This is a genomic window from Acidaminobacter sp., from assembly GCF_030247605.1.
Classification (GTDB): domain Bacteria; phylum Bacillota; class Clostridia; order Peptostreptococcales; family Acidaminobacteraceae; genus Acidaminobacter.
In genome coordinates this window covers 1-57,671 of sequence record NZ_JAOTSB010000002.1, presented here as the reverse complement: position 1 = coordinate 57,671, position 57,671 = coordinate 1, and the positions used below count along the sequence as shown (strand labels likewise).

Below are 57,671 nucleotides of genomic sequence, written 5' to 3'. Positions count from 1 at the left end.
CCAGGCAGCAGTCCGGCGGAGGTGTACTGGCAAGACGCGGGAAGATAATTTTGCTGACGGAACAGATTGAAGCTCAGACAAGCCATATGATGGACTTGGATCAGGAGATTGCGGCGCTGATGTCCAGGGTTGAGGTTGAAGAACAGGCCAGGGCGCAATTGACCGCTGACATGACGGCAGTGGATACTGAACTCGCAGGCTTTGAATTTCGAGAGACGGCACTTCTGGAGGATCAGAAGCGTCTGGGGGACCGGATCAGACGTCTTGGCGCTGAGCATGAGGACCAGAATGCTCATGTGCTTAGAATTCAGGATGAGAATACCACACTTGAAAGAGAGATTGAAGTCTGGAAAGCTGCATCCTCAGACCTGGAGCGCGTGGTTTTTGAACAGGAGGAAAAGCGCTCTGAACTGAGAAGCGCCTATGAGTCCCTCTCTGATCAGCTTAGCAGCGTCAGAGTTGAGACTGCAACTCATGAACAGAGCCTGAGTGGCATCACAAGAGAAATTAAACGCATAGAAGACACTTTGCTGCGTTCTAAAGAACGGTCTGAACTTGCGTCCTCCAGACTGGCGCAACTCGAAAGTGACCGCAGAGAAACCCTGAGACTCAAAGGTGAGAGCTTTGAGAAAAAGATTGAGCTTCGCCTTCTGCTTCAGAAGCTGGAAGCACAGCGCGCAGAAATTTCAGGGGAACGGGACGCAGGAAAAGCTGAACTTGCAGAACTGCGTCATGCGGTCGGCCGGATCAGTGAAGCGCTTGAACGTCTGCGGGAAGCGCTGCATCACGTAGAGCTTCAGCGGGAGCGCTGTCTTCTTGAGCGGGAATCACTTTTGACACAGATGCATGACAAATATGAATTGGATCTGGAGGAAGCGCGTCAGAAGCCGCTGGAAGTAGATTTGAGCTCGGCTCAGTCGCAGACGAAGTCCCTGAGAAACCGGATTAAAGCACTTGGTGACGTGAATATCAGTGCGATCAAGGAATATGAAGAGGTGTCTGAACGCTACACGTTCATGAAAGGCCAGATGGATGACCTGATCCAGGGTGAGCAGGCACTCAAGAAAGTCATTCGAGAGCTTGACCACGCCATGAAGCAGCAATTCAAAGACTGCTTCACACTGATTGGGGAAGCGTTCCAAAATACTTTCAAACGTTTGTTCAGTGGCGGTACCGCTCAGGTCAGACTAAGTGATCCGTCTGATCCGCTGGAAAGTGATATTGAAATCTATGTGCAGCCGCCTGGGAAAAAACTGCAGCATCTTCATCTGCTGTCAGGCGGAGAGAAGGCATTGACCGCTATAGCGATTCTATTTGCCATTCTTGAGGTCAAACCTGCGCCGTTTTGTGTGCTTGACGAAATTGAAGCCGCTCTGGATGATGTCAATGTCGATCGATTTGCGCTCTATTTGAAGGACGTATCAGATCAGGCCCAGTTTGTCGTTATCACACACCGCAAAGGCACTATGGAAATTGCGGATGCGCTATACGGTGTCACCATGGAGGAGTATGGCGTTTCCAGGGTGGTCTCGGTCAAATTGGAAGAAATAGCGGTCAGCTGACAAAGAACGTCGGCCAGTATAATTCGGGCAGAAAGGAAAGGTGATTCAGTTTGGCTGGAATATTTAAAAAGTGGATCTCAAAATTAATGGAAACGCCTGAGGAGAAAGCACCTGAGACGGAGCAGAGCCTGGGTGAAGAGAATACAGGTGAGGCGGCACAGGATATTGTAGCCGTGGATGAACCTAAAGAAGAAATTGTCGAAGAGACCGTCGTGGAAGCTGAAGAATCAGTCGCTGAGGCAACTGAGTTGTTGCTGGAAGCTGAAGCTGAAACTGAAATTGAAATTATAGCTGAAGCTGAAGTCGTAGTAGAAACTGAAGTAGAAACTGATGCAGTACTCGAGCCGGGCGTCGCTGATGAGGAACTTGCCTTGGCAGTAGAAGAAGAACAGGAATTCTCCCATGAGATACTGGATGCCCCTGAAACGCCAGAGCAACAGACTTCAAGCCTGGGCTTCTTCGAACGTTTGAAGGCGGGACTCAGCAAAACCAGTAAAGCCATCACAGACCGGATTGATCTTCTGCTCAATGACTATGGCAAGATCGACGAGGAACTCTATGAGGAACTCGAGGAGATTCTGATCACAGCGGACATTGGAATGGAAACGACAATGTCCCTGATTGACGACCTCAAAAAAGCCCTGGTGGAACGGCGCATTTCAGATGCCTCTCAGGTTAAAAGCGTACTCAGGGATGTTATGGTCGATACCCTCAAGGCACACTCGAACAATCATCTGAATCTGGACCAGAGCCCGGCGATCCTTTTTGTGATTGGTGTCAACGGCGCCGGAAAGACGACGACGATTGGAAAAATTGCCCACAAACTCAAACTGGAGGGCAAGACGGTTATGCTGGCAGCAGCGGACACCTTCAGGGCTGCCGCTATTGATCAGCTTAAAATTTGGGGCGAGCGCTCCGGGGTCCCGGTCATTGCGCACCAGGAGGGGTCAGACCCGGCTGCGGTGGTTTATGACGCCATTCAGGCTGCCAAAGCCAGAAAGACAGATGTTTTGATCTGCGACACAGCGGGAAGGCTCCACAATAAAAAGAATTTGATGAACGAACTGGCGAAAATTTTCAGAGTCATCGAACGCGATTTCCCTGAAGCCCAGCGGGAAGTCCTATTGGTGCTGGACGCTACAACGGGTCAAAATGGCCTTCAGCAGGCAAAAATCTTCAAGGAGACCGCCCAGATTACCGGCATTGCGCTCACAAAACTGGACGGCACTGCCAAGGGCGGCGTCGTTTTGTCCATACTCCACGAGGTCGAAATTCCAGTGAAACTCATAGGCGTCGGCGAGGGTCTGAACGATCTTCAGCCTTTTGAGCCTGAAAAGTTTGTCAATGCACTTCTGGACATCTAAAAGGAAAAAGTCTTATGCCGATGGTTGTGGGATCCGCCGCCATCGGCATAGTCTTTGAAAGCACCTGAAATCTTCAATCACACTTCAAAAAAGAGTTGACAAGCAGGCGTCATTCCCATAGAATACTTCTGTAAAGTAAAAAACCTTTACTGATACAGTCTTCTTGACTGGTAATATTGGCGGTGGCTCAGATGTTCGACAAAAAAATCAAGCTCGGCAATATGTTTGAGTTTTACGGACAACTGCTCACTGAAAAGCAGCAGGAAATCCTGGAAGACTATTGCATACTGGACCTGTCCTTCGGAGAGATTTCTGAAGAGCTTGGAATCAGCAGACAAGCGGTCTATGATACAATCAAGCGCGCTGAAAAGCAGCTGGACCAGTACGAGGAGAAGCTCGGGCTGGCGGCGCGGTTCGAACAAAGAGAAAAAGCCATTCGACACCTCGTCGACGGCATGCAGGAGATTGACTTGAAAATTAGGGAAGACGCTGAGGCAGCTGAATTGCTTGAGCGAATCTCCGAGCTGATCGGGGAAGCGAACGCCATTCTTGAATAGGCTGCTGCAGACACCCGAGTTTTAGGAGGTTTTAACGTTTGGTTTTTGAAAGTTTGGCAGATAAACTGCAAAACACGTTTAAGGCGCTCCGTGGAAAAGGCAAGCTGACGGAAGCGGATGTCAAGGCTGCCATGCGTGAAGTCAAACTGGCTTTGCTCGAAGCGGACGTTAACTTTAAAATTGTCAAAGATTTTGTTCAGAAGGTCACGGACCGCGCGATTGGACAGGAAGTCATGTCGAGTCTGACACCGGGACAGCAGGTCATCAAGATCGTCAACGAAGAGCTGACAACGCTGATGGGTACGACAAGGAGCAAGCTGACCTTTTCATCGAGTCCGGTTTCGGTCTATATGATGGTGGGTCTGCAGGGTTCCGGCAAGACGACAACCTGCGGCAAGCTGGGCAATTATCTTAAGAAGCAGGGTAAGAAACCTTTGCTCGTCGCCTGCGACATCTACAGACCGGCAGCGATCAAGCAGCTTCAAGTCGTCGGAGACAGCCTGAGCATTCCGGTTTTCACCATGGGTGAGATCAATCCCGTGGAGATCACCAAGGCGGCTATCAACCACGCGAACCGCTATGGCAATGATGTCGTGATTCTGGATACGGCCGGGCGGCTTCATATTGACGAGACGCTGATGAACGAGCTGGTGGAGATCAAGAAGGCCGCGAGACCGACTGAAATTCTGCTGGTCGTCGACGCCATGACCGGCCAGGATGCTGTCAATGTGGCGGAAAGCTTCAACGCACAGCTGGGCATTGACGGATTGATCATGACCAAGCTGGACGGCGATACGCGCGGCGGCGCTGCGTTGTCTGTCAAGGCAGTAACCGGCAAACCTATCAAATTCGCGGGCATCGGTGAGAAACTGAGCGAACTCGAGGAATTCCATCCGGACCGGATGGCTTCCAGGATTCTGGGTATGGGCGACGTCCTGACCCTCATTGAAAAGGCTCAGAGCAGCTTCGATGAGGAATCGGCCAGAAAGCTCGAGAAGAAGATGAAAAAGGGCAATTTTGACTTTGAGGATTTTCTTAGTCAGCTGCAGCAAATGAAAAAGATGGGTCCAATCGGGGATCTCCTCGGCATGATTCCGGGGCTTGGCAATCAAAAGGCACTTAAGGATGTACAGGTGGATGAGAAGGAATTCGTAAAGCTCGAAGCCATCATCCAGTCCATGACGCTCAAGGAGCGACGGGATCCCAACCTGATCAACGGCAGCAGAAAGAAACGCATCGCGGCCGGTTCGGGGACGAGTGTCCAGGAGGTCAACAAGCTGCTGAAGCAGTTTGAGCAGACCAAAAAGCTCATGAAGCAGTTTTCAGGCATGGACAAGCGCATGAAGCGCGGCGGCATGAGAATGCCATTCTAGCTAGGAGGATCACGAGGTCATTGACGACCTCGGTCCAGATAGATTTATTAAAATTTTGGAGGTGATGTATAAAATGGCAGTTAAAATCAGAATGACGCGTATGGGTGCTAAGAAAAAGCCTTTTTATAGATTGGTGGTTGCAGATTCGAGAGCTCCTCGAGACGGCAAATTCATCGAGCAAATCGGCTATTACAATCCTATTTCTGAGCCGGCTCAGATCAAGATTGACGAAGAAAAGGCCGTTAAATGGCTGAATGATGGCGCTCAGCCTACTGAGACCGTCAAGGCTCTGTTCAAAAAGCACGGCGTCTACGAAAAACTCGTCAAGTAATTTGAAAGCATGACTCGTGAAGGAGGGATCACCATGGGTGAACTTGTCAAAGTCATAGCAGAGGCACTGGTCGACCACCCGGAGAGTGTTGAAGTCAAAGAAACAGTCACCTCTCAGTCGGTCATCATTGAGCTCAAGGTATCTCCTGAAGACATGGGTAAAGTGATCGGCAAGCAGGGACGCATCGCCAAAGCGCTGCGTACGGTTGTCAAAGCGGCGGCTACACGTGAGAACAAGCACGTCGTCGTCGAAATCATTCAATAACCTGAATCGGCTCACTTCTCAGCGTTCGCTGGAGAGTGGGCCGGTTTTCTATGGAGGTATTTTCTTGAAAAATAATAAGCCTGACCGTTTTGTCGTCGGACAGATTGTCAATACCCATGGACTGCGCGGAGATCTGAAAATCAAGGCGTTTACCTCATCCCTTGATGATTTTGAGGAGTTTGAGACCCTCCTGATTGAGGGCGAGGGTGACAAAATGTTCAAGGTCGACAACGTGCGTTACGTTAAAGGTCTCGTACTACTTAAGTTCGAAGGCATGGATGACATTAACGCCGCTGAAAAATTTAAAAATCGCCAGCTTTACAGACTCCGGTCGGACTACGGCGCGCTGGAAGACGGCGAGCATTTTATTGTAGACTTAATCGGACTCGAGGTCATTGATGAAAAACAGGGTCACGTCGGGACCATCAAAGACGTCATCACCAACGGTGCCCAGGATCTCTATGTAGTTTCCCGTGCAGGCAAGCCGGATTTCATGATTCCTGTTGTGGATGCTTTTGTCCGCAAAGTTGAAATTGAGGCGGGCCACGTTCTGGTCAGTCTGATCGAAGGGATGATGGAGTGAAATTTACAGTCCTGACATTGTTTCCAGAAATGTTTTCAGCGTTTACCTCGACCAGCATCATGGCGCGCGCTGCCGGGCAAGGACACATTGAGGTGGAATGCGTCAATTTCAGAGAATATTCGGATTCCCCCAGCAAACGTGTGGACGACGCCCCTTTTGGCGGTGGCGCTGGACTGGTCATGAAGCCTCAGCCTTTATTTGACTGTCTTCGCAACCTGAACCTGGATGCCGGGGACCGGGTGGTTTACTTAACGCCTAAGGGCAAAACGCTGACACAGAGTATGGTGGTCGACTTTTCAAAACTTGACCGGCTTGTGCTCATTTGCGGCCATTACGAGGGGATTGATCAGAGAGTGATCGACACTTTCGTTACGGATGAGATTTCTATTGGTGACTATGTATTGACCGGCGGTGAGATTCCTGCCATGGTGCTCATAGACGGCATATCGAGAATGATCGAGGGCGTCCTGAACACGGAGGACTCCCACATGGAAGAGAGTCATTATGACGGCCTTCTCGAGTACCCCCATTACACCAGGCCGGCAGTTTACGAAGGTATGGAGGTACCGGAGATCCTTTTATCCGGTCATCACAAGAATATTGAGCTGTGGCGGTTTGAGGAATCTGTCAAATTGACGGGACAAAGACGGCCGGATATGCTGCGCGCCTATCATCAGCGACTGACTGATAAAAAAAAGCGAAAAATCGTTGAAAAGTATCTGAAATAGATTGTGCTCGGCTGTCTGCAATGATATAATGAATTTTGTGAATTACGGCTGTTCCGCTGGCGGGTTAGGTCCGTTAATGAACCGCTCTTGAGAAGGGAGGTTAGCCCCATGAATCAAAACATACTCAAGTCTCTTGAATTAGAGCAACTTAAGTCTGACGTGACGGAATTCGGAGTCGGTGATACGGTCCGCGTCCACATTAAAGTCGTAGAAGGTAAGCGCGAGCGTATCCAGATCTTCGAAGGCCTTGTGATGAAATTCCAGAACGGCGGTATCCGTGAAACGTTTACAGTTCGTAAACTTTCTTCCGGTGTTGGCGTTGAAAAGACTTTCCCGCTTCACTCACCTAAGATCGAAAAGATCGAAGTGACCAGAAGAGGTAAAGTCAGAAGAGCCAAGCTGAACTACATCAGAGACCGCATCGGTAAAGCTGCGAAGGTCAAAGAAAGAATCTAAGCGAAATTGGAGGGACTGTAAAACAGTCCCTTTAATTTTTTACAAACTCTCTGAAAGGAGGGATAAAGCATGAGTCAAACAATTAACTGGTATCCGGGACACATGAAAAAGACCAAGGATTTGATCCAAAGTCATCTTAAACTTGTGGACGTCGTCGTCGAACTGCTTGACGCCCGTATCCCTGAAAGCAGCAGAAATCCGCAAATCGCGGAGCTCACGAAGGGAAAACCCAGAATCGTGTGTATGAATAAATATGATCTGGCTGATCCCAAAGTCACCAGTCTGTGGAAACAGCATTTTGAAGGGGAGGGCGCCAGCGTCGAACTCTTGGATGCGGTTCATGGAGACGGCATTGATCGTCTTATGAAACAGATCGTTGAGCGTATGAAGGAAAAAAGGGCGAGATATCTGGAAAAGGGACGGAATCCCGGTCCGGTGCGCGTCATGATTGTAGGTATACCGAACGTTGGAAAATCAAGTCTGATCAATAAACTCGTAGGCAAAAGCGCGGCAAAGACCGGCAACAAGCCCGGCGTTACCAGGGGCAAGCAGTGGATTCGGATTAGAGATGATATCGAACTATTTGATACGCCGGGTATTTTATGGCCTAAGATTGATTCGAAGGAAGTCGGTCTGAATCTTGCCATGACAGGTGCTATCAAGGATGACATTCTCAACATTGAGGATATGGCCTACGAGCTCCTGCGCCGGCTTGAGATCCACTACCCCGAGGCGCTGACAGCACGCTATGGTGTTGAGGTGGATCCTGTGGCACCAACCATAGAACTGATGGATGCCATAGCACTTCGGAGAGGATGCCGGCGCGGCGGCGGCGACATTGACTATGATAAAGTCGCCCGCCTTCTTCTGGATGAGTTTAGAAAAGGTACTCTGGGCAGATTGTCACTTGAATGGCCGGACGATTTTCTGGACAGACGGGGTGAACTCACTTGATGGCTGGAGACGCAGCAGAAAAGCTGAAAGAAATTATGACGCTTGAAGCGCTTGAACTTTTCGAGTCTCAACTCAAATCACCCGTTACAAAAGGCCTCCTGCAGAAGATCGCTTCCAAACGCAAAAAGTTGGAAAAGGTGACGGAGAAATTTAAACAGATGTCCATCTTTGAGGCTCAGCTCGCAAAGGAAGGTTTGCATCACGTTGCGGGGATTGATGAAGCTGGCCGGGGACCGCTTGCCGGTCCAGTTGTGGCAGCTGCAGTTGTGCTCAACCCTGCAGTGCCCATCTATGGTCTGGACGATTCAAAAAAGTTGTCAGAACCTGTCAGGGAAGCGCTATATGCTGAAATAATGGAAAAAGCGCTGAGTGTGGGCATAGGCTATGCAACCAGTGTAGAGATAGACGAAATAAACATACTGCAAGCGACCAAACTGGCAGCAAAGCGGGCACTGGAGACTATGGACATTGATCCTCAGGCCTTGCTGCTGGATGCCCTCGAACTCGAGAACTGTTCGGTCAGCCAGTTGTCACTCGTAAAAGGGGATCAGCGCAGCGTATCCATAGCAGCGGCTTCAATTATTGCTAAAGTGACACGGGACCATTACATGAAGCGGCTGGGGCTGCAGTACCCGGATTATGGCTTTGACGCCCACAAGGGCTATGGTACAGAACGACATTATGAAGCGCTCAGGCAATATGGCAGAATGCCGGAGCATCGGGCAACTTTTTTGAAATCTTTTAAAAAGGAACCGGAGCGCAGTCTATGAAACAGTCAAATGTAATTGGGCGGTTAGGTGAAAATGAAGCAGCAGCCTATCTTCAGGCGGCAGGTCATAAAATCTTATGCCGAAATTACAGGATTCCTGGCGCTGAGATTGATATCCTGTCTATGAAAGATCATTTGCTTTATATTATTGAAGTCAAAGCGTCAAAGGGCATGGACGGCGATTCGGATCCGCTTGAACGCGTGGATGGCCGCAAGGTGATGCGGATGAAAAAAGCCGCAGGGAGATACCTGTCTGAGTATCCTGCTCTGTATTATTCAGAGATGAGGTTGGCCTTCATAACTGTTGAAGGCGTGGGGCTGAAAACCCCAAGAATCCAATTCATTGATGGTTCCGATTAGGAGGCATGTAGGTTGTATAAGTACAGAAAACGCGATATTTATTTGCAGGCATTTGTCGGTGTCATGTTCATCTTTTTTGGCGGGTTGCTCGGAAACTGGGTCTATTTGTCAATTCTTGGCCTGATAGCGGTCCTGCTCTTCAAAGACTGCCTCAAGCAATTGAAAACCGTCATCGAAGTCAAAGGTGACAGAATTGAACAGCGGGCCGGTGACAAAGTCTTTCAAGTCGTTTATTTCAAGGACCTTCAATTTATAACTCGTACAAAGAGACACAAAAAATGGATCGTGGTCGGCCATGATCGAAACCTGTTCTACATCCGGCCTTCCATAATCAATTGGGAACAGCTGCTCACGGAAGTGCTCAAATATAATAAATCCAATAAGAAAGTCTTCATCCATGAGACTATTGAAAGTATGAAATTTTAAATTGCTTGGGAAAAATTTGTGGCTTGACCAAAATAAAATCATGTCGATCTAGCGGGCGTACTTGGAAGGCGTAGAGTCAACTTCCAGTATACCTGCTTTTTTTAACACTCTTTGGGGATCAACTGAAAATAGAAGATGACAAATATTAACATATGGTATAATATGGAACTGTAATTACATTATATCCTATGGAGGTCGTCATGTACATTCAGGTTTGGTCAGCTTCACCCCAGGGCATTCATGCACATCCTATTGGTGTGCAAGTCAGTCTGAGCAAAGGCGTGCCGGTCTTCAACATCATAGGCCGCCCGGATCATGTCGTCAGAGAATCGCGAATGCGGATTACCTCCGCTTTAAAGTCAGTTAACGTTCGCGTCAATAATAAAAAAGTCACTGTCAGCTTAACACCTTCACACATGTCCAAAAAAGGGGCTCAATTTGATTTGGCTGTAGCAGCTGCCCTCATGTTTTTGTCGGACGGCAAACGGTCGGTCGGCAGTGAGGAGGCTTACATTGGGGAGCTTTCACTGGATGGCACCGTCTGCAGTGTCCAGGGACTATATAATATGATTGAAGGGCTGATCACCATTGGTGTCAATAAATTCTACGTCCCAATGAACCAAATTTCTATGGCAAGATATTTTCCGGATGTTGAGATCTATGGCGTCGGCCAGCTGAGTGATCTGCAGCATCAGATCAGGCCGGCAGCATCCCTTGATATGACGAATAAAAGCGCTCTGCCGATGGTTTTTGAAACAGACTATGGCGACATTGCCGGGCACAGACTTCACAAGCGGGCCATGATGGCTGCCGCAGCGGCTCAGCATCACGTACTGTTGATAGGACCGCCAGGAACTGGAAAAAGCTTATTGGCCAGGAGACTCAAGACAATCCTCCCGACATTGGATGAAACCGCAATGCGTGAAGTTATAAAGATTCACGGTCAGGTAAGTACTGATCTTGATTCAATCCAGGTTTGTGCGCCATTCAGAATACCGCAGACTTCACTGAAGAGAAGTGATTTGACCGGGACTGCGACCGGAAGGCTTGGTGAAGTAACTTTGGCAAACCATGGCGTGCTTTATCTTGAAGAAATGACAGAATTTTCAAAAGCAGTGATAGAAGACCTGAAACGGCCTCTGGATGAAGGCGTCGTTATGGTTGGTGGTCCACTTCAGTCTATGCAGCTGCCTGCCAGATTTACCCTGCTGGCAACCGCCAATCCTTGTCCCTGTGGTTATTTTGGTACAGATCAGCCCTGCACATGCCAAGTGCAAAATATTCAGCGTCACCAGCTGAAATTTAAAGGTCCGCTCGGTGACCGATTTGATATCAAGCTGATGACCAGTGTCTATATGGAAGAAGATTTGAGGAGCCTGGATCCGCTGAACTCCTCAATTATGCGATCAATGGTGGAAAATGCAATGATTCAGCAGCGTCAGCGCTATGGCAGCACAGCGCATAAAAATTCAACCGTTCCAATTGATCTGATTTTTCAAACCTTCGAATCTGAATCCCTCAGGACACAATTCCAGTCCAGATTTAAGGATCAGGGATACAGCTACCGGGATTCGACACAGGTCATACGTCTGGCCCGTACTTTGGCGGATTTGGACGGCGAAGCGGCAATAAGCGCTAAGCATCTTTCCGAGGGGATGGTGCTCCATGGGGACATTTAATGCCTATGCAGCCTGCGCCCTTTGGTTTGAGAACGCCAAAGGCATCAACCGTGCACAAGCCAGAAACTTGCTCGAGGGATGTGACGACTTTGAAGCGATCTTCACGGACGGACCTGAGCGAATCTCACTGGCCACTGCTGACCAAAGGCTGGCTCTAAAGCAGTCACATAAGCCGGATGAGATTATTCAGCGCCTAAGACAAACAGAAAAATGCGGAATGAAAATGATCCTTCCTGCGGATCCGCTGTTTCCTTTCAGACTGAACGAACTTGAGGATCCGCCCCTATTGCTTTATGCGAGAGGAAACCTCGAGCTGCTGAATCATGCAAGGCCACTGGCAGTAGTAGGCACCAGACATCCGACGCAATATGGGATGAAGGTGACGAAAATGCTCACTCAAGCAGCCGTGGAGCACAATGCTTTAATTGTCAGCGGTCTTGCAGTCGGCGTTGACGCTTTGGCCCATGAGACTGCTATGGAACAGGAAGGCGCCACGCTAGCCGTCATGGGGTGCGGGCTGGACGTCAATTATCCAAGTGCAAACGCAGGACTCAGAAAAAGAATTCTATCTTCGGGTGAGGGACTGCTCCTCAGTGAAAAGCCGCCCGGAACACCGCCCTATCCCGCCTTTTTTCCGGATCGAAACAGATTGATCAGCGGACTCTGCGCAGGCATTGTCGTTGTGGAGGCTGTCATCAAAAGCGGCACAATGTCGACTGCGCTTCATGGCATTCAGCAGGGTCGAGAGGTCTTCGCTGTACCGGGGAACATAGACGCGCCGCAAAGCGCAGGAACCAACTTTTTGATTCAGAATATGGCCCAAATTCTGACAACCCCGGATGATTTGTTCGTTCGTCTGGATTGGCGGCTGCCAAAGAAAAGAAGACCCCAGCTTTCTGCGGATGCCGGTCAGCTGCTTACTCTAATCGAGCGCTACGGGGATATGACAATTGATGATTTTGTCGATGCTACAGGATGGCCGGCGGGAAAATGTTACGAATTTTTGAGTGAGCTTGAAATAAAGAGATTGATTCGCTGCTGGTTTGGAAGGTATAATCTAAACTGATGTCTTTACAGAACTTTGTTCAGACGCCGGGTCCGTGAGCTTAAGACATGGATCCGGCGTCTGGATTTTGTTTGGACCGCAGAATTTTTCAGGAAGGATCTGCGGTCAATTATAAGACGGCCGATAGCTCAGACTGGAAGAAAGTGTTGACAAATGGATCCGCATCATATAAAAATTAATATGGTGATTTTTTGACAAGATTGAATCTTTCGAATTTTTTGAATATAATGGTTACATTGGAGGTATTACATGGCTAAGCATCTGATTATTGTCGAATCTCCGGCAAAAGCAAAGACCATAGAGAAGTTTTTAGGAAAGAATTATCAGGTACTTGCTTCCGTGGGACATGTCAGAGACCTGCCCAAAAGCAAAATTGGCGTCAATGTTGAAAAGGACTTTGAACCGGAATACATTAATATCCGGGGAAAAGGAGATGTAATCAAAGTTTTGAGAGGCGCAGCAAAAAAAGCAGACCGTGTCTTTCTGGCAACTGACCCGGATCGGGAAGGTGAAGCAATTGCCTGGCATCTGGGAACTATTTTGAGTATTCCTCAGGAAGAGCCTTGCAGAATTGAGTTTCACGAGATCACAAAAGAAGCAGTCAAAGAAGCCATTCATCATCCACGGCAAATTGACCTGAATCTGGTGGATGCCCAGCAGGCAAGACGGGTTTTGGACCGGTTGGTAGGTTATAAGATCAGTCCGCTGTTATGGCGCAAGGTAAGAAAAGGTCTCAGCGCCGGCCGGGTTCAGTCTGTGGCGACAAAGCTGATCTGCGACCGTGAGAATGAGATCAATGCCTTCATCAAGGAAGAGTATTGGTCTATTGGCATGGATCTCAGACATGTGCCTTCGGATCTGCCTTTTGAGGCGGAGTTGTCTCAGTTCAAAGGCAAAAAAATTGAAATTGGAAACGAGACGGATGCACTAGAGATGAAACGGTACCTGGAGTCTGTGGATCCGGTGATTACCGAGGTGCAGAACAAGGTAAAATCCAGAGCCCCTCAGCCGCCATTCACGACCAGCAGCCTTCAGCAGGATGCCGCGAATCGCCTCGGCTTTTCAGCAAGCAAAACCATGATGGTGGCGCAGCAGCTGTATGAGGGTATTGCGGTTAAGGGACAAGGGACCATCGGCCTCATCACTTATATGAGGACGGATTCTACAAGAATCTCTGAAGAGGCAAAGCGACATCTCTCCGAATTTATTGATCGGGAATATGGTGAGATCTATCAGAATAAAAAAGTCCGTACAGAAAAGAAATCCAAGTCGGCACAGGATGCCCATGAAGCTGTGCGTCCTACTTATGTGCATCTGACGCCTGAGGAACTGGAAGCGTCGCTGACAAAAGACCAACAAAAGCTGTACACTTTAATTTGGCAGAGGTTTGTAGCCTCCGGTATGTCAGACGCGACTTTTGATTCCAAAAATGTGTCCATAGTCGCAGGTGAGGCACTGCTAAAAGCTAATGGGCTGCTTCTGAAATTTGACGGTTTCCTAAAAGTCTACGAGTTCTCCAGTTTTAAAGAAACCCGTCTGCCGGACATTCAAGCAGGGGATCTGGTTCAGCGTCTTCACGTCAAGCCGGAACAGCATTTTACACAGCCCCCGGCAAGATACACAGAAGCGACTTTGGTCAAAGAAATGGAAGAAAAGGGTATTGGTCGTCCTTCGACTTATGCGCCGACCATTGCGACCATCATCAGCAGAGGCTATGTAGAGCGCGAAAAAAAATCTTTAAAACCGACAGAACTAGGGTATATCATCAACGACATAATGGCGGGTTATTTTGAAGAGATCGTCAATGTCGATTTTACCGCAGGTATGGAGAACAAGCTGGATGAAGTTGAAGCCGGCAACATGGAATGGCACAGCATTCTCAGGGAGTTTTACGGCCCATTCAGCGAAACGCTTGCAAAAGCAGACGAGCGGCTGGAAAAACTCGATCTGACAGAAAAAACCGACTTGCTCTGTGAGAAGTGCGGCCATCCACTCAACATCAAGCACGGCAGATTCGGGAAATTTTATGCGTGTTCAAATTACCCGCAATGTGACTACACCAAGGCAATTCTCAATGAGATCGGTATAGACTGTCCGGTATGCAAAGAGGGTAAAGTGGTCGAGCGCAAGACTAAAAAGCTGAAGACTTTTTATGGCTGCAGCCGTTTTCCGGAATGTCGATTCGTGTCCTGGAACCGGCCTGTAGGACGTCCGTGCCCGGTTTGTGGTGAGGCTCTCGTCGAAAAAATCACTAAAAAGAACAAGACCATCCTATGCTCCAGTACCAGCTGCAATTATAAAGAAGTCTCATCACATTAAATAAAACTCAGGGAGGTAATCAGGTGAGCATGAAACTACTAGAAAAAGCAAGAAGACTGAACAAAATTCTTCAGCAATCCGGCAATGCGCCCGTTTCTTTTCCAGATATCAGCATGATGCTCAAGGAAGTGCTTGACGCTAACGTTTACATTATCAGCAAGCGCGGCAAGGTTTTGGGTTACGGCTTGGTTATTGCCGAAGACAGCCCGCTCATTTTTGAGAAGGGCACAAATGTACAAATGTTCCCGGAAGAAATCAATGATGAATTGCTCAAAACTGATCAAACTATGTTCAACATCCCGCAAGATGTCGTCATGAAGATTTTTAAAGGTGATATCAGCAGCTATTCTAAGTTTATTACCATTGTGCCAATCATTGGGAACGGTCTCAGGTTGGGGACCCTCGTCATCGCTCGCAGAGACAACACATACTCTGAAGAGGATATAGTATTGGCTGAGTATGCGTCTACCGTTGTCGGTATGGAAATCATCCGCGCCAAGACGGAAGAGTACGAAGAGGAAGCCAGAAAGAAAGCTGTGGTGCAGATGGCCATCGGAACGCTTTCCTATTCCGAACTTGAAGCCATTGAACACATCTTCAATGAGCTGGATGGCGACGAAGGTCTCCTCGTCGCAAGTAAAATAGCGGATCGCGTTGGAATTACACGCTCCGTGATCGTCAATGCCCTTAGAAAGTTCGAGAGTGCCGGCGTTATTGAATCCCGCAGCCTTGGCATGAAGGGCACTTATATTCGCATAATGAATGATAAACTAATGCCGGAGCTCAAACGTTTAAAAAAATAAGGGTTATCGGATCAAGCTAAAACAAAAAAGTTTTCAAAGCGCGGCGGTTCCTGAGATTATCTCTTGAACGTCGCGCTTGTCTGTGTTATACTTACTAAGGTCCAAAACCGCACTCGTCGGGATTCACAGTAAGGGTTGCCCTGAGACAGGGTCTTTTGTGAAGACGAACGACGGGGAAGAAAAAAACGGAGGTGCACTATGTCAGTAATTTCAATGAAACAACTGCTGGAGGCAGGCGTACACTTTGGCCACCAGACAAGAAGATGGAACCCTAAAATGAAGGAATACATCTTCACAGAAAGAAACGGGATTTACATTATCGATCTTCAAAAGACGGTCAAGAAAATTGACGACGCTTATGATTTCGTCAAAAATGTCGTCGCTGAAGGCGGCGAAGTCCTCTTCGTCGGCACCAAGAAGCAAGCACAGGAAGCTATTGAGCTTGAAGCAAAGCGCTGTGGTATGTACTTCGTCAACCAGAGATGGCTTGGCGGCATGCTGACAAACTACAAAACCATCAAGAAAAGAATCGATCTTCTTTACAAATATGAGAAGATGGAAGAAGATGGCACATTTGATGTACTTCCTAAAAAAGAAGTCATTCAAATTCGCGCTAAGAAAGAAAAGCTTGAGAAATATCTCGGCGGAATCAAGGAAATGCCAAAAGTACCTGCAGTTATGTTCATTGTCGACCCTAAGAAAGAGCGCATTGCAATCCAGGAAGCTAGAACCCTTGGTATCCCTGTCGTTGCTATCGTCGACACGAACTGCGATCCGGACGAAGTTGACTTCGTCATCCCGGGCAATGACGACGCGATCCGCGCTGTCAAGCTGATTTCCGGCAAAATGGCTGACGCTGTCCTCGAAGGTAAGCAAGGCGAGCAAAACGCATAATCATAAGGTTTAAAGCCAGCGGGTAAGGTTTCTTAATATAGAACGCCTTACCCGTTGTTCAAGCGATAACATTTGGCCCTTTGGCCAATTCACGTATCTTTGGCCCGGGTTGGGTCTAAGGACAAATTGAAGTTAAACTAGGAGGTCCTGTCATGGCGATTACAGCCGCAATGGTAAAAGAACTCAGAGAAGCAACAAGCGCAGGTATGCTCGAGTGCAAAAAAGCGCTTGAAGAAGCAAATGGCAACATGGAAGAAGCAGTCAAGCTCCTTCGTGAGCGCGGTCTTGCCAAAGCTGCGAAGAAAGCTGGCAGAATCGCCGCTGAAGGCATCGTCGCTTCCTATATTCACGGTGGACGCGTTGGCGTTATTGTTGAAATTAACTCTGAAACTGATTTCGTCTCTAAAAACGAAGAGTTCCAGCAGTTTGCCAAGGATATTGCAATGCAAATTGCAGCATCCAATCCACTTTATGTTCGTCCGGAAGAAGTGCCTGCAGAAGTTATTGAGAGCGAAAAAGAAATTCTTCGCAATCAAGCACTCAATGAAGGCAAACCTGAGAAAATCATCGATAAAATGGTTGAAGGCCGGGTACAAAAGTACTACAAAGAAGTCTGCCTTCTTGAGCAGCCTTTCATCAAAGATCCGGATGTCACCATTGATCAGCTTCTCAAGAACCTGATCGCTAAAATCGGTGAGAATATTTCCATCCGCCGTTTTGTCCGCTACGAAGTGGGCGAAGGCATTGAAAAGAAAACTGAAAACTTTGCAGAAGAAGTTGCCAAGCAGCTTCAAGGCTAATTTTCAGTCTTCAAAATCAAATCAAAGATAAAAAGAGAGGACCTTGGTCTTCTCTTTTTTCAAGTATTGGCAGTCGATTCACAGAAATGAGCATGATATATTTTTGGTTACGGTTTAAAAAAAAGGATATTCAATGCAATGTGTAGAATTTTTTATCTATGAAACAGGGGGTGTTCGCTTGAAACCGTTATATAAACGCGTCATATTGAAGTTGAGTGGGGAAGCGCTTGCGGGTGATAAGGGTTTTGGACTTGATGAACAGACAGTACTTGATGTGGCCAGTCAGGTTAAGGAACTGGTCGGCATGGGTGTTGAAGTCGGCGTAGTCGTGGGCGGCGGCAATTTTTGGAGAGGACGTTCCGGTGGCGGTATGGACAGAAGCACCGCGGATCATATGGGCATGCTTGCGACCGTCATCAATTCTCTCGCAATGCAGGATGCCATTGAAAGTCTTGGACTTCCTACACGCGTCCTCAGCGCCATTGAAATGCGTCAGATCGCTGAGCCTTATATCCGTCGCCGTGCGGTAAGACACCTTGAAAAGGGCAGAGTTGTCATTTTTGCGGCCGGCACCGGAAATCCTTACTTCTCGACGGATACGACCGCAGCCCTTCGAGCGGCTGAAATTGAAGCAGAAGTTATTCTCCTTGCCAAAAAGGTGGACGGTGTTTATGATTCTGATCCTATGGTCAATCAGAATGCTGTCAAAATTGACACCCTCACTTATATAGATGTCCTCAACCGAGGACTTGGCGTCATGGATTCAACTGCCATTACACTTTGTATGGATAATCACATTCCAATTCTTGTGTTTGGACTGAAAGAGACGCATAATATCATTAAAGTCTGCTGTGGTGAAAATCTTGGTACTATCATTAGGGAGGTCAAGTGAAGATGATTCAGGATGTAAAAAAGGCTTTTGAAGAAAAAATGCAAAAAACACTTAATGTATTTAATGAAGAGCTTCACGCCATTCGCGCAGGCAGAGCGAATCCTCAGCTGCTCGACAGGGTTGTTGTCGATTACTATGGCTCTCCAACGCCGCTTAAGTCCTTGGCGACGATCGCTGCACCAGAGCCGCGACTGTTGACGGTTCAACCTTATGATGCCAGCGCGCTGAGGGATGTTGAAAAAGCTATCCTTATCGCAGATTTGGGTTTCAATCCGAGCAATGACGGAAAAATCATCCGCATCGCGATTCCAATACTGACAGAAGAGCGACGCAAAGATCTCATAAAAGTTGCAAAGAAGACGGGTGAGGAAGCCAAAGTCGCAATCCGCAATGAGCGTCGTGACGCGAATGACCGACTTAAAAAAATGAACAAGAACTCTGAAATTACGGATGATGATCTTAAGTCAGCGGAAGCGGATGTTCAGAAAATGACGGATAAATACATCAAGCAAATTGACGACCTTCTCGTACAAAAAGAGAAGGAAATCATGGAAGTTTAGTGTTAGTGTTAGAGTTTACAAGTCACTAGTCAGCGTATTGGGATTTGCTTTTGTGGGTTTTGACTGGAGAGACTGATGCGGCTTGCCGGGAGGGAGGAGACACCAATGAAACAGACAGAGCAACATTTGCCGAAACATATAGCCATAATTATGGACGGCAACGGCCGGTGGGCAGAAAAGCGTTTCATGCCCAGACTGTTTGGTCATAAAGCCGGTGTGGAAGCGCTGCGCTCAGTGATTTCAAGGTGTTCCAGCCTTGGCGTGGAAGTGTTGACACTCTATGCATTTTCAACTGAAAATTGGAAGCGTCCTGCTGATGAGGTTGGCGGCCTCATGGAACTTTTGGTTCAGTTTCTCCAAAAAGAGATTGCAGAGCTCCACAGAAACGGGATAAAGATTCGCTGCATTGGTGATCTCAGCGCCCTTCCGGAGCGTGCTCAGGCAGAGGTTGAAAAAGCCCGGAGTCTGACAGAAAGCAATACGGGTTTAACAGTCAATATCGCGCTCAATTACGGCGGCCGGGACGAACTACTTCGTGCAGCAAAGGGACTGGCCGCAGCTGTGGCCTCCGGGTCACTTGCGTTGGAAGAGATTACAGCGGACGCTTTTGAAAAGCATTTATATACTTCTGGCCAGCCTGATCCGGATCTGATTATTCGCACCAGTGGCGAGCAGAGGATCTCAAACTTTCTGCTCTGGCAATTGGCTTATTCTGAGTTCTATTTCACTGATGTGCTCTGGCCGGATTTTGATTCCAATGAGCTCGATAAAGCACTGGAGACTTATGCCAAACGCCATAGAAGGTTTGGTAAACTGTGAGGTGAGCCTGTGTCATCAAGATTGATCACCAGCCTGATAGGGCTGCCAATACTGATCGCCATCCTCTATGTGGGCGGACACCTGTTGACCGCAGCAGTGCTGCTGCTGACGCTGACTGCGCTGCATGAGCTGTTTAAAGGATTTAGAAGTATAGAAATACATGCCATGGAAAGATTGACAATGGCTGCCGTACTGGCAATCTATGGCGGCTATGTCATGGCGCTGGACCAGATCTTTTATCTTTTCGTCGTTTCCGTATTTGTGATCATGCTGATGCTGATCAATTTATTCGGAAAGGCGTTACATATTTACGACATCAGCGCTACGGCACTCGGTTTTTTATATGTCGTTCTCCCATTTTTCCATATTGTGCTTGTGGCTGAGTTCGACAGCCTCTTCTTCATCAGCCTGGTGTTCTTGCTGGCTTGGGTGTCGGATACCTGTGCTTATTTTGCGGGACGTTTCTTTGGCAAGCACAAACTACTTCCGTCGGTTAGTCCTAAAAAGACAGTAGAAGGGGCTATAGGCGGTGTGGCAGGGACGGTTATCCTTGTAACAGCTTTTTCAGCCTTTCTGGAACCGGACTTTATCTGGTTTGCGGTCCCGCTGGGGTTGTTTGGAAGCGTTTCCGGCCAAATTGGCGATCTGATTGCGTCGAAGATTAAACGGATCATGGGAATCAAAGACTATGGGAAGTTGTTTCCAGGTCATGGCGGTGTGCTTGACCGATTTGACAGCATTATGATGACGGCGCCTATTGTCTATTATGTCGCCTATGTTTATAAACTGTTATGAAGTGTAATTGATTTAATTGTTTTAAAGATCTTAAATAAAACAGCTGACTTGATAGGCCGCCTTGATAAATTGAGGCGGCCTTTTCGCGCAACTTTTTTTAGAATTCTTAAGGCGAGTTAGTTGAAATGCGGTATAATGAAAAATAGGCTGTGATGGTTTGCGGTCTCTTTGAAATGAATAATCGCGTAAAGGAGAGAAGGAATCAGTCCATTGTTGGAATCGGCCTGGGCATTGAGCAATTGAAGGTCCAGCTTAGTTAGCCCGCAGGATTTCAAAATTATGACTGACTCTGCTGCTTATGAAAAATATTGTGATTTTGGGATCAACCGGTTCAATTGGGACTCAGGCGCTGGACGTCATTCGCGCTCATCCTGACAGGTTCAGGGTCGCGGCACTAAGCTGCAATCGAGGCATTGAAGCCTTCATGGCTCAGATAGAAGCCTTCAGACCCAGGCATGTCGCTGTCGCGGATGAGGCGCTCTACAGGGAATTAAAAGAAAAAACGGCCTTAGTGGACAGCGCCATAACCGTCCACGCCGGGCTGGCAGGTCTTCAGGAAATCGCTGCCCTTGAGAGCGCGGATACCGTTCTCGTGTCCATTGTCGGCAATGCAGCACTGCTTCCAACTCTCTCCGCCATACGTGCCGGCAAGCGCATAGCTTTGGCCAGCAAAGAAGTCCTTGTGACTTCAGGGGAACGTATTATGAAAGAGGCAGCGTATTATGGCGTCGAGCTTTTGCCTGTGGACAGTGAGCACAGCGCCTTATTTCAGGCACTTGAGGGTAATAGACGACAAACCGTCGAAAAGTTGATTTTAACAGCATCCGGTGGACCGTTCAGGAGTCCTGAATGGCACAGAGACCGTCTTAAAAAGGTGACCTTTCAAGAAGCGCTTAAGCATCCCAACTGGTCCATGGGCAGCAAGATTACTATTGATTCATCCACGCTAATGAATAAAGGCCTCGAGGTTATAGAGGCCCGCTGGCTGTTTGATATCCCCTATGAGCACATTGATGTCTTGGTCCACAAGGAGAGTATTATTCATTCCATGGTCCAATATCATGACAGCTCAGTCATAGCGCAGCTCGGTCTTCCGGACATGAAACTGCCCATTCTTTATGCTTTTGGTTATCCTGAGCGGATCCTATCTGATTTTGAGAGACTTGACCTTTCACGGATTGGCCAGCTTTCCTTTTCTGCACCTGACCATGAGCGCTTTCCATGCCTGAATCTGGCTTATAGAGCAGGCCGCATGGGAGGTTCGGCCACGACTGTGTTGAATGCTGCAAACGAAGCACTGGTGGCTCGGTTTTTAAATGGGGAAATTGGCTTTTATGACATCAGTGATCGGATCGAGTCACTGCTGGATCAACATACAGTGATTCAAAATCCTGATTATGACACTATTATGGAAATTGATGCAGATACCCGCAGACAAATATTCAAAGACAAGCACACAAGACAGGGAGTGAGCCTTTGATCACCTTTATCAGCTATATTGTCGTTTTTGGCGTGATCGTGTTCTTTCATGAGCTCGGACATTTTGCTGTAGCTAAGCTTCATAAAATAAAAGTTCTTGAGTTTGCCTTGGGCTTTGGCCCCAAGCTGGTCTCCAGAAAATTTGGAGAAACGGAATATGGGATCCGCGCCTTTCCCCTTGGTGGCTTTGTTAAAATGGAGGGTGAGGATACCCTCTCGGACGATCCGAGAAGTTTCCTGAATGCACCGGCTTGGAAAAGACTCACGGTACTGTTTTCAGGTCCGCTGATGAATTTTATTCTGGCAGTGCTCGTCTTCACCATTGTAATGTGGGGGATAGGGTTCCCTGTTAATGCAGTAGGCGAACTGATTCCTGACATGCCGGCAGCATTGTCCGGTGAGCTGATGCCGGGCGACCGCATCCTTGAGATCAATGACGTCCCGACCCCGACCTGGAATGATGTGACCGCACAGATTGCTGTTCAGCCATCACTTAATATAGTCATTGAACGGGATGGGCAGCAGCTCGACATACAGCTGGAAGCGGTTCGTGATGCGGATGATACGCGTTATATTGTAGGCATTCGTCCGCTGACGGAACGCGACGCCCCTCGCGCTGTCTTTCTGGCAGCTCGCCAGACATGGGTTATGAGTACGGAGGTCATCAGCTTCCTGGCGTCACTTCCGGCAGGCGGGCAAGAAGGTGTCGAAATTGTTGGACCGGTCGGCATGGCCAGCATGGTCGGCGAAGCGGCCAGAGGCGGCATTTACAATCTGCTGGCGCTGACGGGGCTTTTTTCGATCAACCTTGGAATTTTCAATCTCCTTCCGCTGCCTGCCCTTGATGGCGGCAGAATCTTCTTCGTCTTGGCAGAGCTGATCCTGCGCAGAAAAATTGACAAGGAAAAGGAAGGCCTGGTCCATCTTGCAGGTTTTGCGCTTTTAATGGCGCTGATGTTGTTTGTACTCTACAAGGACATTCTCAGACTGTTTCAGTAGGCGTTAATGTCCATTCAAAATGAGGTGAATTCATGAGAAGATCAACTCGACAGGTTTTTGTAGGCAACGTTGGAATAGGATCAGATCATCCGGTCAGCATTCAATCCATGACGACCACGGATACCAGGGATCCTGACGCTACGGTCGCACAAATACAGGCTCTCGCTTCTGCAGGCTGCGACATTGTCCGGTTGGCGGTGCCCGACTTTGAGGCTGCGGACAAACTGCCTGAAATTATCAGGAGGAGTTCCATCCCCGTCGTCGCGGACATTCATTTTGATCACCGGCTTGCGCTGAAATCCATTGAAGCAGGCGCGGCTAAAATACGTCTGAATCCAGGCAATATTGGAAGTCTTGAACGCGTCAAGGAAGTCGTTGCCCTTGCAAAGGAACGTCAAGTTCCAATCAGGATAGGGGTTAACGGCGGTTCCCTTGAAAAAGAACTGCTCGAAAAGTACGGCGGGGTTACACCTGAAGCTATTGTCGAAAGCGCCAGACGGCATCTTGAAATCTTGGAGACGCTCCAGTTTGAGAATGTTATTGTCGCCTTGAAATCCTCTGATATTCAGACGACGATTCAAGCCTATAAACAACTATGCGCCTATACTGACGCGCCGTTTCACATAGGCTTGACGGAATCCGGCACCGTTTTTAAAGGCAGTATTCGTTCCTCCATAGCCATTGGGCATCTTTTGCTCGAAGGCATGGGAGACACACTTAGAGTGTCATTGACCGGAGACCCGCTCAATGAAATTCGAGTCGGCAAAGAAATTCTAAGTGCCCTTGGACTCAGAAAAGGCGGTATTCGCCTGATTTCCTGTCCGACCTGCGGCCGTTGCCAGATTGACCTTGAAAAGATTGCAGATGAGGTTGAACGCCGGGTGGAAGGTCTTGACAAAGACATAACGCTGGCCATTATGGGCTGTGCGGTCAATGGTCCGGGAGAAGCCCGTGAAGCAGATCTGGGTATTGCCGGAGGGAAAGGTGAAGCGCTGATTTTTAAAAAAGGCGTGATTCTAAAAAAAGCTCGGGAAGAAGATCTTGTTGAGGTCCTTCTCGAGGAAATAATGAAGCTGTAAAAATAAGCAGTCTTAGCAAAGGAAGAACATCATGTCCATTCAGAACTGGCTTAAAGAACAATTTGATGATACTCTCCGTCTGGAAAGGGCAATCCTGATCAAGAAACCTGAGACCTTAAAGCTTCAGCTGTCTGCGGGTTATTTTCCGGAGCCTGAAAAACTTGAGGCGTTTTTGTCGCGCGTGAAGCTGGAGCTGCCGGACGTCTGCGGACTGGACTGGGTCTGCAGTGTTGAAGCACCGGCATCTTCGGAGGATGAAGCCTCGCAGTCGAGTGAAAGACTTCACTGGGCTATTTATTGGCTGAAGCAGCAGGCACCCTCTGCAGCAGCCTTTCTCAAAAAAGAAGCTTTTGTGAGACAGAATGAAATCCAATATTGTCTTCACATTCCGGATCAGGTGACTTCTGAGCATTTAAGCAGCCGAAAAATTCTTGATTTATTGGAAAATAACTTTATGACACATTTTGGTGTGGATTTTAAGCTGACGCCCATTTATGACGTCGAAGGCTGCAGGGTAGCCTCAGATGCGCTGGACACGAAGAAAGAAACAGATCTGAAGTCTTTCATGGCAACGGTGCCGGTGAATGTGCCTAAGTCTGCACCGAAACCATCGGCAAAAAATCAGTGGAAAACGACTGAGCCACAGGATGATAGCGTACTGTACCGGTTCAAAATCAAGCGGCCGCTGACGCCTTTGGTTGAGCTGGCTGAAGAGGAAGGCACTTATGCCGTTGAAGCGGAAGTGCTGTCCCTGCAAACGCGGGAGCTTAAAACCGGAAAAGCTCTTTTGACCCTTTCAATGACGGACCGCACCAGCTCTCTGGGGGCCAAACTCTTTCTCAAGAGTGCCAAAGAAGCCCAGACCCTGCTCGAGAAGCTCAAGGTGGGCGGCTGGTACAAATTTGAGGGCACGCTGAGATACGACACTTTTGATAAGGAAATGGCGCTGTATCTCAACAATATAAACACCGGCGAAGCGCCGCTGAGGCGAAGGGACGAGGCGCCTGTCAAGCGTGTTGAGCTGCACTGCCATACCAATATGAGTGACATGGACGGCATCGCATCGGTAAAGACGCTGATTAAGCGGGCTATGGACTGGGGACACAAGGCCATAGCAGTTACGGATCACGGCGTTCTGCAGGCGTTTCCTGAGGCCATGGAAACAGCCAGGGGCAAGGATATCAAGATCCTTTACGGCATGGAAGGGTATCTGATTGATGACGAGGTCAAAATTGTCAGGTCCTCAAAGGGGCAGACTCTGGACGCGGATTTTGTGGTGTTTGACATTGAAACCACTGGACTGAATCCAAAGCATGACAAGATTATCGAAATTGCCGCGGTCCGGATTGAGGGCGGACAAGTTGCGGAGACCTTTACGGCGCTGATCGATCCCCACGAGCCCCTCAGTGAGAAAATCAAAGAGCTCACGGGCATTGAAGATGAGCATTTGACCGGGCAGCCAGGAATCGAGGAAATTTTGCCGCGATTCCTGGAATTTGCACGGGGGGCCGTTCTGGTCGCCCACAACGCGGGGTTTGATACGGGATTTGTACGGGAAGCCTGCAGTCACCACGGATACCCCTATGATATGACTTCTGTAGATACCCTTGGACTTAGCCGATTGTTGTTAAAAGACCTTAAGCGTCACAGGCTCAACATGGTTGCCAAACATCTCGGCGTCAAGCTTGAAAACCACCATAGAGCACTGGATGACGCAGCGGCCACTGCGGAGATCTTTATCAAGCTGGCGGCGCGCCTGCGTGAGGAGGGCGTCACAGATCTTAACGGGCTGACCCGGTTCGCATCAGAAACCATGAGTCACACTATGATGGACTCCCACCATATTATTATTCTAGTCAAGAATCTTCAGGGTCTTAAGTCTCTCTATGAATTGGTGACCCATTCCCATATGAAGACCTTCTACAAAAAGCCGCGTATTCCGAGAAGTCTCCTGGAGGATCGAAGGGAGAACCTGATTCTGGGCTCAGCCTGTGAAAGCGGGGAGCTGTTCAAGGCGCTGGTGGAGAATCGAAGCGAAGAAGATGTTGAAAAAATCGCTCGCTTTTATGACTTTCTAGAAATCCAGCCTCTGGGCAACAATCAGTTTATGATTGAAAAAGGACTTGTGCAAAACCAGGAGGCCCTGAAGACGATCAATAATAAGATCGTCGATTTGGGCGCGCGGCTTGGAAAGATAGTTGCCGCAACTTGTGATGTCCATTTTCTGGATCCGGAGGATGAGGTTTATCGCCGGATCCTCATGGCGGGGCAAGGTTACGGTGACGCTGAAAATCAACCGCCGCTGTTTTTCAGGACGACGGCTGAGATGCTCCAGGAATTTGACTATTTGGGGAAGGATACCGCTTACCAGGTTGTCGTTGAAGCAACAAACAAAATCGCGGACCAGGTTGAATCCCTGCTGCCTATTCCGGACGAGACTTTCCCGCCTATTATTGAGGGCTCCGAGGAAGAACTGCGCCGTCTCTGCGTCGACAAGGCCGTCAGGATGTATGGCAGTCCGCTGCCGGAGCTGGTGGAAAAGCGCCTTGAACGGGAGCTGAATTCCATCATTTCAAACGGATATGCCGTCATGTACATCATTGCCCACAAACTGGTCAAAAAATCCATGGAAGACGGTTATCTGGTTGGCAGCCGGGGCTCCGTAGGCTCATCTCTGGCAGCAACCATGTGTGATATTACTGAGGTCAACCCGCTGCCGCCTCATTACCTTTGCCCAGAGTGCAAGTATTCTGAGTTTATGACCATGGCAGGAGATATCAGCGGTGCGGACCTTCCGGACAAAGATTGTCCTGTATGCGGCGTGAAATTCGGCAAGGATGGCCATGATATCCCATTTGAGACATTCCTTGGTTTTGAAGGTGACAAGGAACCGGATATAGACCTCAACTTTGCCGGTGTCTACCAGGCGACTGCCCACAAATATACAGAAGAGCTGTTCGGCAAAGGCTATGTTTACAAGGCTGGCACTATTGGCACCATAGCGGATAAGACCGCATTCGGATACGTTAAAAAATATTTTGAAGAAAAGAACCAAACAGTTAATTCCAGGGAGATCGAGCGGCTGGCCAGTGGCTGCACCGGCATTAAAAGAACGACGGGGCAGCATCCGGGGGGAATCATGGTCGTACCCGCCTACAAGAACATTCACGACTTTTGTCCCATTCAGTATCCGGCAAATGACACAAAATCAGATGTTGTGACAACGCACTTTGACTATCATTCCATCAGCGGCCGGATTCTCAAGCTCGATATCCTGGGTCACGACGTGCCAACCATGATCAAGCAGCTTGAAGAAATGACAAAAATAGATGTTTTGAAGATTCCTCTGGATGATCCTGCGACCCTGAAAATTTTTACCAGCAATGAAACTCTGGGGATCGTGGATCCGGATTATAAGTCAGAAACAGGAAGTCTTGGCATCCCGGAATTTGGTACCAAGTTTGTCAGACAGATGCTGATCGATACCCAGCCGTCCACACTGGCGGAACTGGTTCGAATATCGGGCTTGTCACACGGGACAGACGTATGGGTAAATAATGCTCAGACGCTGGTTCGAAACGGCACAGCGGATCTGAAGCATGTCATCTCCACCCGGGATGACATCATGAACTACCTGATACAAAAAGGGCTGCCGCCTAAGCAGGCGTTTAACATTATGGAGCGCGTCAGAAAAGGAAAGGGCCTGACTGAAGAAAACGAAACGTTGATGCGGGAGTTTGACGTACCAAACTGGTATATCAATTCATGCAATACGATTCAATACATGTTCCCAAAGGCCCACGCTGTAGCTTATGTGACCATGTCTTTTAGGATCGCCTATTTCAAAGTTCATTATCCGCTGGCGTTTTATGCCAGCTATTACAGCAGCAAGGTGGAGGACTTTGACGCTCAGCTGATTTGCCAAGGCAAGCGGGCTGTGAGAGAAAAGAAGCGCTGGATGGAAGACAACTGGGACAGCCTGACGAAGAAGGAACAGGATCTCTATGGCGTTTTAGAGCTGGTAGACGAGTATTACAGCCGGGGATTTGAGTTTCATAAGGTGGATTTATACCGAAGTCAGGCTAATGCCTTCATTGAAGAGAACGGCATGCTCAGACCGCCGCTGCAGTCCCTTCAGGGCGTCGGAGACAGCGCTGCCCAGAAGATCGTCGAGGAACGCGTTCACGGGGAGTATCTGTCCATTGAAGACCTGAAGTCGAGGGCAAAAGCTTCAAAAACCGTGGTGGACGCCTTAGTGCTGCACGGTGCTTTGCAGGAGATGCCGGAGCGCAATCAGCTGTCGCTGTTTTAGGCTGTGCGTAACCTCTGGGGGCTTTCCAAAGCAGCGGGAAGACGTGTAAAGAAATTTGCATCCCGGTATGAATTGTGCTATAATCTTTAAGGATGAATAAACGTTGCGCAAAGAGTGGGGAAATCCCGCTCTTTGTCGTTATTAGGCAAAAGAACGCTTTTTTCAAGCGTTTGGAATTTTTTAAAGGCACGAGGAGGCGCTTAAAATTGAAAAAACAAAGAGTCGTCGACGTTGTCCGCAAAGTGGCAGAACCCATTTGTGCGGAGGCAGAGGTTGAACTGATTGATGTCGAGTTTGTTAAGGAAGGACCTTTCAGGTATCTCAGACTGACCATAGACAAGGAAGAAGGCGTCAGCCTGGATGATTGCAGTGAGGTCAGCAGAAAACTGAATGCCAAGCTCGACCAGATTGACCCTATCGAAGAACAATATTTTCTGGAAGTCACGTCACCGGGTGTCGAGCGCGAGCTGAAGCGTCCGGAGGACTTTGAACGAAATATAGGAAGAACGGTTCAGGCGAAGCTTTACACTTCAGTGGAAGGGCTCAAGCTGATCAAAGGTACCTTGAGCGCTTATTCGGATGGCATCTTGACCATCGAAATGGGTGCTAAAATGGTAGAACTGTCCAAAGAGAAGATTTCAAGCATCAGGCTGGTCGGTAAATTCGACAACCTGGATGAGATAGGAGGAGAATAAGTGAAACACGAATTGCTCGAGGCGCTGGAGCAACTGGAGCGGGAAAAAGGCATTTCCAAGGCCTTGCTTCTTGAGACCATAGAAGCTGCGCTCATCACCGCTTACAAAAAGAATTTTGGTTCTTCCCACAACGTTAAAGTCCTGATTGACGAAAACACGGGGGATGTTCGCGTCTATTCCAGATGTGAGGTCGTTGAGGTTCCGGATGAGGATTCATTCGACATTGCCCTTGAAGACGCGAGGAAAATAGACCCGAACTATGAGCTCGGCGACATCATTGATGAGGAAGTCACGCCGCGGGATTTTGGACGCATTGCTGCTCAGACTGCTAAGCAGGTCGTCGTACAGCGGATTCGCGAGGCGGAGCGTTCCATCATCTTTGATGAGTTTGTAGATCGAGAAAGCGAAATTGTAACGGGAACCGTGCAGCGCATCTCCAAAGGGACGATCTTCATTAACCTCGGAAAGACCGAAGCTGTGTTGATGCCAAGCGAGCAGATCCCAGGTGAGGAATATCCTCAGGGAGGCCGCATCAAAACCTTTATCGTCGAAGTCAACAAGACGAGCAAAGGACCGCAGATTGTGGTGTCCAGAACGCACCCGGGTCTGGTGAAGCGCCTGTTTGAACTGGAAGTGCCTGAAATTTTCAGTGGGGAAGTCGAGATCAAAGCGATTTCTAGAGAAGCCGGTTCGAGGACAAAACTCGCTGTTTACGCGAGAAATCAAGATCTGGATCCGGTTGGCTCCTGTGTCGGACCCAAAGGGACCCGGGTTCAGAATATCGTCAATGAGCTCGGCGGAGAAAAAATTGATATCATTGAATGGAGCGAGGATCCTGCCGTTTTCATCTCCAACGCTCTCAGCCCTTCCAAAGTAGATCTGGTCGTCGTCCATGAGGTCGAAAAATCCGCTACCGTAGTTGTACCGGATTATCAGCTCTCCCTGGCTATTGGCAAGGAAGGCCAGAACGCCCGACTCGCAGCTAAGCTGACAAATTGGAAAATTGACATAAAAAGTGCGAGCCAATATGAAAAAATCAAGTCGGGCTCATACACGACAGAAGCATAATGTGCAGTACCATCATCTTTACAACTGTCGGCGAATCTGAAGATGGATGCCGGTGGTTTCAAACGAGGGAGGCGTAAGTCCGTGAAACCCAAAAAAATCCCTATGCGCACTTGCGTTGGATGTGGCGAACAGAAAACCAAAAAGGAACTCATCCGCGTCGTCAAGAACAATGAAGATCAGGTCTTCATTGACTTCGTTGGCAAGGCAAACGGAAGAGGCGCCTATTTGTGCCCGGATCCCGAGTGCCTCAAGAAAGCTGAGAAGCGTGACGCTCTCAGCAGATCCCTTGGCACCAGAATAGACAAAGCCGTCTATGCAGAGCTTCAGCGGCAGCTTGAGGAGAAGTTGAAAAAATGAACAATGCCTTTCTAACGCTTCTCGGATTTGCCCAGAAGGCTGGCAAACTGGTTGCCGGTGAAGATACAGTGCATATAGCCCTGAAAAAAAGAAAAGTGAAATTACTCATCGTAGCCGGTGATGCTTCGGATAACACGAAGGATCGGGCAAATCAATGGAAAGCCTCATTTAATGTTGAACTATTGGATGTGCTGGACAAGGATACGCTCTCGCAGGCGATTGGCAAATCCAATCGCGCCCTGATAGGTGTTGTAGACCAGGGCTTTGCGACTCAAATGCTGAAATTGAACAGAGCACCGGAAACAAGTGAATCAGAAGATGCACTTGTCTCCGAAAGCCCACTGGATGCTGACAGCATGGAGAAAACCGGTGAATAGATCGCGGAGGTGACGCAAATTGTCGAAAATTAGAGTATACCAACTTGCAAAAGAATTGAATCTGACGAGTAAAGAATTGATAGAAAAATTCGAAGAACTCGGCGTCGAGGTTCACAATCATATGAGTGCGCTGGAAGACAGCGACATTGAAGTTTTAAAAGAGTTATTGGCCAGTGGCGGGGACGAGGACAGTGAAGCTGTTCTTGAAGAGGAAGAGCTGCTGGAAGACGAGCTTGACGACCTCTATGAGGAAGACCTGGAAGATGAGATTATCGCGCCGGGTCTCGTAGACAAAAAGTCAGAAAAACCTAAAAAGGTGATCCGGGCTATTGAAGAGGCTGAGGAAGAAGTCGAGCAGCAGCTGGAAGGCCGCGCTGCCAAAAACCGCAAAGGCAAGAAGAAGATCGTCCGCCAGGAAACCAATCCTGCGTTCAGACCTCAGGAATTCAGTTATGAGAATGACATTGTCCTGGGTGAAACCGTTTCTATTGCGGATCTCGCGAAAGATCTCAAGAAACAGCCGCGCGAAATCATCATGAAGCTGATGAACCTCGGCGTTATGGCTACTCTCAATCAGGAGATTGATTTTGATACAGCTGAGATGATCGCTGTAGAATACGGAATTGCGGTTTCAAGACAACTTACTGAAGAGGAAATCGAAGAAAAACGCTATAACTTTGATGACCGACCTGAAGATCTGACCAAGCGTGCACCTGTGGTGACCGTCATGGGCCATGTCGATCACGGCAAGACCTCCCTGCTTGACGCAATCCGGAATACGAGCGTGACAACCGGCGAAGCCGGCGGCATTACGCAGCATATTGGCGCTTCAGAGGTCTCGCTCAAGGGTGAGAAGATTGTCTTCCTCGATACGCCGGGCCATGAAGCGTTTACAACCCTTCGCGCACGCGGCGCTAAAGTGACGGACATTGCCATTCTCGTCGTAGCCGCAGATGACGGCGTCATGCCTCAGACTATTGAGGCCATTGACCACGCCAAAGCTGCCGGCGTACCAATCATTGTTGCCATCAATAAAATTGACAAAGCAAATGCAAATCCTGACCGCGTTAAACAGGAACTGGCTGACAGAGGTCTCCTCATTGAAGAGTGGGGCGGCGATATCATTTCAGTGGAAGTGTCTGCTATCAAAAATATTGGCATAGATGTTCTTTTGGAAATGGTCCTGCTTGTGGCGGAGATGCTTGAGCTTAAAGCCAACCCTAAACGCCCGGCTTTGGGTACAATCCTGGAAGCCAAAGTTGAGAAGGGCAGAGGCCCAGTCGCGACGGTTTTGATTGACAACGGAACCCTTCGCATAGGCGACCCGGTTGCAGCCGGCGCTACTTACGGCCGTGTCAGAGCAATGTTCAACTCCCACGGAAAGAAAATCAAGCAGGCTGGTCCGGCTTCCGCAGTTGAAATCACGGGTCTTAATGATGTTCCGACTGCCGGCGACAAATTCTACGCGACTGAGGAAGAAAAACAAGCGCGCGCAATGGCAGAAAAACGTCAGGCTGAGCTGAGGGTATCGACGCTCCGCAAAACGCCGCATATCTCTTTGGAAGATTTGTTCAACCAGATCAGCCAGGGTCAGATTAAAGATCTCAATATCATTGTCAAGGCTGATGCCCATGGCTCTGTAGAAGCGTTAAAGACTACGCTTGGCAAGATCACGAACGAAGAAGTCAGAGTCAATGTCATTCATGCCAACGTCGGAACCATTACCGAGTCGGATATCCTTCTGGCGTCAGCATCCAATGCCATTATTATAGGCTTCAACGTAAGACCGTCTTCTGTCGTAGCCTCCCTGGCTGACAGCGAAGGCGTCGAACTCAAGACCTACAGAATTATCTATGAGGCAATCAATGACGTCGAGGCTGCTATGAAAGGCATGCTGGCGCCTATTTACAAAGAAGTCGTTCTGGGAACGCTCTCTATTCGTGCGACTTTCAAGGTTCCTAACATAGGTACCATTGCAGGGGCTTACGTCACTAACGGCAAAGTTACACGTCATTCTCAGATCAGATTGATTCGTGAAGGCATTGTCATTCATGAAGGCAAACTGTCGTCACTGAAGCGTTTCAAAGATGACGCCAAAGAAGTGGCACAAGGCTATGAGTGCGGCGTCGGTATCGAAAATTACAATGACCTTAAAGAAGGCGACGAAATCGAAGCGTTCATCATTGAGGAAGTCAAGCGTTCATAAACCAATGCACCCGACATCAGGCGTCCGAATAGGCATTACAGTCTATCCAAGGTTATTTCTGCAGCCTGGTCCCGGACCCCTGAGGGTGATATTGAAAGCAGGTGTAAATTATGGGAATCACAAGAACGAGAAGAATTTCAGAAGAGATCAAAAAAGTCGTCAGCAATCTCCTGCTGTTTGAACTTAAAGATCCCAGAATTTCTAGAATGACCAGTGTCACATCAGTGGATACAACCAACGATCTTCGCTATACGAATATCTACATCAGTGTCTATGATCCTAAAGCGGACATAGACCAAACCATTGAAGGTCTGAATAAGGCCAAAGGATTTATACGAAAAGAAATTGGCAAAGCCATTGATTTGAGATACACGCCTGAGCCAATTTTTATCAAGGATCAATCCATTGAAAAAGGGGTCTACCTGACCAACCTGATCAAGAAAGTCAATGAAAATGATGACGCCACTGCGGTTCATGACGCTGATGAAATCTCGGATGATTTTGAAGCCGAGGAGGACGAAGAGGACATGGATGACGCTGCGGATTCGGATGCAGAGGTCGAAGACAGCGACGTTTAGTCAGTGAAGGGGACAATGCCGTGAGCCATAGGGCAAATCCCCGGACTGACGTCACTTGGAGGTGTCGTCAAGGTGGAACCACTTTATGTCAATAAACAAGCTTATCCCAAATCCGCATTAATTATGACCCACAGCCTCCCGGACGGGGATGCTGTGGGCTCTGTGGTTGCGCTGTGTGAGCTTCTGGAACTCATGGACATTCCAGTCCGAATCGTCATGGAGGATGGCCTTCCGGAGTCGCTGGAATGGCTCAGGGATGATCGTTTCGTCAAGGTGTCGGAGGTGCGGCTGAATCAAGGCGCAGTGCCATTTGACGTCTTTGTGGTGGATTGCAGTGATTTGTCGAGAATTGCAGACAAATTAGAGCTGTTCACACAAGCCAGAAAAACCTATAATATTGATCACCACGTGACGAATGACTATTTCGCGACTGTTAATCAGGTGGATGGCCATGCCTCTTCAACCGGTGAAATGATTTTCCGGTTGTTCGGAGTGCATGAAACACCCCTGACCCAAAGGGCGGCTGAAGCAATCTATGCGGCTGTTTCAACGGATACAGGGAGCTTCAGGTATTCCAATACCTCTTCTGAAACCATGCGTCTCGCGGGTCTCTTGATCGATTCAGGCATTGATACAGCGGCCATCAACGCGAAACTGTATCATACCAAACCCCTTGACGGCGTTAAACTGCTTGGGATAGCACTGGATAATCTGATGCTGACCCGGGGCGGAAAGATCGCGGTATCTCATGTTCTGCTGCAGCAGGCAGAGTCCAGAGAGATCAAAAACTATGAAACAGATGGCATTTGTGAGTTTTTAAGAGATATATCCGGCGTTGAAGTGGCGCTTTTTCTTAAAGAGACTGCACCAGAAGTCTTTAAGATCAGCGCCAGGTCAAAGCATGACTTTGACGTCAGCCGCCTGGCTCTCCACTTTGGCGGGGGCGGTCATACCCGGGCTGCAGGATTTACAGTGACGGGCATCCTGGAGGAAGTCCGGCATAAAATCCTGGAGCAAATAGTATTGGCGGTGGGACTGTCTTGAATGGCATTTTGAATGTATATAAACCTTCCGGAATGACCTCTCACGACGTCGTGGCGATCCTCAGACGCCTGACGAGAATGAAGCGCATAGGTCATACCGGCACTTTGGATCCCATGGCTACAGGGGTCCTGCCTGTTTGTTTAGGGAAGGCCACCCGCATTGTGGAATTTCTTTCATCAGAAGACAAGGCCTACCGGTGTGAAATGAGCCTGGGAAAAGTAAGTGACACCCAGGATATATGGGGTGAAGTGACCCTGACAGGCGGTCCATTGCCAACCACAGAGGCATTTCGCGACGCATTGATGTCCATGGTGGGAGAAATCCGCCAGATTCCGCCTATGTACAGCGCGGTTAAGGTCGGCGGTAGAAAGCTTTATGAGTTGGCCCGCGAAGGCATTGAAATTGAGCGCGAAGCCAGAATCCGCTGGATTCGTTCCATTGAGATCCTGGCTCTTGATCAGGATCAGGGCAGTGCAGTCTTTAATGTCGTCTGCTCCAAGGGGACCTATATCAGGACCCTGTGTCATGATGTCGGTCAGAAGCTCGGCTGCGGCGCCGTAATGACAGCACTTGAGCGCACCGCAAGCGGTACGTTCACCCTGGAAAACGCAATAACCCTTGAAGCCCTTGAAACTATGGACAAATCTGCCATTGAAGCTGCGCTCCACAGTATAGACGCGCCATTCAAACATCTCCCGTCTATCCAGGTGGATGAAAGAGTTGGCCGATTGTTGATAAACGGCGTCAGAACAGATTTAACCCCCATGACCCAAAAACTTGAGAGCGCTGATGTCAATCAATTCAGGATTTATCAAGGGTCTGTGTTTATTGGCCTTGGTACCTTTCAGGGGCCGGATGGCAAGCCTACACTGGAAAAATTGTTGATGAGTGGTGATGATCATGCTGATATTTGACTCCATCCACGAAATTACTGACCTTCATAAAGAAGTCGGCATAGTCCTGGGCACTTTTGACGGGCTTCATGTTGGCCACAAAAAGCTGATAGAGGCCCATGTTGAAGCCTGTAAACGCCTGGGCGTGAAAAGTGTCGTCTTCACTTATTCAAATCATCCCAGAGAACTGACTAATCCTGAGCTCAAATCCCTCAGGCTCATTGCGGTGGAAGAAAAAATTCAGCGCATTGAAGAACTCGGCGTCGATTATCTCGTTTTGATAGAATTCGACGAGACTTTGATGTCAACTGAAGCAGAAGACTTTGTCGAGCGCTATCTGATTGATGGCATGGATGTACGTCTCATCAGCATCGGCTTCGACTTTAAATTTGGAAGACGGGCTGCCGGGAATGCCAGACTGCTCAAGCAGTTGTCTAAAAAGTACGGCTATGAGCTTTTTATCCTCGACCCGGTCGAAATTGAAGGGGAGAAGGTATCGAGCTCCCTGATCCGAAAACATCTGAGACACGGAGAAATAAGGGAAGCGGAGCGACTGCTCGGCAGACCTTACGCCGTCAGCGGCATAATCAAAAAGGGCAAGCAGCTGGGACGCCAACTGGGTTATCCCACTGCGAACTTTATGATCTCCAGCCAAATGACGCTTATCAAGCCCGGGGTCTACGTTTCAGAAACGGAATACCAGGGTGTGCGCTACCACAGCTTAACGAATGTCGGTTATAATCCGACTTTCAATCAGCACGAGCTTAGTATTGAAACTTATATTTTGAATTTTGACAAGGAAATCTACGGTGAGATGCTGACAGTCTTTTTGGTGGACCGACTTCGGGATGAAGCTCATTTCAACAGCATCCAGGAACTGGTTGAGGTCATAGATGCGGATGTGGAACGGGCGAAGCGCTTTTACTTTGACCATCGGCCGCTATAAGCCCTTAAAGCTTTTAAGCTTTGCCGATGGTTTGAATCGCCCACTGACAGACCACCCGGCATCATTCATTCAACTCATTCGGGAGCATGGAATTTGGTTCCAAAAGGTTCGCGAATAATCATTGTAAACCCGTGACCTATGTGGTATTATTTTAATGTTAAAGCCTTAGTCTGAGATGACCGAAGACACCGACGGTCTTCACGGATTCTGGAATAATTATGGAGGTGTGACTAATGATCACAAAAGACAAGAAAAACGAAGTCATTGAAGCTTACAAAACCCACGAAGGCGACACAGGCTCCCCTGAGGTACAGATCGCGCTCCTTACAACGCGCATCAATGAACTCAACGGTCATCTTCAGACGCACAAAAAAGACCACCATTCACGCAGAGGTCTTCTTAAAATGGTTGGTAAGAGAAGAAACCTTCTCAACTACCTGCGTCAAAATGACATCGAGCGTTACAGAGAGCTGATCGGAAGACTCGGACTCAGAAAGTAATGTGAACGAGGCTGCTTGACCTGAGGGCCTTTCACGACGGCAGGGACGCCGTTATGCGGCGTACTTACAATCGTGACTGAACATGGCCACTGACTGGTCAATCACTTAAGTGAGCGGCAATCCCGCTCACTTATTTTATCATCTGAATGCGGCAGCCGGCTGCAAAAGAAATTTATTTTAGGTTTGTCCTACTTGACGAACGTGTCGAAGCTTCCAGATCTCGTCGTGTGCTTCGGCGCTTTGGTCAAGTAGGATAAATTTCTCAGCCGGTCATCGCTCAGACTTATAGGAGGAAATTTATGGAACCCAATGTAAAACGGTATCAGTATGATTTCGCCGGCAAAACCTTGGAAGTTGAATTTGGCAAAGTCGCAAACCTTGCCAACGGCTCCTGCATGATTCGCATGGGAGACACCGTCGTGCTTTCCGCGGCGACGGGTACCAAGAAGCCACGCGAAGGCATCGACTTCTTTCCGCTGACGGTTGAGTATGAAGAGAAACAATACGCTGTTGGAAAAATCCCGGGAGGCTTCATCAAGCGTGAAGGCCGTCCTTCTGAAAAAGCGACCTTGACGGCGCGTCTCATTGACCGCCCGATCCGTCCTCTGTTTCCGGAGCACTACCGCAATGAAGTTCAGCTGGTCAATACGGTATTCTCAGTAGACCAGGACAATGCGCCTGACGTTCTTGCCATGATTGGCTCTTCTATCGCGCTCTCTGTCTCTGATATTCCTTTTGAAGGCCCAACGGGGTCTGTCATTGTAGGTTATGTTGACGGACAGTATATCATCAATCCTAATGTGGCTCAAAGCGAGCAGTCTTCGCTCCACCTGGTCGTATCCGGTACAAAGGATGCCATCACCATGGTTGAAGCCGGCGCTGACATCCTCTCAGAGGAAGTCTTGCTGGGCGCGATCCTGTTCGGTCACGCGGAAATAAAGCGTCTTGTCGCCTTTATTGAAGGCATCCAGGCTGAAATTGGAAAGCCTAAGTTCGAGATTCAAATTCCTGTTGTAGACGACGCCATGGTCACTGAGCTGGACAACTTCCTCAGAAGCAAGCTTAACACTGCCCTGCGCATTGCAGACAAAGCAGAGCGTACAGAGACCATTGAAGGCATTAAGGATGAAATGCACAAGGCATTTGACGAGACCTATCCTACTCAAATTGGCTTCATGAATAATTTCTTCAAGTCCGTTGAGAAAGAAATCGTCCGCAAGATGATCGCTATTGAAAAAATCCGTCCTGACGGCAGAAAAGCTGACGAAATCAGACCAATCTGGTGTGAGGTCGGCCTCCTTCCGCGAACCCACGGTTCAGGACTCTTCACGCGCGGCCTGACTCAGGCGCTCACCATCACGACACTCGGCGCACTTGGCGAAGCTCAGCGCATAGACGGCCTCGGACTTGAGGACACGAAACGCTACATGCACCACTACAACTTCCCGCCGTTTTCAGTCGGCGAAGTAGGCATGATGAGAACCAACCGCCGCTCCATCGGCCACGGCGCCCTTGGTGAACGCGCGCTCCTCCCGGTCATTCCGGATGAGAATGATTTCCCGTATGCCATTCGTCTCGTTTCTGAAGTCCTGACCTGCAATGGCAGCTCCTCTCAGGCGAGCATCTGCGGTTCGACGCTGTCGCTTCTCGATGCTGGCGTGCCAATCAAAGATTCCGTTGCGGGTATTGCAATGGGCTTGATTGCAGAAGAAGGTCAGTTCACGATTCTCAGTGATATTCAGGGCCTTGAGGATGCACTCGGCGACATGGACTTCAAAGTCGCTGGCACGAAGGATGGCATTACTGCACTTCAAATGGATATCAAACTTAAGGGACTTGACGACTCTGTCTTTGAGCTCGCGCTCTCGCAAGCGAACCGCGGCAGACTCTTCATTCTCGAAGAAATGGCCAAAGTTATGGATAAACCGCGTCCGACCATGTCCATTTACGCACCGCGCGTCTTTATGATCAACATCCATCCTGATAAGATCCGCGAAGTCATTGGACCAGGCGGAAAAGTTATCAATAGGATCACTTCGGAGTATGGCGTCAAAATCGACATTGAAGATGACGGCCGTGTCCTGGTGACAGCACCGGATGGCATCAGTGGCGAGAGAGCCATGAAGGACATTCAGAACATTGTCAAGGAAATCGAAGTCGGTGAAGTTTATACCGGCAAGATTACGCGTATAATGAACTTTGGCGCCTTCGTCGAACTCCTCCCAGGCAAAGAAGGCATGTGCCATATTTCTCAGTTGACCAAGGAGCGCCTCGAAAAAATCGAAGACAAATTTGCTGTTGGCGACGAAGTCGTCGTAAAAGTTATTGAAATCGATTCCAAGGGACGTGTCAACGTTTCAAGAAAGGTCATGCTGTAATAACGCTGCAGATGACGACAGGGGGGAGCTTAGGCTCCCCCTGTTTATTTAGATCGTTAGATCGTGAGGTAACCGAAACTATGCATAAAAAACACGTACTCAAGAACGGAATCCGGGTCATGATGGAACCCATTCCATATGTCCAATCCGTGTCCATTGGATTCTGGATCCGCGCGGGCTCGCTTTATGAAACTGCCCATGAAAACGGCATCTCACACTTCATAGAACACATGCTCTTCAAAGGGACTTCTAAACGGAGTGCCAAACAAATTGCAGCAGAGGTAGACGATCTGGGCGGAGAACTCAATGCATTCACCTCAAAGGAATGCACCTGTGTTTATGTCAAGGTCCTGGGAGAGCACGCAGCAGTCGCCATAGATATCATCAGTGATATGCTTCTGAATTCCAGTTTTGATGATGTTGAGCTGCAAAAGGAACGCATGATCATTCTGGATGAGATCAATCTTTACGACGATTCAGCTGAAGATTTGATTTACGATCGACTTTCAGAAATTATGTTCAAAGGTCATGCCCTGGGCAGACCTATACTTGGATCCGTCGAGAGTATAAATGGCATTGACAGGGACCTCATGCTGAGTTACTTTATGCGCCATTACAACGCCGAAAATCTGGTTATTTCCATTGCGGGTCATTATGACGAAGCACCTCTACTGGAGCTGCTTGATAAAGGCATTGGCCAACACGTCTTTGAGTCACACAAAGTTGATAAGATAAAACCTATACCTTTTCACAGCGGATCTATCCGAACGAAGAAGGACATTGAACAAACCCACGTCATTTTAGGTTTCAAAGGTGTCGGCTACGATACACCACAGCTGTTTACACTGATGCTGCTCAACAACGCACTGGGCGGCAGTTCGAGCTCCAGGCTCTTTCAAAAAATCAGAGAAGATTATGGCTTGTCCTATTCCATTGACTCACATCCAAGCTTCTACCATGACACGGGGATCATGACCGTATACGCCTCTATGCTGCCTGAAAATGTGGAACGCGTCGTCGAGCTCATAGCCCAGGAGATTGAAGCGCTTAGGACTCATGGTCTCGATCAGAATGAATTCCTCAAATTCAAAAATCAGCTCAAAGGTAATTTTCTTCTGGGTATGGAAGGTCCAACACAGACCATGAACTGGATTGGAAAATCTGAGCTCTTATCCGGGCATATTCGTACCGTAGAGGATGTCATGGAAGGCATCCTTTCCATTGATTTTGATGAAGTCAATGCCATGGCAGAGTATCTGCTGTCCAAAGAGAACATGGCACTCTCAATAGTTGGAAAAACCAGTGCCAAAGAAGAGAAACGGCTTTACCAGATTCTTAAAGACACAATCCAGGGGTGAAGTTATGACGCTGAAAATTAGAAATATTTCTGATAACCCTATGCCAGCCTACGAGACCAAAGGCTCAGCCGGAATGGATCTTAGGGCTTGGCTGGAAGCGCCTCTTGAACTAAGACCTTTTGAACGGACACTTGTGCGTACAGGTCTTTATCTTGAAATCCCTGAAGGATATGAAGGTCAGGTTCGCCCAAGATCAGGACTCTCAATCCGCTATGGGCTGACTTTGGTCAACTGTGTCGGTACGATCGACAGCGACTACAGGGGAGAACTCTGCATTCCGGTCATCAATCTTGGACAGGAGACCGTCACTCTGGAAAATAGCATGCGGATCGCCCAGCTGGTCTTAGCCAGATGTGAACAGCTGCGTGTGGTTGAAGTCAATGACACCGCCGAGCTTTCTGAAACAGAACGAGGCCAGGGCGGATTTGGGTCTACCGGAAAGCATTAAACAGAACTCAGCTTGAGTTTTGATCTAAAGTATATAAATATGGAATAAAATACCTTAAACATAAGGTATATTAAACTGTAAAGTGAGTGATAGCTTATGAGCATCAGAGTATTAAAGTATGGCGGCACCAGTGTCACCACGCCGGAATCCCGCGAGCGCATCGCGAAAACAGCGATCCGACACAAAGAAGAAGGTCACGATGTTGTGGTAGTTGTTTCAGCAATGGGTCGTTCCGGAGATCCTTACGCTACGGACACCCTGATTTCTCTATTCAAAGCCCAAAACGAAAACTATCGCCCTCGAAATCTTGATTTTCTGATGACTTGCGGCGAGATGATTTCTGCTTCCCTGATTGCGAACACTATTGAGAAATTTGGTGCTTCAGCGATTTGCATGACAGGCCAGCAGGCGGGATTAATCACGGATGACCATTTTGGTGATGCCCGTGTGATTCGCGTTGAAAAAGAAAAGATGCTTAGACCTCTGGAGGATGGTAAGATTATTGTTCTCACCGGCTTCCAGGGTGTTACAGAAACCGGATGGCTGACAACCCTCGGACGCGGCGGAAGCGATACCACAGCTGCCATTGTTGGCGTCGCGCTGGACGCTGATAGTATTGAGATCTTCACGGATGTGGATGGCATCATGACCGCGGATCCACGCATTGTGGGTGAAGCGCGCGTTCTCAATGCCATCAGCTATGAGGAATGTTATCAGCTCGCGCTGGATGGCGCCAAAGTGGTCGACCACAAAGCGATTGATGTTGTCAAACGTGCAGGCAAGACACTCATTGTCAGAAATACCTTTAACGACGCGCCGGGAACAGTTATTGGTCCGGAGTCCGTTATTGCCAAATTGGGCATAGAAGATGACCGGGATCTAATTACGGCAATTACATCCAAAACAGGTCTCGTTCAGGTTACGGTCAACATGAGCCTGACCAGTCCGGAAAATCAGATTTTCCTTGAGTCCCTGGAGCAGAATAAGGTCTCAATCGATATGATCAACTTCTTTGAAGACAGAAAAGTATTTACAATTCAAACTGCTAAGCTGCCGGCTGTTCTTGAGGTTCTGGAGCGTCTGAATCTGGAGCACAAGTTCGCACAAGGCTGCGCGAAACTGACTCTGGTTGGTCACAAAATTCATGGCATTCCCGGCGTTATGCGCCGTATTGTCATGTCGCTGTCTAAAGCTGGCGTCGAAATACTTCAAACGTCTGACTCCTACACGACCATAGCGTGCCTGGTGCACGTTGAGGAAGTCGGAAAAGCGCTCAATGCACTGCATGCCGAATTTGGCCTGAGCCGTGATCCTGAACAGCCAAACGACTAAGCGGTAGTACGACTTAGCCACGAGCGTCCAATTGATTTAGAGACACTGCCAGAATACAGACGGGCATCCGGTCTGTCCGTGAAATGTGACAGATCGGATGCCTGCTTTGCGCTTTGGTTTTGTAAAAATGTGCTATAATGGTGAAGGTGAGGTGGTTCTATGGGTCGTACACCCTCAAAGACAAAATCGGCAAAGAAAAAGACACAAACCAAAGCACAGGCTAAGGCTTCCGTTTCAAAAGAAAAATCCATGATTCATCGTGAACTCGAGCGGCTGCTCTGGATCGCACTGACCATTATCGCCGTCATGTCACTTCATACGGATAAGATAGGTGTCATTGGTGATCTGGTCAAGGGACTGCTGCTCGGGCTTTTTGGCTTTGCGGGATTCGTCATTCCCTATGTACTGCTCGCTGCAGTTCTGATCACAACCAGCAAGCGTCTGGAAGGCCAGCGCCTGCGCTGGTATCTGATGCTGGTGGCCTTTTTTATGGCAATACTCGTCTTCACTTCAGCCAGCAGCCACGACCTGCTCAAACTGTTTGCTGAGGAAGCCAAGGTAAGCCTAATGAGTTTGAAGGGTATAGGTCTTGCTTACGGTGCGGCGCTGGAAGGCACCGGCGGCGGTGCGGTCGGCATGCTGCTGGCAGAATTGTTTATTTTGATGATCGGAAAATTTGGTTATTATGTCATAGGTGTATTTTTCGCCCTTATGGGCGGCGTACTGGCTTTCAATGTGTCCATCACCAGCAACGTAGCGGATCAGACTGTTCAAGCTGCTAAAGCGGTGAAGCCCATGGCGGATAAATTTAATACTATGCTCGACAATTCCCTTGAATCCGAGTTAACCAACAAGAAAACACCTTTCAAGAAGTATGATTCGGATTTGTATTTTGAAATGGATGCACCGGTCAAAGCGCTGGATGATGTCGAAAAGATCAAATTTAACGACGGTCACCCTGAGAGTGATTCCGCGCTGCAGCCAGTCAAAAAAGAGTTGTCACCTGAGCTTAAAGCCGCGCTTTCTGAGCTGGCAGCTGCCAATAAGCAGAATTCTATGGAAGAGTTCCAGGAAGGCCTCCACGGGTCAGACTTCACTATCCATTCTGAACTGCCGGAGGAATCCGGCGATCACGACGGCATATCAGCCGGTAAGGCACCACAGCGTTTGGAATCGAAAATCGAAAAATCTGCTGCCAGAACTGATCCGTCAGAAACGCGCCCAAGCGCTGCAGGGCAGAGTGTCCCTGATGCCGGAGTCAAGACAGTAAAACCGGCCAAGCCATACAAAATGCCGCCGCTTTCACTGCTGTCCCCTATAGCCGCCAAAGTCGCAGGCAATAGAAGTGAAATCATTGAAAATGCTAAGCGCCTTGAGAGTACACTGATGAATTTTGGCGTAGAGGCCAAGGTTATAGAGGTCAGTAAAGGCCCGGCTATTACCATGTATGAAATGTCGCTCAGTCCCGGCGTTAAGGTCAGCAAAGTCAACGCTTTGAGTGATGATATTGCCCTGGCCCTCGCGGCATCTCAGGTTCGCATCATTGCCCCAATCCCGGGAAAAAGCGCAATAGGCATTGAGATTCCCAATAAGGACACCACCATGGTTTCCTTCCGCGAGGTTCTGGAGTCGCAGGAATACAAGAAAGCAGAATCCAAGCTCTCTATTGGGCTTGGCAAAGATATTACCGGGCGCGTCGTCATAGGTGATCTGGCCAAAATGCCCCATCTTCTTGTAGCTGGCGCGACCGGCTCCGGCAAGAGTGTCTGCATCAATACTATGATTCAGTCAATTTTATATCACTCGACGCCGGAGGAAGTCAAACTTCTGATGATTGACCCAAAAGTCGTGGAACTCAGCCATTACAACGGCATACCTCATTTGATCCTGCCGGTGGTCACGGATCCGAAGAAAGCTTCCATAGCGCTGAACTGGGCGGTCCAGGAAATGACCAACCGTTACAGGCTATTCGCGGATACCGGTGTTAAGGAAATCAAATCCTATCAGAAAAAGGCCAAGGAAAATCCTGAAATGGCACCAATGCCTTACATTGTCGTCATCATAGACGAACTCGCGGATCTCATGATGGCAGCACCTAATCAGGTTGAGGACGCCATCTGCCGACTGGCCCAGATGGCGCGGGCTGCGGGCATTCACCTGATCGTGGCTACACAGCGGCCTTCGGTAGACGTCATAACGGGTCTGATCAAGGCCAACATTCCGTCTCGGATTGCATTTGCCGTGTCCTCGCAGGTTGACTCCAGGACAATTTTGGACGGCTCCGGCGCAGAAAAACTGCTCGGCAGAGGCGACATGCTGTTTCATCCAGTCGGTGCCAACAAGCCTGTTCGGATCCAAGGTGCTTTTGTGTCAGATGAGGAAGTCGAGAAAATCGTAGAATTCATCAAAAATCAGGTGGATGACGTTGAGTATCAGACGGAAATTCTCGATCAGGAGACTTCAGAAGATGGCTATGGTGAAGCGGATGAGCATCTCATGGATGCCATTGGTCTTGTGGTGGATACCCAGCAGGCTTCGATTTCTATGCTGCAGCGTAAATTCAGACTGGGATACAACCGCGCTGCGAGACTGGTCGACCAGATGGAAGAGCGGGGCATAGTTGGTCCGAGCATGGGAAGCAAGCCGCGTGAGGTGCTGATTGATCGAATGCAGTTTGAAGAATGGCAAAATAAGTCCTGAATGTTTAAACTGAAGGTTTAAATCATCAAGGCACTTGAAGCGGCTGTGTCCGTTGAGTGACCATCGGCTAAACATAAGCACTGCCGATGGTTGATTAAAAGACACAGTCACTTTTGTGAACCAGGAAAGTTTGCGTAAAGTTGTGAAATAATAATTGACAAAATATAACAAATGGAATATTGTGGAAGGAGCAAGACGACGCTCATGGATTATAGAGTCTATGTTGAAACCCTTGGTTGCGCAAAAAATCAGGTGGATTCGGAAATTATGATTGGACTATTGGATCAGCAGCGGTATTTGCTGACGGGACATGCGGACGAGGCGCAGGTCATTGTCGTCAATACCTGTGGTTTTATTGAAAGCGCCAAGGCGGAATCTGTGGATACCATCCTGGAAATGGCCCAGTACAAAGTCAAAGGAAATTGCAAAATGCTGGTGGTGACTGGGTGCCTGGCTCAGCGCTATGCAGAAGAACTGAGGTTGGAAATTCCGGAAATTGACGCTTTGGTGGGAACAGGGAGCTTTGATACGCTGATTCCGGTCATTGACAGGGTGCTGAAATCCCAGGGTACTGTTGTGGAAATGGCCAGCATTGACAAAGAGTTTTCTGAAACCCTTCCAAGAATAACACTGACGCCTAAACACCAGGCTTATTTGAAGATCGCGGAAGGCTGCGACAACCTGTGTACCTACTGTATTATTCCCAAGCTTAGAGGGCGCTACAGAAGCCGCGGGTTTGAGGATATTTTGACTGAAGCGCGCGCTTTGGTGGCAGATGGTGTTACAGAACTGATTGTCATTGCTCAGGACATAACCCGTTATGGGATTGACCGTTATCTCAGATACAGGCTTGCAGATTTGCTCCGGGCGCTGAATGAGATTGAGGGGCTTCACTGGATCCGACTCCAGTATTGCTACCCCGACATTATAAACGACGAGCTGATCGACGCGATTGCCAGCTGTGACAAGGTCGCCCACTATATTGACATGCCAGTTCAGCATATTGACGACACTATTTTGAAGCGAATGAACCGAAGAACCTCAGGTGAGGCGATACGGTCGCTGATCGAAAAGCTCAGGGCCAGAATCCCGGATATTTCAATTCGAACGACCATGATTGTGGGCTTTCCTGGTGAGACCGAGGCGGAATTTGAATCTCTGCTTAAGTTTGTAAAATGGGCGCGTTTTGATAAGCTGGGCGTATTCCCATATTCTCAGGAGGAGGACACAGCGGCAGCGCTGCTCCCGGATCAAATTGAGGATGAGGTGAAACTGGAGCGACGCGACAGGATCATGGAAATTCAGATGGGAATTTCTGCAGAACTGATGGCAGGCAAGGTTGGTCAGACTTTGGAAGTTCTGATTGAAGAGCAAGTGGAAGGCGAGGACGTCTACGTGGGACGAACGCAGTATGATGCGCCGGAAATTGACGGCGTCGTCTACGTGAACACTGCGCCGGGATCTGAAGCGCGCCTGGAACCGGGAATCTACGTTCAGGTTCATATTGTGGACGCAATGGAATATGATTTGATTGGAGATGCTGTTCTATGATGAATATAGCCAATCAATTGACAATCCTCAGAATTATTCTGATTCCGGTGTTTATGTTCTTTATGCTGGGCGATCTGCCAGGAGGCCGCTGGATTGCGGCGGGCATCTTTATATTTGCGTCCCTGACGGATTTTGTCGATGGTTACCTCGCGCGCAAACTCAATCTCATAACAAATTTTGGCAAGTTCATGGATCCGCTTGCGGATAAACTCCTTGTGACCGCGGCACTCCTGTGCTTTGTGGAACTTGGTGAAGTTTCCTCGTGGATTGTCATGATCATTATTGCCAGGGAATTCATTGTCAGTATCTTCAGGGCGATTGCTGCAAGTGAAGGAATTGTTATTGCAGCCAGCTGGTGGGGCAAAGTGAAGACCAATGTTCAGATGTTCGCCATTATTTTCCTGCTTTTCAGGAACTGGCCTTTTGAAGCTATGGGTTGGCCTGTGGCCGATCTGCTGATGATCCTGGCAGCGATCCTGACGGTTATATCCGGGTACGATTATATTTATAAAAACCGCGCCGTTCTAAAATAAGGTTTTACAGCGCAGCAGTATGCAGGTCATTAAAAAATCCGTTTGAAAGATCGTCAGTTGACACCTGAATTAGGGGGAAACACTATGAAAGCAACGATTCTGAATGTTGGTACAGAGCTTTTGGTGGGCTCAACGCTAAATACACACAGTTATTACATCTCTCAGAAGCTCCACGAGATTGGGGTCGGCGTTCTGTATCACGCGGTCGTCGGTGACAACCCGGTCAGACTGGAGGATATGATTGGCTATTACTATGACACCTCAGATCTGATCATTGCCACGGGTGGACTTGGGCCAACGGAGGACGATCTGACAAAAGAAATTTTCGCCAAGTGGTTTGGCGTGCCACTCTATTTTTCCGAAGAGATTCGCGAGGATATTGAAGCGCGTTTCAGAGGCTTCGGCCGCCCAATGACGCCAAACAACCTCAGACAGTGCTATGTTCCGGAAGGCGCTGAAATTCTTTGGAATGAAAATGGAACTGCTACTGGATTCATACTGGAGAAGGACGGCAAAATAGCCATATTATTGCCTGGTCCGCCGCGAGAGCTTCGCCCAATGTTTGAAAAACAGGTGATCCCTTGGCTGCGCCAGCGTGTATCTCAGGTTTTGACCAGCCGGTATTTCAAGATCTTCGGGCTGGGGGAGTCTGCGACGGAGGATCGGCTTTCTGATTTGTTCGCTGCTCAGATCAACCCAACCCTGGCTACTTATGCCAAGACAGGAGAAGTGCTTCTTCGCGTGACGGCCTCCGGAGCTTCCGATTCAGAGAATCAAAAGCTGCTTGAGCCGATGGTTGAGGAAATCCGCAGCCGGATCGGAGATCACATCTACGCAGAACGCGACGCTGAGCTTTCTGAGGTCCTCTTTGAACTGCTCCGCGACAAGGGACTTAAAATTGCCCTGGCCGAATCTTGTACAGGAGGCATGATGGCGGATATGCTGGTATCACATTCCGGCGTTTCAGAGGTCTTTGGCGTCAGTGTCGTCGCTTATGACAATGCTGTAAAAGCATCCGTACTCGGTGTACCGGCTGAGACTCTTGAGACTTTTGGCGCAGTTTCGGAGGAGACGGCCAGAGCAATGTCAGAGGGCATCTCCAAGATCAGCGGCGCAGAGCTTTGTATCTCGGTGACGGGCATTGCCGGGCCTGACGGCGGTACTGAAAAGAAGCCTGTCGGGCTGGTTTACATGGATCTTTACAATTCACTGAGCCGGGAACACAGGACTTTCAAACAGGTCTTTACCGGCAACCGCGAGCGCGTCAGGCAGGCATCTGCCATGAAGGCATTTTATGAAGCAATTCAATGGCTGAAAGCAGACTTGACAATAGCCTCAAAAGAGATATAATTAAATAAGAACATTTGTTCTTATTGAAAGGATGGTGCACTTCCTATGGCAATGCCCGACAACAAGGAGCGGTTAAAAGCACTTGATAACGTTTTGAGCCAGATAGAGAAGCAGTTTGGAAAAGGCTCAATCATGCGTTTGGGTGATGAAAATGCAAGAACCAACATTGAAAGCATACCCACCGGCGCGCTGGAACTTGATATCGCGCTTGGCATAGGCGGCATACCGAAGGGCAGGATCATCGAGATCTATGGACCTGAGTCCTCAGGTAAAACCACAGTATCTCTTCACGTCTTGGCAGAAGCGCAAAAGCGCGGCGGGATTGCAGCCTTCATTGACGCAGAGCACGCTTTGGATCCGGTATACGCTAAGAATATAGGCGTAGACACAGATAACTTAATTTTGTCTCAGCCAGATACCGGCGAGCAGGCCCTTGAAATCGTGGACGCCCTGGTTCGCAGCGGTGCCGTGGATGTCATTGTCGTCGACTCTGTAGCCGCACTCGTGCCAAAAGCGGAGATCAGCGGAGAAATGGGTGACAGCCATATGGGTCTCCAGGCCAGACTGATGTCTCAGGCCCTTAGAAAACTGACAGGGATCATCAGCAAATCTCAGACTAGTGTCATCTTCATCAATCAGCTTCGAATGAAAATTGGAGTCATGTTCGGCAACCCGGAGACCACGACGGGGGGAAATGCACTTAAGTTTTATGCTTCAGTGCGATTGGATGTCAGAAGAATTGACTCCATTAAGCAAGACAATGAAGTCGTTGGCAACAGAACCCGGGTCAAAGTCGTTAAAAATAAGGTGGCACCGCCGTTCAAACAGGCTGAGTTTGACATCATGTACGGTACAGGCATATCTAAAGAAGGAAGTGTACTGGATGTAGCGGTCACGGCCGGGATTGTCAACAAAGCCGGCGCCTGGTTCAGTTATAACGGTGAGCGACTGGGACAAGGTCGAGAAAATGTTAAAAAATTGTTTGTAGAGAATCCTGCATTGATGGATGAAATTGAACAAAAGGTAAGGGCTCATTTCCTCATGGCAGAGCTTCCTACGGTGGACATGCCTGAAGCTTCTGAGTCAGAGGTCGAGTCAGAACTCGAGTAATTTCACGTTTGAGAGGCTGGACCCTATGTTCATCTTGAGAAGCCGCACAATTGAATAAGTTTAAATGCCCTGCTGTGTTGGATGTTTTTTACAAGCAGGGCTGTTTAATATCCTAGAATCCCCTAAATACAAGCGTTTTAGACGGCTTCCCTTTCTTGACAGTCTAATTCAAAAGATATACAATTGTATGAGATCAGTGCGTATGTCGCGGCTGGTCTCACAATGTTTTAGAGGGAGGTGAACACGATTAAAGAGATCTATTATATCATTGCCATTATCGCCATGATCCCCATCGGCATCATTGTCGGCATCACACTTCGCAAGAGAACTGCTGAGAAGCTGATTGGCTCTGCTGAATTCAAGGCACAAGAAATTGTCCTTGAAGCCGAAAAGAACGCCGAAGGGTTGAAAAAGGAAAAACTGATCGAAGCGAAAGAAGAAGTGCATCAATTGCGCAATGAGCTCGAAAAAGAGACCAAAGAACGGCGTGCAGAACTGCAGCGCATGGAAAAACGCGTTCTGCAGAAAGAAGAGACGCTGGACAAAAAGTCTGAAAATCTCGAGAAAAAAGATGAAACCCTGAATCGAAAAATCAAAGACGTAGAAGTCAAGCAATCCGAAGTCGAAAAACTCTATGAGTCTCAAGTCCAGGAACTCGAAAGAATTTCAGGCCTGACCGTAGAGGAGGCGAAAAACCACCTCCTCAGCGACATTGAGAAGGAAGTTAAGCACGACGCGGTCGTCATGATCAAGGACATTGAATCAAAAGCCAAAGAGGAAGGCAGCAAGAAGGCCAAGGAGATTATTGCCTACGCTATTCAGAAATGCGCTGCGGACTATGTGGCGGAATCCACTGTCTCGGTCGTGGCCTTGCCGAATGATGAAATGAAGGGCCGCATTATTGGCCGTGAAGGTCGAAACATTCGCGCGCTCGAAACCCTTACTGGTGTCGATCTGATTATTGATGACACGCCGGAAGCAGTCATTCTTTCATCTTTTGATCCTATTCGAAGAGAAATTGCAAGGGTTGCGCTCGAAAAGCTGATCGTTGATGGCAGAATCCATCCAGCGAGAATCGAAGAGATGGTCGATAAAGCACGCAAAGAAATTGACCAGACCATCAAAGAAGCCGGCGAGAATGCATGTTTTGATGCCGGTGTACACAATCTCCATCCAGAGTTAATCAAACTTCTTGGTCGTCTCCGTTACCGTACCAGCTATGGTCAAAACGTCCTGCGTCACTCCATTGAAGTCTCCTATCTGGCCGGCATTATGGCGGCAGAGCTTGGAACGGATGTCAGGATAGCCAAGCGGGCAGGACTTTTGCATGACATTGGCAAAGCGATCGACCACGAAATGGAAGGTACACACATTGAGATTGGTATGAACCTCCTCAAAAAGTACCGTGAATCCAATGAAGTCATTCACGCTATGAGCACCCACCACGGCGACTATGAACCTCAGACGGTTGAGGCAGTACTCGTTACGGCAGCAGATGCTATAAGCGCAGCAAGACCAGGTGCCAGAAGAGAGACTCTCGAAACCTATATCAAACGCCTTGAAGCGCTTGAGGGCATCGCGAATTCCTATGAAGGCATCGAAAAGTCGTTTGCAATCCAGGCTGGACGTGAAATCCGCGTTATGGTTCTTCCAGAACGCGTCACGGATGACGAACTTGTCCTCCTAGCCAAAGATCTTCGCAAGCGCATTGAAAATGAACTCGATTATCCTGGCCAGATCAAGGTCAGCGTTATTCGGGAAACCAGAGCTGTGGACTACGCAAAATAGATCCAGCCCTGAGGTTGACTTTGAACATCACATAAAATCCATCCCTTTCGGGTTGGGTTTTATGTTTTTTTTTGCCTAATTTGTCCATGTTATGTTCATAAAATAAATTAATGGGTATAATTAATCTCAAGGCACCTCTAATTCACAATTCACTTCCTATTTTAAGCAGACAAAATTCAGTTGGGTCAGAGCATTAACATTAGTGACCAAAGGAGGCACATTTATGGAGGTTCTCAAAGTATCGGGCAAATCCAGTCCCAATGCCGTCGCCGGTGCGTTAGCAGGTGTATTCAGAGAGCACGGCGCAGTCGAATTGCAGGCAGTCGGGGCAGCTGCCATTAACCAGGCAGTCAAGGCCATTGCCATAGCCAGAGGGTTTTTAGCCCCTAGCGGCGTGGACATTGTCTTTATCCCTGCATTCGCGGACATAGAAATTGATGGTGAAGAACGTACGGCCATTCGGCTGATCGTACAGCCAAAATCCATTTCCTCTTAGCATCAATTATCGCAACATAGTAATAATAAGGGCCATACAGTAATGAACGAGGATCCGATTCAGTAAGGAGGGCAACCATGGAGGTCTTGAAAGTATCATCACATTCGAATCCCAACGCTGTTGCAGGCGCGCTCGCGGGCGTTATTCGCGAGCATGGGCATGCTGAGATTCAAGCTATTGGAGCAGGCGCTATCAATCAATCTGTGAAAGCAATAGCTATAGCAAGAGGCTTTTTATCTCCATCAGGGATTGATCTCGTTTGTGTACCGGCATTTACGGACATAGAGATAGACGGTGAAGAGCGAACGGCAATCAGACTGATAGTACAGCCAAAATGATGGTGTTTGATTTGAAGTGGGAAATTGGTGCAGCGCATCAATTTCCTGTTTTTTTGAAAATGTTGGGTGGGGTGACGCTGAAATGCAGAAACTCAGAAAAAATGATTTAGTCATCAAATCTCCGGGGCTGCAGATCCGCGAAAAAATTCAGCGGGATTATGGAGATTTGAAAACCTTCGCAAATAAGATAGATATGAGCGAATCATCCGTGGACCAATACCTGACACATAAAAACATGGGGTCCAGTACATTTAAAATCCGCCTGACAAGAGAACTGGGGCAGGATTTCAGGTCACTTTATAAATCTGATCATGAGCAGGTGGAAACTTTAATTGAACGCTTCATGACAGAAGCAGACAGATATGAGCAGTTAAGCGAGCTGCAAATGGCTGAAGGGCTTCATGTTTTGGTTAAGGCCTGCGACGTAGATCCTTGGGCTATGGCAAGTACTTATTATGGTCAGGCGCTTTATCGCGAAGCCTGTGGGGAGACTGAAAAGGCACTGGGATATTTGAGCCGGGGCATTGCATTGCTTCGATCTTCGGATGGTCAGGGACGGAATGCGGAGATACTGGCAATGCTGCTGACGCGGATGATTTGGATAGAACGACTATCGGCTGCCAAAGAGAAATTGTTTAAGGATTTGCAGAGCTGGTCTGTTTACCTGAAGCTCATTGAATCCAGGGACCTGAGAGCTGAGATGTGCTGTACCGTCAGCAAGGCTTTCCTGGAGCGCCAGGAAATGTCGACAGCTCGATTCTATACTACAATGGCCGGGGATCTGGCTGAGTCAGACTATGTCAAAGGTAAAGCGACACTTGGCGCTGTGCTGATGTCTGATGATTTGGAGTCATGCCGTGTCGCCGCTGCGGAGGCGGAGCGGCTTTTAAGAGGCGCTTCAGATTTAGTTCCGGAGTTATTGCTGGCCAGAGCAAGGATTTCTGAATTAGCGAATGACGGACGAGAAACCTTTAATTATCTTCATATGGCCATGGATCGGTGCGGCAGAAAACTGACTGCACACAGTCCTGAGCTGAGCGCTATGTGGTTCAGAAAGCTGCTTGAGGAAATAGAAGACGAAATTGAGTTCGAGCGTGCATTGAGAGCACATATTTTAAGATTGGTATCTGAACTTGGAAAAGGGTATAAGTACGCTCGCAGTCATTTGCTTGAAACTTTTATCTGCTTGGGAAATAGACCGCTTTCAGGACTTGGGGCTTTTGAATTGCTTAAGGATTTAGGCCGGATCCAGCATCCCGAGAGCTATCATCCTGCCATTTCTGAAGTCTGCTATAAGCTGTTGGGTAAGCTTGCAGCGAATGCATTTGGAAGTGCCATTCCTGAAGAAATATTGCAATTTGAGGATACTGAGGCAGATCAGAGCAGTGTAATTGGTAAATAAAGTTTGACATAACGGTTTTAAAGTGGTAATATAAGGTGTTGCTTAAATTAAGAGCAAATGATTTAACGTGTGTTTTTAGAATTGGTGTCCATTCAGTGGGCCCCCTGATTTTAAAAAGTCTCAGTTATATTCATTGCAAAGGTTTAAGACTAAAAAATTAGGAGGTACTCATTATGAATGGTACAGTAAAATGGTTTAACGCAGACAAAGGTTTCGGTTTCATCACAGCAGAAGACGGCAAGGACATCTTCGCTCACTACTCACAAATCAACTCAACAGGTTTCAGAACGCTTGAAGAAGGCCAAACGGTAACGTTTGATGTCGCTCAAGGCCAAAAAGGCCCACAAGCTGAGAACATTGTTGTCGTAAGATAATTTTGTGAAGGCAGCCCTGAATCTGAAAAGATTCAGGGCTTTTTAATTTTTTGGTTTTTCGCTATGGGCGGGGAAGAAGGTGAGAAGTCAGTCACAGTGTTGAAGGCGGCGTCAGCTGTTTAGATCGATCGACAGCGCCTCCACTTTGCGGATGTCTTCTTTTCACTTGAATACTTGATAAAAGTTCGGTATAATAAATGCGAACTTATTAAACAAAATGACATTAAATGTTCGACAAAATAGAGCTGAAAGAGGTGCCTGGATGAGTGAAGTATATGAAAATCCATTGATAACGCGTTATGCCAGCAAGGAGATGTCTCGGTTATTTTCAAGTCAGAAGAAATTTTCAACTTGGAGAAAGCTGTGGATCGCACTGGCAGAGTCAGAGCAAGAGCTTGGTTTAGCCATTACAGACGAACAACTGGATGCATTGAGAGCCCATGTCGAGGATATAGACTTTGAATTAGCGGCTGCCTATGAGAAAAAACTTCGCCATGATGTCATGGCGCACGTCCATACTTATGGTGATGCCTGTCCGGTGGCGAGAGCTATTATCCACTTGGGTGCTACAAGCGCCTATGTAGGAGACAATACAGACATATTGGTTATGAAGGAAGCCCTGGAGCTGGTTCAAAAGAAACTTGCCAGCTTGCTCGCTGCACTCAAGGTTTTCGCGCTTGAGTACAAAGAGATGCCAACGCTTGGATTCACACACTTTCAGCCTGCGCAGCTGACAACGGTCGGTAAGCGCGCGACGCTATGGATGCAGGATTTGCTTCTGGATTATGAGGAAGTCACCTTTGCACTTGAAACGCTCAGAATGAGAGGCGTGAAGGGGACGACGGGCACACAGGCCAGCTTTTTAAGCCTGTTTGTTGGCGATCACGAAAAGGTCAAAGCACTGGATCATCTCGTCGTGTCTAAATTCGGTTTTGAGGCATCAATTCCAGTCAGTGGCCAGACGTATTCCAGAAAGCTTGATTCCAGAGTGCTCAACGCATTGTCCCAAGTAGGACAATCCATGCATAAGATGACCAATGATCTGCGTTTGCTCCAGCATCTCAAAGAAGTTGAAGAACCCTTTGAAAAGCATCAGATTGGATCCTCCGCAATGGCATATAAGAGAAATCCAATGCGTTCAGAGCGTATAGCGTCACTCAGCCGTCTGGCTATGGCAAATGCACAAAACAGCGCCATGACTCAAAGCACTCAGTGGTTTGAAAGAACGCTGGATGATTCTGCCAATAGAAGGGTATCAATTCCAGAAGGATTCCTGGCAATTGACGCATGTCTGGATATCGCTTTAAACGTCGTTTCAGGTCTGGTGGTTTATCCGGAGATGATTCGCCGGCATGTAGAAGCCGAACTGCCATTTATGGCGACTGAAAACATCATCATGGAAGCTGTCAAAGCCGGTGGAGATCGTCAGGATCTGCATGAGCGCATTCGAGTGCATTCAATGGAAGCCGGCAAAGAAGTTAAACTATATGGACGAAGCAATGATTTAATTGAACGGATTTTGAAGGATGATTATTTTAAATTGAACCAGGATGACTTAATGGCAATTTTAAAGCCGGAGAATTATGTAGGACGCGCACCGCAGCAAGTTGTAGAGTTTATTGAGAACGAGATAGATCCAATTTTAAAAGCACATGAAGCGGATTTGCTTCAAGCTCAAGATCTTAAAGTATAAGACAGATCAGCCCGCGAAAGCGGGCTTTATACTTGCGATTCAACTATTCTTTAAATGTATATTTAGGGAATAGTTGACGGCGGTTAAAATAAAAGCTATAATTGGCTTAGGATCCATCAAACCTTGTGAGTCCAAGGTCTCCCCGTTTTTAATATTCCAGTTGGGTTATGCGGGTCTGCAGTAGCCGCCTTTAAACCCCTTCAATTAGATTTGAATTACTTAAGAACTTGTAACTTGTCATTTAGTTCATGCAGGTCTGACCCCATTAGTTCACTGGAGGTGCATCTAATCCTATGAGTCGTAAACCTATCAAGATCCACAACAAATCCTCTAAGCCTGACAACATTGTACTTCAGGAAAATGAACGCATTGAATTGTGTGAATCCATTGAACGCAAACTCCCCCATTACCTCAGTCCCTTCTTTACCTACTTAAAGAACGCAGTGTCGCTGAATACGCGCGTGGCATATCTCAGAGATCTGGAATTCTTCTTTCGCTATCTTGTCCAAGAAACCCGTTTGACGGAGGCTGAAGAAACCCGGTTGGTCGAGCTCGAAACGCTGGATAAGCTGCACGCGCGGGATATTAATTATTACATGGGCGAATATTGTGCCAGATATGTGGTTTCAGGCAAAGATAATGATTATCTTATGGAGAATCATAATAGTTCACTTTGCAGAAAGCGCTCCAGCCTAAGTGTGTTTTTCAAGTATCTCTACCGTGAAGGTCTGATTGAACGCAACATAACGGATGGGTTTAATCCAATCAAACTGCCAAAGCCTCAGCCGGATGCCATCAAAAAACTGGAAATTGATGAAGTGGCAGTCATGCTGGACGCTGTCGAAACCGGTAAAGGACTGACTGAAAAAGAACTTCAATACTGGCAAAAGACCAAACACCGTGATAAGGCAATTCTGATGCTCTTCACAACTTATGGACTGCGCCTCAGTGAACTGGAGCAGCTCAATCTCAGTTCCTTTCATTTTGGACGCGGTGAATTTAAAATTTACAGAAAACGTGGCAAAGAAGTCAATATGCCCATCAACCGTTCAATTGAGGCTGTCCTGAACGAGTACCTTGAGCTGGAGCGCAGCCTGATTCCGGTACAGAGTGGCTATGAGGACGCGTTATTTTTATCGCTCCAGGGCACACGCATGACCGTCAAGGCCATACGTCAACTGGTGAAGAAATACACCTCTATCCCCCTCGGGACGTCCAGAAGTGATGGCTACAGTCCTCACAAACTTCGCGCGACAGCTGCTTCCTCCCTGATTGAGTACGGCTTTTCCATTTATGACGTACAGAGCTTACTTGACCACGACAACGTGACAACGACCCAGCTCTACGCGGCCCACAGAAAGAATCTAAAGCGTGAAATTGTCAATAAGTATGAGCTCCTCGATGAGTTTGACAAAGGGATACGTTCCAATTACAAAGCACTGCCGGGCGAACCGGAAGCCCTGCCAATTAATAAATCCGAAGCTGGATCAGAACCTGAATCTGCAAAACTTGAAGACAACTCAATTAATGAGTAAGAGAAGCAAGACATAAAATTTATTTCATAAACAAAAAAACAGCACGCTTGTGCTGTTTTTTTAATATCCTATTCCAAATCAAGCGGAATCACAAGGATCTGGCCTGGATGAATGATGGCATTCTCAAGTCCATTGGCTTTTTCTATAGCATAAATCAGGTGCCTGACATCATAGTCATGATTGAAAACGGTAGTATTGATCTCTTGTGCGATTCCCCACAAGGTGTCCCCTTTTTCGACCTGAACTTCCATTTGCTGAGGTTCGACTTCTGCCAGTGAAAAAGTTTCATTAAGGCTGCCGCTCATGATGAAAATTGCAATGATCCATGAGAAAAGCGCCATCCAAAACCCTGCTGGGATTGATTTTTTTGAAGTTTTACGAGTGATACGTTTTTGAGC

At 48.2% G+C, this 57,671-nt stretch carries 54 protein-coding genes (1 of these 54 running past the window's edge); 53 read left to right on the top strand and 1 reads right to left on the bottom strand.

Annotated elements, in window-relative coordinates; translation table 11 throughout:
* From smc to OEL90_RS00015, 53 genes are all read left to right on the top strand, one after another.
* Positions 1 to 1,562: the 3' end of a chromosome segregation protein SMC gene (gene smc / locus OEL90_RS00275; protein WP_291400387.1), read on the top strand. 2,008 nt of this gene lie to the left of the window's left edge; 1,562 of the gene's 3,570 nt are visible here — the last part of the coding sequence; its start codon lies beyond the left edge, outside the window; its stop codon occupies positions 1,560 to 1,562.
* Positions 1,563 to 1,612: 50 nt separating this feature from the next.
* Positions 1,613 to 2,926: a signal recognition particle-docking protein FtsY gene (ftsY, locus tag OEL90_RS00270; RefSeq protein ID WP_291400389.1), complete on the top strand. Its 1,314-nt coding sequence runs from the start codon at positions 1,613 to 1,615 to the stop codon at positions 2,924 to 2,926.
* A gap of 191 nt (positions 2,927 to 3,117) precedes the next feature.
* The gene (gene ylxM / locus OEL90_RS00265) at positions 3,118 to 3,483 is read left to right on the top strand and encodes a YlxM family DNA-binding protein (RefSeq protein ID WP_291400391.1); all 366 of its coding nucleotides are present in this window, start codon (positions 3,118 to 3,120) and stop codon (positions 3,481 to 3,483) included.
* Between the two features lie 38 nt (positions 3,484 to 3,521).
* Positions 3,522 to 4,856: a signal recognition particle protein gene (gene ffh / locus OEL90_RS00260; RefSeq protein ID WP_291400393.1), complete on the top strand. Its 1,335-nt coding sequence runs from the start codon at positions 3,522 to 3,524 to the stop codon at positions 4,854 to 4,856.
* Between the two features lie 73 nt (positions 4,857 to 4,929).
* On the top strand, positions 4,930 to 5,187 hold the full coding sequence (rpsP, locus tag OEL90_RS00255) for a 30S ribosomal protein S16 (RefSeq protein WP_291400395.1): 258 nt from the start codon (positions 4,930 to 4,932) through the stop codon (positions 5,185 to 5,187).
* A gap of 33 nt (positions 5,188 to 5,220) precedes the next feature.
* Positions 5,221 to 5,451, top strand: coding sequence for a KH domain-containing protein (locus tag OEL90_RS00250; protein ID WP_291400397.1), 231 nt, complete (start codon positions 5,221 to 5,223; stop codon positions 5,449 to 5,451).
* Positions 5,452 to 5,515: 64 nt separating this feature from the next.
* On the top strand, positions 5,516 to 6,034 hold the full coding sequence (gene rimM, locus OEL90_RS00245; protein ID WP_291400399.1) for a ribosome maturation factor RimM: 519 nt from the start codon (positions 5,516 to 5,518) through the stop codon (positions 6,032 to 6,034).
* Positions 6,031 to 6,762: a tRNA (guanosine(37)-N1)-methyltransferase TrmD gene (gene trmD, locus OEL90_RS00240; RefSeq protein WP_291400401.1), complete on the top strand. Its 732-nt coding sequence runs from the start codon at positions 6,031 to 6,033 to the stop codon at positions 6,760 to 6,762. The genes rimM and trmD overlap by 4 nt, the downstream gene beginning before the upstream one ends.
* A 108-nt stretch (positions 6,763 to 6,870) precedes the next feature.
* A complete protein-coding gene (gene rplS, locus OEL90_RS00235) occupies positions 6,871 to 7,218 on the top strand; it encodes a 50S ribosomal protein L19 (RefSeq protein WP_291400404.1) in 348 nt (115 codons plus the stop codon).
* A 69-nt stretch (positions 7,219 to 7,287) separates the two neighbouring features.
* Positions 7,288 to 8,172, top strand: coding sequence for a ribosome biogenesis GTPase YlqF (gene ylqF / locus OEL90_RS00230; RefSeq protein ID WP_300686513.1), 885 nt, complete (start codon positions 7,288 to 7,290; stop codon positions 8,170 to 8,172).
* Positions 8,172 to 8,942, top strand: a complete 771-nt coding sequence (locus OEL90_RS00225) for a ribonuclease HII (protein ID WP_291400487.1) — start codon at positions 8,172 to 8,174, stop codon at positions 8,940 to 8,942. Before ylqF ends, OEL90_RS00225 begins: the two co-directional genes overlap by 1 nt.
* Positions 8,939 to 9,301 carry a YraN family protein gene (locus tag OEL90_RS00220; RefSeq protein WP_291400408.1) on the top strand — a complete coding sequence of 121 codons (363 nt, stop codon included), beginning with the start codon at positions 8,939 to 8,941 and terminating at the stop codon, positions 9,299 to 9,301. The genes OEL90_RS00225 and OEL90_RS00220 overlap by 4 nt, the downstream gene beginning before the upstream one ends.
* 12 nt (positions 9,302 to 9,313) lie before the next feature.
* Positions 9,314 to 9,727 carry a hypothetical protein gene (locus OEL90_RS00215; protein WP_291400410.1) on the top strand — a complete coding sequence of 138 codons (414 nt, stop codon included), beginning with the start codon at positions 9,314 to 9,316 and terminating at the stop codon, positions 9,725 to 9,727.
* A 200-nt stretch (positions 9,728 to 9,927) separates the two neighbouring features.
* Entirely contained in the window at positions 9,928 to 11,406 is a 1,479-nt protein-coding gene (locus tag OEL90_RS00210) for an ATP-binding protein (RefSeq protein ID WP_300686508.1), read from the top strand.
* Positions 11,393 to 12,472, top strand: coding sequence for a DNA-processing protein DprA (gene dprA / locus OEL90_RS00205; RefSeq protein WP_291400415.1), 1,080 nt, complete (start codon positions 11,393 to 11,395; stop codon positions 12,470 to 12,472). The genes OEL90_RS00210 and dprA overlap by 14 nt, the downstream gene beginning before the upstream one ends.
* Positions 12,473 to 12,721: 249 nt before the next feature.
* Positions 12,722 to 14,791 carry a type I DNA topoisomerase gene (gene topA / locus OEL90_RS00200; RefSeq protein ID WP_291400417.1) on the top strand — a complete coding sequence of 690 codons (2,070 nt, stop codon included), beginning with the start codon at positions 12,722 to 12,724 and terminating at the stop codon, positions 14,789 to 14,791.
* A 23-nt stretch (positions 14,792 to 14,814) separates the two neighbouring features.
* On the top strand, positions 14,815 to 15,594 hold the full coding sequence (gene codY, locus OEL90_RS00195; protein WP_291400419.1) for a GTP-sensing pleiotropic transcriptional regulator CodY: 780 nt from the start codon (positions 14,815 to 14,817) through the stop codon (positions 15,592 to 15,594).
* Positions 15,595 to 15,792: 198 nt separating this feature from the next.
* A complete protein-coding gene (gene rpsB, locus OEL90_RS00190) occupies positions 15,793 to 16,488 on the top strand; it encodes a 30S ribosomal protein S2 (protein WP_291400421.1) in 696 nt (231 codons plus the stop codon).
* 152 nt (positions 16,489 to 16,640) lie between these two features.
* Positions 16,641 to 17,288: a translation elongation factor Ts gene (tsf, locus tag OEL90_RS00185; protein ID WP_291400423.1), complete on the top strand. Its 648-nt coding sequence runs from the start codon at positions 16,641 to 16,643 to the stop codon at positions 17,286 to 17,288.
* A 178-nt stretch (positions 17,289 to 17,466) separates the two neighbouring features.
* A complete protein-coding gene (gene pyrH / locus OEL90_RS00180; protein WP_330583699.1) occupies positions 17,467 to 18,180 on the top strand; it encodes a UMP kinase in 714 nt (237 codons plus the stop codon).
* A 2-nt stretch (positions 18,181 to 18,182) separates the two neighbouring features.
* Positions 18,183 to 18,740 carry a ribosome recycling factor gene (frr, locus tag OEL90_RS00175; protein WP_291400427.1) on the top strand — a complete coding sequence of 186 codons (558 nt, stop codon included), beginning with the start codon at positions 18,183 to 18,185 and terminating at the stop codon, positions 18,738 to 18,740.
* Positions 18,741 to 18,845: 105 nt separating this feature from the next.
* Complete coding sequence (locus OEL90_RS00170) at positions 18,846 to 19,559, top strand: isoprenyl transferase (RefSeq protein WP_291400429.1); 714 nt, start codon at positions 18,846 to 18,848, stop codon at positions 19,557 to 19,559.
* Between the two features lie 9 nt (positions 19,560 to 19,568).
* Positions 19,569 to 20,354, top strand: coding sequence for a phosphatidate cytidylyltransferase (locus OEL90_RS00165; protein ID WP_291400431.1), 786 nt, complete (start codon positions 19,569 to 19,571; stop codon positions 20,352 to 20,354).
* Between the two features lie 298 nt (positions 20,355 to 20,652).
* A complete protein-coding gene (locus tag OEL90_RS00160) occupies positions 20,653 to 21,834 on the top strand; it encodes a 1-deoxy-D-xylulose-5-phosphate reductoisomerase (protein ID WP_291400433.1) in 1,182 nt (393 codons plus the stop codon).
* Positions 21,831 to 22,832: a M50 family metallopeptidase gene (locus tag OEL90_RS00155; RefSeq protein WP_300686498.1), complete on the top strand. Its 1,002-nt coding sequence runs from the start codon at positions 21,831 to 21,833 to the stop codon at positions 22,830 to 22,832. The genes OEL90_RS00160 and OEL90_RS00155 overlap by 4 nt, the downstream gene beginning before the upstream one ends.
* A 32-nt stretch (positions 22,833 to 22,864) precedes the next feature.
* Positions 22,865 to 23,911 (top strand): flavodoxin-dependent (E)-4-hydroxy-3-methylbut-2-enyl-diphosphate synthase, encoded by a 1,047-nt coding sequence (ispG, locus tag OEL90_RS00150; RefSeq protein WP_291400436.1) that lies wholly within the window; start codon positions 22,865 to 22,867, stop codon positions 23,909 to 23,911.
* Between the two features lie 31 nt (positions 23,912 to 23,942).
* Positions 23,943 to 28,223 (top strand): PolC-type DNA polymerase III, encoded by a 4,281-nt coding sequence (locus OEL90_RS00145; RefSeq protein WP_291400438.1) that lies wholly within the window; start codon positions 23,943 to 23,945, stop codon positions 28,221 to 28,223.
* Between the two features lie 206 nt (positions 28,224 to 28,429).
* On the top strand, positions 28,430 to 28,918 hold the full coding sequence (gene rimP, locus OEL90_RS00140) for a ribosome maturation factor RimP (RefSeq protein ID WP_291400439.1): 489 nt from the start codon (positions 28,430 to 28,432) through the stop codon (positions 28,916 to 28,918).
* On the top strand, positions 28,919 to 29,986 hold the full coding sequence (gene nusA / locus OEL90_RS00135) for a transcription termination factor NusA (protein WP_291400441.1): 1,068 nt from the start codon (positions 28,919 to 28,921) through the stop codon (positions 29,984 to 29,986). It abuts the gene before it with no gap.
* Between the two features lie 81 nt (positions 29,987 to 30,067).
* Positions 30,068 to 30,343, top strand: a complete 276-nt coding sequence (gene rnpM / locus OEL90_RS00130) for an RNase P modulator RnpM (protein WP_291400443.1) — start codon at positions 30,068 to 30,070, stop codon at positions 30,341 to 30,343.
* Positions 30,340 to 30,720 (top strand): L7Ae/L30e/S12e/Gadd45 family ribosomal protein, encoded by a 381-nt coding sequence (locus OEL90_RS00125; RefSeq protein ID WP_291400445.1) that lies wholly within the window; start codon positions 30,340 to 30,342, stop codon positions 30,718 to 30,720. Before rnpM ends, OEL90_RS00125 begins: the two co-directional genes overlap by 4 nt.
* A 19-nt stretch (positions 30,721 to 30,739) precedes the next feature.
* A complete protein-coding gene (infB, locus tag OEL90_RS00120; protein WP_291400447.1) occupies positions 30,740 to 32,926 on the top strand; it encodes a translation initiation factor IF-2 in 2,187 nt (728 codons plus the stop codon).
* A 110-nt stretch (positions 32,927 to 33,036) separates the two neighbouring features.
* On the top strand, positions 33,037 to 33,504 hold the full coding sequence (gene rbfA, locus OEL90_RS00115; protein ID WP_291400449.1) for a 30S ribosome-binding factor RbfA: 468 nt from the start codon (positions 33,037 to 33,039) through the stop codon (positions 33,502 to 33,504).
* 72 nt (positions 33,505 to 33,576) lie between these two features.
* Positions 33,577 to 34,548 (top strand): DHH family phosphoesterase, encoded by a 972-nt coding sequence (locus OEL90_RS00110; RefSeq protein WP_291400452.1) that lies wholly within the window; start codon positions 33,577 to 33,579, stop codon positions 34,546 to 34,548.
* The gene (gene truB / locus OEL90_RS00105) at positions 34,545 to 35,462 is read left to right on the top strand and encodes a tRNA pseudouridine(55) synthase TruB (protein ID WP_291400454.1); all 918 of its coding nucleotides are present in this window, start codon (positions 34,545 to 34,547) and stop codon (positions 35,460 to 35,462) included. Before OEL90_RS00110 ends, truB begins: the two co-directional genes overlap by 4 nt.
* On the top strand, positions 35,449 to 36,387 hold the full coding sequence (locus OEL90_RS00100) for a bifunctional riboflavin kinase/FAD synthetase (RefSeq protein WP_300686488.1): 939 nt from the start codon (positions 35,449 to 35,451) through the stop codon (positions 36,385 to 36,387). Before truB ends, OEL90_RS00100 begins: the two co-directional genes overlap by 14 nt.
* A 233-nt stretch (positions 36,388 to 36,620) precedes the next feature.
* The gene (gene rpsO, locus OEL90_RS00095; protein WP_300686485.1) at positions 36,621 to 36,887 is read left to right on the top strand and encodes a 30S ribosomal protein S15; all 267 of its coding nucleotides are present in this window, start codon (positions 36,621 to 36,623) and stop codon (positions 36,885 to 36,887) included.
* Positions 36,888 to 37,186: 299 nt separating this feature from the next.
* A complete protein-coding gene (pnp, locus tag OEL90_RS00090; protein WP_291400458.1) occupies positions 37,187 to 39,265 on the top strand; it encodes a polyribonucleotide nucleotidyltransferase in 2,079 nt (692 codons plus the stop codon).
* Between the two features lie 80 nt (positions 39,266 to 39,345).
* Complete coding sequence (locus OEL90_RS00085; protein WP_291400460.1) at positions 39,346 to 40,623, top strand: M16 family metallopeptidase; 1,278 nt, start codon at positions 39,346 to 39,348, stop codon at positions 40,621 to 40,623.
* 4 nt (positions 40,624 to 40,627) lie between these two features.
* A complete protein-coding gene (gene dut / locus OEL90_RS00080) occupies positions 40,628 to 41,071 on the top strand; it encodes a dUTP diphosphatase (protein ID WP_291400462.1) in 444 nt (147 codons plus the stop codon).
* Between the two features lie 96 nt (positions 41,072 to 41,167).
* Positions 41,168 to 42,403, top strand: a complete 1,236-nt coding sequence (gene dapG / locus OEL90_RS00075) for an aspartate kinase (protein ID WP_291400464.1) — start codon at positions 41,168 to 41,170, stop codon at positions 42,401 to 42,403.
* Positions 42,404 to 42,562: 159 nt separating this feature from the next.
* Positions 42,563 to 45,103, top strand: a complete 2,541-nt coding sequence (locus tag OEL90_RS00070; RefSeq protein ID WP_300686479.1) for an FtsK/SpoIIIE family DNA translocase — start codon at positions 42,563 to 42,565, stop codon at positions 45,101 to 45,103.
* Between the two features lie 204 nt (positions 45,104 to 45,307).
* Entirely contained in the window at positions 45,308 to 46,654 is a 1,347-nt protein-coding gene (rimO, locus tag OEL90_RS00065) for a 30S ribosomal protein S12 methylthiotransferase RimO (RefSeq protein WP_291400468.1), read from the top strand.
* The gene (gene pgsA / locus OEL90_RS00060; protein WP_291400490.1) at positions 46,654 to 47,187 is read left to right on the top strand and encodes a CDP-diacylglycerol--glycerol-3-phosphate 3-phosphatidyltransferase; all 534 of its coding nucleotides are present in this window, start codon (positions 46,654 to 46,656) and stop codon (positions 47,185 to 47,187) included. Before rimO ends, pgsA begins: the two co-directional genes overlap by 1 nt.
* 84 nt (positions 47,188 to 47,271) lie before the next feature.
* Entirely contained in the window at positions 47,272 to 48,537 is a 1,266-nt protein-coding gene (locus OEL90_RS00055) for a competence/damage-inducible protein A (protein ID WP_291400470.1), read from the top strand.
* A gap of 51 nt (positions 48,538 to 48,588) precedes the next feature.
* On the top strand, positions 48,589 to 49,647 hold the full coding sequence (recA, locus tag OEL90_RS00050; protein ID WP_334296982.1) for a recombinase RecA: 1,059 nt from the start codon (positions 48,589 to 48,591) through the stop codon (positions 49,645 to 49,647).
* Between the two features lie 246 nt (positions 49,648 to 49,893).
* On the top strand, positions 49,894 to 51,435 hold the full coding sequence (rny, locus tag OEL90_RS00045; RefSeq protein ID WP_291400492.1) for a ribonuclease Y: 1,542 nt from the start codon (positions 49,894 to 49,896) through the stop codon (positions 51,433 to 51,435).
* A gap of 223 nt (positions 51,436 to 51,658) precedes the next feature.
* Positions 51,659 to 51,931 (top strand): stage V sporulation protein S, encoded by a 273-nt coding sequence (locus OEL90_RS00040; RefSeq protein WP_291400472.1) that lies wholly within the window; start codon positions 51,659 to 51,661, stop codon positions 51,929 to 51,931.
* Between the two features lie 77 nt (positions 51,932 to 52,008).
* Positions 52,009 to 52,269, top strand: a complete 261-nt coding sequence (locus OEL90_RS00035) for a stage V sporulation protein S (protein ID WP_291400473.1) — start codon at positions 52,009 to 52,011, stop codon at positions 52,267 to 52,269.
* 82 nt (positions 52,270 to 52,351) lie between these two features.
* Positions 52,352 to 53,671 (top strand): hypothetical protein, encoded by a 1,320-nt coding sequence (locus tag OEL90_RS00030; protein WP_291400474.1) that lies wholly within the window; start codon positions 52,352 to 52,354, stop codon positions 53,669 to 53,671.
* A 170-nt stretch (positions 53,672 to 53,841) separates the two neighbouring features.
* Complete coding sequence (locus tag OEL90_RS00025; protein ID WP_330583702.1) at positions 53,842 to 54,045, top strand: cold-shock protein; 204 nt, start codon at positions 53,842 to 53,844, stop codon at positions 54,043 to 54,045.
* Positions 54,046 to 54,307: 262 nt separating this feature from the next.
* A complete protein-coding gene (gene purB, locus OEL90_RS00020; protein WP_300686462.1) occupies positions 54,308 to 55,738 on the top strand; it encodes an adenylosuccinate lyase in 1,431 nt (476 codons plus the stop codon).
* 293 nt (positions 55,739 to 56,031) lie between these two features.
* Positions 56,032 to 57,273, top strand: a complete 1,242-nt coding sequence (locus OEL90_RS00015; RefSeq protein ID WP_300686459.1) for a tyrosine-type recombinase/integrase — start codon at positions 56,032 to 56,034, stop codon at positions 57,271 to 57,273.
* Positions 57,274 to 57,341: 68 nt separating this feature from the next.
* Here the strand turns inward: OEL90_RS00015 and OEL90_RS00010 are convergent.
* A partial coding sequence (locus OEL90_RS00010; RefSeq protein ID WP_300686457.1) for a LysM peptidoglycan-binding domain-containing protein occupies positions 57,342 to 57,671 on the bottom strand: 330 nt, incomplete at its 5' end.

Excerpts from the sequence above, each read along its gene's own strand:
- ylxM (WP_291400391.1), top strand. The coding sequence starts at position 3,118 with ATGTTCGACAAAAAAATCAAGCTCGGCAATATGTTTGAGTTTTACGGA.
- rpsP (WP_291400395.1), top strand. The coding sequence starts at position 4,930 with ATGGCAGTTAAAATCAGAATGACGCGTATGGGTGCTAAGAAAAAGCCT.
- OEL90_RS00250 (WP_291400397.1), top strand. The coding sequence starts at position 5,221 with ATGGGTGAACTTGTCAAAGTCATAGCAGAGGCACTGGTCGACCACCCG.
- rplS (WP_291400404.1), top strand. The coding sequence starts at position 6,871 with ATGAATCAAAACATACTCAAGTCTCTTGAATTAGAGCAACTTAAGTCT.
- ylqF (WP_300686513.1), top strand. The coding sequence starts at position 7,288 with ATGAGTCAAACAATTAACTGGTATCCGGGACACATGAAAAAGACCAAG.
- OEL90_RS00225 (WP_291400487.1), top strand. The coding sequence starts at position 8,172 with ATGGCTGGAGACGCAGCAGAAAAGCTGAAAGAAATTATGACGCTTGAA.
- OEL90_RS00220 (WP_291400408.1), top strand. The coding sequence starts at position 8,939 with ATGAAACAGTCAAATGTAATTGGGCGGTTAGGTGAAAATGAAGCAGCA.
- OEL90_RS00210 (WP_300686508.1), top strand. The coding sequence starts at position 9,928 with ATGTACATTCAGGTTTGGTCAGCTTCACCCCAGGGCATTCATGCACAT.
- dprA (WP_291400415.1), top strand. The coding sequence starts at position 11,393 with ATGGGGACATTTAATGCCTATGCAGCCTGCGCCCTTTGGTTTGAGAAC.
- topA (WP_291400417.1), top strand. The coding sequence starts at position 12,722 with ATGGCTAAGCATCTGATTATTGTCGAATCTCCGGCAAAAGCAAAGACC.
- rpsB (WP_291400421.1), top strand. The coding sequence starts at position 15,793 with ATGTCAGTAATTTCAATGAAACAACTGCTGGAGGCAGGCGTACACTTT.
- tsf (WP_291400423.1), top strand. The coding sequence starts at position 16,641 with ATGGCGATTACAGCCGCAATGGTAAAAGAACTCAGAGAAGCAACAAGC.
- frr (WP_291400427.1), top strand. The coding sequence starts at position 18,183 with ATGATTCAGGATGTAAAAAAGGCTTTTGAAGAAAAAATGCAAAAAACA.
- OEL90_RS00170 (WP_291400429.1), top strand. The coding sequence starts at position 18,846 with ATGAAACAGACAGAGCAACATTTGCCGAAACATATAGCCATAATTATG.
- OEL90_RS00160 (WP_291400433.1), top strand. The coding sequence starts at position 20,653 with ATGAAAAATATTGTGATTTTGGGATCAACCGGTTCAATTGGGACTCAG.
- ispG (WP_291400436.1), top strand. The coding sequence starts at position 22,865 with ATGAGAAGATCAACTCGACAGGTTTTTGTAGGCAACGTTGGAATAGGA.
- OEL90_RS00145 (WP_291400438.1), top strand. The coding sequence starts at position 23,943 with ATGTCCATTCAGAACTGGCTTAAAGAACAATTTGATGATACTCTCCGT.
- OEL90_RS00125 (WP_291400445.1), top strand. The coding sequence starts at position 30,340 with ATGAACAATGCCTTTCTAACGCTTCTCGGATTTGCCCAGAAGGCTGGC.
- rbfA (WP_291400449.1), top strand. The coding sequence starts at position 33,037 with ATGGGAATCACAAGAACGAGAAGAATTTCAGAAGAGATCAAAAAAGTC.
- OEL90_RS00100 (WP_300686488.1), top strand. The coding sequence starts at position 35,449 with ATGCTGATATTTGACTCCATCCACGAAATTACTGACCTTCATAAAGAA.
- rpsO (WP_300686485.1), top strand. The coding sequence starts at position 36,621 with ATGATCACAAAAGACAAGAAAAACGAAGTCATTGAAGCTTACAAAACC.
- pnp (WP_291400458.1), top strand. The coding sequence starts at position 37,187 with ATGGAACCCAATGTAAAACGGTATCAGTATGATTTCGCCGGCAAAACC.
- OEL90_RS00085 (WP_291400460.1), top strand. The coding sequence starts at position 39,346 with ATGCATAAAAAACACGTACTCAAGAACGGAATCCGGGTCATGATGGAA.
- dut (WP_291400462.1), top strand. The coding sequence starts at position 40,628 with ATGACGCTGAAAATTAGAAATATTTCTGATAACCCTATGCCAGCCTAC.
- dapG (WP_291400464.1), top strand. The coding sequence starts at position 41,168 with ATGAGCATCAGAGTATTAAAGTATGGCGGCACCAGTGTCACCACGCCG.
- OEL90_RS00070 (WP_300686479.1), top strand. The coding sequence starts at position 42,563 with ATGGGTCGTACACCCTCAAAGACAAAATCGGCAAAGAAAAAGACACAA.
- rimO (WP_291400468.1), top strand. The coding sequence starts at position 45,308 with ATGGATTATAGAGTCTATGTTGAAACCCTTGGTTGCGCAAAAAATCAG.
- pgsA (WP_291400490.1), top strand. The coding sequence starts at position 46,654 with ATGAATATAGCCAATCAATTGACAATCCTCAGAATTATTCTGATTCCG.
- OEL90_RS00055 (WP_291400470.1), top strand. The coding sequence starts at position 47,272 with ATGAAAGCAACGATTCTGAATGTTGGTACAGAGCTTTTGGTGGGCTCA.
- recA (WP_334296982.1), top strand. The coding sequence starts at position 48,589 with ATGCCCGACAACAAGGAGCGGTTAAAAGCACTTGATAACGTTTTGAGC.
- OEL90_RS00040 (WP_291400472.1), top strand. The coding sequence starts at position 51,659 with ATGGAGGTTCTCAAAGTATCGGGCAAATCCAGTCCCAATGCCGTCGCC.
- OEL90_RS00035 (WP_291400473.1), top strand. The coding sequence starts at position 52,009 with ATGGAGGTCTTGAAAGTATCATCACATTCGAATCCCAACGCTGTTGCA.
- OEL90_RS00030 (WP_291400474.1), top strand. The coding sequence starts at position 52,352 with ATGCAGAAACTCAGAAAAAATGATTTAGTCATCAAATCTCCGGGGCTG.
- purB (WP_300686462.1), top strand. The coding sequence starts at position 54,308 with ATGAGTGAAGTATATGAAAATCCATTGATAACGCGTTATGCCAGCAAG.
- OEL90_RS00015 (WP_300686459.1), top strand. The coding sequence starts at position 56,032 with ATGAGTCGTAAACCTATCAAGATCCACAACAAATCCTCTAAGCCTGAC.